This window comes from uncultured Sphingomonas sp., from assembly GCF_913777625.1.
GTDB lineage: Bacteria > Pseudomonadota > Alphaproteobacteria > Sphingomonadales > Sphingomonadaceae > Sphingomonas.
In genome coordinates, this window is record NZ_CAJYTI010000032.1 from 1 (window position 1) to 56,870 (window position 56,870).

49 protein-coding genes are annotated in these 56,870 nt (G+C 67.6%); 23 read left to right on the forward strand and 26 right to left on the reverse strand.

Translation table 11 applies throughout. The features are described 5' to 3' along the window. The 4 genes from QZ814_RS15570 to rimP form a co-directional block, all read right to left on the reverse strand. The coding region (locus tag QZ814_RS15570) for a translation initiation factor IF-2 N-terminal domain-containing protein (RefSeq protein ID WP_294334063.1) at nucleotides 1–1,951 on the reverse strand (1,951 nt) is incomplete at its 3' end. A gap of 4 nt (nucleotides 1,952–1,955) precedes the next feature. Continuing rightward, nucleotides 1,956–2,660, reverse strand: a complete 705-nt coding sequence (locus QZ814_RS15575) for a DUF448 domain-containing protein (protein ID WP_294334066.1) — start codon at nucleotides 2,658–2,660, stop codon at nucleotides 1,956–1,958. Nucleotides 2,661–2,717: 57 nt separating this feature from the next. Beyond that, the gene (gene nusA / locus QZ814_RS15580; protein ID WP_294334069.1) at nucleotides 2,718–4,337 is read right to left on the reverse strand and encodes a transcription termination factor NusA; all 1,620 of its coding nucleotides are present in this window, start codon (nucleotides 4,335–4,337) and stop codon (nucleotides 2,718–2,720) included. A 6-nt stretch (nucleotides 4,338–4,343) separates the two neighbouring features. Beyond that, nucleotides 4,344–4,892 carry a ribosome maturation protein RimP gene (gene rimP, locus QZ814_RS15585; RefSeq protein WP_093296058.1) on the reverse strand — a complete coding sequence of 183 codons (549 nt, stop codon included), beginning with the start codon at nucleotides 4,890–4,892 and terminating at the stop codon, nucleotides 4,344–4,346. 224 nt (nucleotides 4,893–5,116) lie between these two features. On the opposite strand from rimP, the gene QZ814_RS15590 reads away from it, so the two are divergent. After that, nucleotides 5,117–6,397 (forward strand): PQQ-dependent sugar dehydrogenase, encoded by a 1,281-nt coding sequence (locus QZ814_RS15590; protein WP_294334076.1) that lies wholly within the window; start codon nucleotides 5,117–5,119, stop codon nucleotides 6,395–6,397. 153 nt (nucleotides 6,398–6,550) lie between these two features. Here the strand turns inward: QZ814_RS15590 and QZ814_RS15595 are convergent, their stop codons facing one another. Both QZ814_RS15595 and QZ814_RS15600 read right to left on the reverse strand, forming a co-directional pair. Further along, nucleotides 6,551–6,928: a PaaI family thioesterase gene (locus QZ814_RS15595; protein ID WP_294334079.1), complete on the reverse strand. Its 378-nt coding sequence runs from the start codon at nucleotides 6,926–6,928 to the stop codon at nucleotides 6,551–6,553. Continuing rightward, entirely contained in the window at nucleotides 6,925–7,377 is a 453-nt protein-coding gene (locus tag QZ814_RS15600; RefSeq protein ID WP_294334081.1) for a PaaI family thioesterase, read from the reverse strand. Before QZ814_RS15600 ends, QZ814_RS15595 begins: the two co-directional genes overlap by 4 nt. Before the next feature lie 84 nt (nucleotides 7,378–7,461). Here QZ814_RS15600 and QZ814_RS15605 point away from each other — a divergent pair, with 84 nt between their 5' ends. The 3 genes from QZ814_RS15605 to aroC all read left to right on the forward strand — a co-directional run bounded on the left by QZ814_RS15605 (nucleotide 7,462) and on the right by aroC (nucleotide 10,638). Further along, on the forward strand, nucleotides 7,462–8,238 hold the full coding sequence (locus QZ814_RS15605; protein WP_294334083.1) for a crotonase/enoyl-CoA hydratase family protein: 777 nt from the start codon (nucleotides 7,462–7,464) through the stop codon (nucleotides 8,236–8,238). Nucleotides 8,239–8,303: 65 nt separating this feature from the next. Further along, a complete protein-coding gene (locus QZ814_RS15610; RefSeq protein ID WP_294334084.1) occupies nucleotides 8,304–9,497 on the forward strand; it encodes a thiolase family protein in 1,194 nt (397 codons plus the stop codon). A gap of 70 nt (nucleotides 9,498–9,567) precedes the next feature. Then, nucleotides 9,568–10,638, forward strand: coding sequence for a chorismate synthase (gene aroC / locus QZ814_RS15615; RefSeq protein ID WP_294334086.1), 1,071 nt, complete (start codon nucleotides 9,568–9,570; stop codon nucleotides 10,636–10,638). Nucleotides 10,639–10,821: 183 nt separating this feature from the next. On the opposite strand, the gene QZ814_RS15620 is transcribed toward aroC, so the two are convergent. After that, nucleotides 10,822–11,040: a hypothetical protein gene (locus QZ814_RS15620; RefSeq protein WP_294334088.1), complete on the reverse strand. Its 219-nt coding sequence runs from the start codon at nucleotides 11,038–11,040 to the stop codon at nucleotides 10,822–10,824. A gap of 238 nt (nucleotides 11,041–11,278) precedes the next feature. Between QZ814_RS15620 and QZ814_RS15625 the strand changes: the two genes are divergently transcribed. From QZ814_RS15625 to fabI, 3 genes are read left to right on the forward strand one after another with little or no spacing between them, the layout of a single operon-like run. Then, on the forward strand, nucleotides 11,279–12,220 hold the full coding sequence (locus QZ814_RS15625; protein WP_294334090.1) for a DnaJ C-terminal domain-containing protein: 942 nt from the start codon (nucleotides 11,279–11,281) through the stop codon (nucleotides 12,218–12,220). 5 nt (nucleotides 12,221–12,225) lie between these two features. Then, nucleotides 12,226–13,194, forward strand: coding sequence for a YihY/virulence factor BrkB family protein (locus QZ814_RS15630; protein ID WP_294334092.1), 969 nt, complete (start codon nucleotides 12,226–12,228; stop codon nucleotides 13,192–13,194). Continuing rightward, the gene (gene fabI, locus QZ814_RS15635) at nucleotides 13,191–13,994 is read left to right on the forward strand and encodes an enoyl-ACP reductase FabI (RefSeq protein ID WP_294334094.1); all 804 of its coding nucleotides are present in this window, start codon (nucleotides 13,191–13,193) and stop codon (nucleotides 13,992–13,994) included. Before QZ814_RS15630 ends, fabI begins: the two co-directional genes overlap by 4 nt. A 33-nt stretch (nucleotides 13,995–14,027) precedes the next feature. Here the strand turns inward: fabI and QZ814_RS15640 are convergent, their stop codons facing one another. From QZ814_RS15640 to sppA, 3 genes are read right to left on the reverse strand one after another with little or no spacing between them, the layout of a single operon-like run. Next, nucleotides 14,028–14,435, reverse strand: coding sequence for a hypothetical protein (locus QZ814_RS15640; RefSeq protein ID WP_294334096.1), 408 nt, complete (start codon nucleotides 14,433–14,435; stop codon nucleotides 14,028–14,030). 8 nt (nucleotides 14,436–14,443) lie between these two features. Further along, nucleotides 14,444–15,007: a GNAT family N-acetyltransferase gene (locus QZ814_RS15645; protein ID WP_294334098.1), complete on the reverse strand. Its 564-nt coding sequence runs from the start codon at nucleotides 15,005–15,007 to the stop codon at nucleotides 14,444–14,446. Then, the gene (sppA, locus tag QZ814_RS15650) at nucleotides 15,004–16,905 is read right to left on the reverse strand and encodes a signal peptide peptidase SppA (RefSeq protein ID WP_294334100.1); all 1,902 of its coding nucleotides are present in this window, start codon (nucleotides 16,903–16,905) and stop codon (nucleotides 15,004–15,006) included. Before sppA ends, QZ814_RS15645 begins: the two co-directional genes overlap by 4 nt. A gap of 205 nt (nucleotides 16,906–17,110) precedes the next feature. Between sppA and groES the strand changes: the two genes are divergently transcribed. Continuing rightward, nucleotides 17,111–17,398, forward strand: coding sequence for a co-chaperone GroES (groES, locus tag QZ814_RS15655; protein ID WP_010544804.1), 288 nt, complete (start codon nucleotides 17,111–17,113; stop codon nucleotides 17,396–17,398). Between the two features lie 54 nt (nucleotides 17,399–17,452). After that, complete coding sequence (groL, locus tag QZ814_RS15660) at nucleotides 17,453–19,087, forward strand: chaperonin GroEL (protein ID WP_294334103.1); 1,635 nt, start codon at nucleotides 17,453–17,455, stop codon at nucleotides 19,085–19,087. Nucleotides 19,088–19,317: 230 nt separating this feature from the next. Here groL and QZ814_RS15665 read toward each other — a convergent pair whose 3' ends face one another. The 3 genes from QZ814_RS15665 to QZ814_RS15675 form a co-directional block, all read right to left on the reverse strand. Then, complete coding sequence (locus QZ814_RS15665) at nucleotides 19,318–21,306, reverse strand: oleate hydratase (protein ID WP_294334105.1); 1,989 nt, start codon at nucleotides 21,304–21,306, stop codon at nucleotides 19,318–19,320. 97 nt (nucleotides 21,307–21,403) lie between these two features. Continuing rightward, on the reverse strand, nucleotides 21,404–21,931 hold the full coding sequence (locus QZ814_RS15670; RefSeq protein ID WP_294334106.1) for a hypothetical protein: 528 nt from the start codon (nucleotides 21,929–21,931) through the stop codon (nucleotides 21,404–21,406). Between the two features lie 66 nt (nucleotides 21,932–21,997). Further along, a complete protein-coding gene (locus tag QZ814_RS15675) occupies nucleotides 21,998–22,672 on the reverse strand; it encodes a DUF4328 domain-containing protein (RefSeq protein ID WP_294334109.1) in 675 nt (224 codons plus the stop codon). Between the two features lie 135 nt (nucleotides 22,673–22,807). Here QZ814_RS15675 and QZ814_RS15680 point away from each other — a divergent pair, with 135 nt between their 5' ends. The 3 genes from QZ814_RS15680 (at nucleotide 22,808) to QZ814_RS15690 (ending at nucleotide 26,810) form a co-directional block, all read left to right on the forward strand. Beyond that, complete coding sequence (locus tag QZ814_RS15680) at nucleotides 22,808–23,965, forward strand: phosphoserine transaminase (protein ID WP_294334111.1); 1,158 nt, start codon at nucleotides 22,808–22,810, stop codon at nucleotides 23,963–23,965. A gap of 147 nt (nucleotides 23,966–24,112) precedes the next feature. Further along, nucleotides 24,113–25,690, forward strand: a complete 1,578-nt coding sequence (gene serA, locus QZ814_RS15685; RefSeq protein ID WP_294334113.1) for a phosphoglycerate dehydrogenase — start codon at nucleotides 24,113–24,115, stop codon at nucleotides 25,688–25,690. A 22-nt stretch (nucleotides 25,691–25,712) separates the two neighbouring features. Beyond that, complete coding sequence (locus QZ814_RS15690; RefSeq protein WP_294334115.1) at nucleotides 25,713–26,810, forward strand: ATP phosphoribosyltransferase regulatory subunit; 1,098 nt, start codon at nucleotides 25,713–25,715, stop codon at nucleotides 26,808–26,810. 4 nt (nucleotides 26,811–26,814) lie between these two features. Here QZ814_RS15690 and QZ814_RS15695 read toward each other — a convergent pair whose 3' ends face one another. From QZ814_RS15695 to queF, 4 genes are all read right to left on the reverse strand, one after another. After that, nucleotides 26,815–27,327 carry a hypothetical protein gene (locus QZ814_RS15695; protein ID WP_294334117.1) on the reverse strand — a complete coding sequence of 171 codons (513 nt, stop codon included), beginning with the start codon at nucleotides 27,325–27,327 and terminating at the stop codon, nucleotides 26,815–26,817. A 24-nt stretch (nucleotides 27,328–27,351) separates the two neighbouring features. Next, the gene (locus QZ814_RS15700; protein WP_294334118.1) at nucleotides 27,352–28,638 is read right to left on the reverse strand and encodes a glycoside hydrolase family 130 protein; all 1,287 of its coding nucleotides are present in this window, start codon (nucleotides 28,636–28,638) and stop codon (nucleotides 27,352–27,354) included. Nucleotides 28,639–28,689: 51 nt separating this feature from the next. Beyond that, nucleotides 28,690–30,960: a glycosyltransferase family 4 protein gene (locus tag QZ814_RS15705; RefSeq protein ID WP_294334120.1), complete on the reverse strand. Its 2,271-nt coding sequence runs from the start codon at nucleotides 30,958–30,960 to the stop codon at nucleotides 28,690–28,692. A 141-nt stretch (nucleotides 30,961–31,101) separates the two neighbouring features. Next, nucleotides 31,102–31,548, reverse strand: coding sequence for a preQ(1) synthase (gene queF, locus QZ814_RS15710; RefSeq protein WP_294334122.1), 447 nt, complete (start codon nucleotides 31,546–31,548; stop codon nucleotides 31,102–31,104). 55 nt (nucleotides 31,549–31,603) lie between these two features. On the opposite strand from queF, the gene QZ814_RS15715 reads away from it, so the two are divergent. Beyond that, nucleotides 31,604–32,434, forward strand: coding sequence for a sulfurtransferase (locus QZ814_RS15715; protein ID WP_294334125.1), 831 nt, complete (start codon nucleotides 31,604–31,606; stop codon nucleotides 32,432–32,434). Further along, nucleotides 32,431–33,621: a cystathionine beta-lyase gene (gene metC, locus QZ814_RS15720; protein ID WP_294334127.1), complete on the forward strand. Its 1,191-nt coding sequence runs from the start codon at nucleotides 32,431–32,433 to the stop codon at nucleotides 33,619–33,621. Before QZ814_RS15715 ends, metC begins: the two co-directional genes overlap by 4 nt. 33 nt (nucleotides 33,622–33,654) lie before the next feature. Here metC and QZ814_RS15725 read toward each other — a convergent pair whose 3' ends face one another. Continuing rightward, nucleotides 33,655–34,740, reverse strand: coding sequence for a Ca2+-dependent phosphoinositide-specific phospholipase C (locus QZ814_RS15725; RefSeq protein WP_294334130.1), 1,086 nt, complete (start codon nucleotides 34,738–34,740; stop codon nucleotides 33,655–33,657). Between the two features lie 131 nt (nucleotides 34,741–34,871). Further along, nucleotides 34,872–35,309 (reverse strand): DUF4168 domain-containing protein, encoded by a 438-nt coding sequence (locus tag QZ814_RS15730; protein WP_294334132.1) that lies wholly within the window; start codon nucleotides 35,307–35,309, stop codon nucleotides 34,872–34,874. 188 nt (nucleotides 35,310–35,497) lie between these two features. Between QZ814_RS15730 and rlmN the strand changes: the two genes are divergently transcribed. Further along, entirely contained in the window at nucleotides 35,498–36,706 is a 1,209-nt protein-coding gene (gene rlmN, locus QZ814_RS15735; RefSeq protein WP_294334170.1) for a 23S rRNA (adenine(2503)-C(2))-methyltransferase RlmN, read from the forward strand. Between the two features lie 9 nt (nucleotides 36,707–36,715). Here the strand turns inward: rlmN and QZ814_RS15740 are convergent, their stop codons facing one another. Further along, on the reverse strand, nucleotides 36,716–37,336 hold the full coding sequence (locus QZ814_RS15740) for a flavin reductase family protein (RefSeq protein WP_294334134.1): 621 nt from the start codon (nucleotides 37,334–37,336) through the stop codon (nucleotides 36,716–36,718). Between the two features lie 91 nt (nucleotides 37,337–37,427). Between QZ814_RS15740 and QZ814_RS15745 the strand changes: the two genes are divergently transcribed. From QZ814_RS15745 to QZ814_RS15755, 3 genes are all read left to right on the forward strand, one after another. Further along, entirely contained in the window at nucleotides 37,428–38,150 is a 723-nt protein-coding gene (locus tag QZ814_RS15745; RefSeq protein ID WP_294334138.1) for a cytochrome b/b6 domain-containing protein, read from the forward strand. Next, complete coding sequence (locus QZ814_RS15750; protein ID WP_294334140.1) at nucleotides 38,147–38,878, forward strand: molybdopterin-dependent oxidoreductase; 732 nt, start codon at nucleotides 38,147–38,149, stop codon at nucleotides 38,876–38,878. The genes QZ814_RS15745 and QZ814_RS15750 overlap by 4 nt, the downstream gene beginning before the upstream one ends. A 131-nt stretch (nucleotides 38,879–39,009) precedes the next feature. Further along, nucleotides 39,010–40,242, forward strand: a complete 1,233-nt coding sequence (locus QZ814_RS15755) for a cyclopropane-fatty-acyl-phospholipid synthase family protein (RefSeq protein WP_294334142.1) — start codon at nucleotides 39,010–39,012, stop codon at nucleotides 40,240–40,242. Between the two features lie 22 nt (nucleotides 40,243–40,264). On the opposite strand, the gene QZ814_RS15760 is transcribed toward QZ814_RS15755, so the two are convergent. Further along, nucleotides 40,265–43,342, reverse strand: coding sequence for a TonB-dependent receptor (locus tag QZ814_RS15760; RefSeq protein ID WP_294334144.1), 3,078 nt, complete (start codon nucleotides 43,340–43,342; stop codon nucleotides 40,265–40,267). Between the two features lie 321 nt (nucleotides 43,343–43,663). Here QZ814_RS15760 and QZ814_RS15765 point away from each other — a divergent pair, with 321 nt between their 5' ends. Then, nucleotides 43,664–44,881 carry an argininosuccinate synthase gene (locus QZ814_RS15765; RefSeq protein ID WP_126001359.1) on the forward strand — a complete coding sequence of 406 codons (1,218 nt, stop codon included), beginning with the start codon at nucleotides 43,664–43,666 and terminating at the stop codon, nucleotides 44,879–44,881. A gap of 34 nt (nucleotides 44,882–44,915) precedes the next feature. Here QZ814_RS15765 and rarD read toward each other — a convergent pair whose 3' ends face one another. The 5 genes from rarD to QZ814_RS15790 are packed head-to-tail and all read right to left on the reverse strand — an operon-like array spanning nucleotide 44,916 to nucleotide 49,772. Continuing rightward, the gene (gene rarD / locus QZ814_RS15770; RefSeq protein WP_294334148.1) at nucleotides 44,916–45,809 is read right to left on the reverse strand and encodes an EamA family transporter RarD; all 894 of its coding nucleotides are present in this window, start codon (nucleotides 45,807–45,809) and stop codon (nucleotides 44,916–44,918) included. A 46-nt stretch (nucleotides 45,810–45,855) separates the two neighbouring features. Then, nucleotides 45,856–46,155: a YciI-like protein gene (locus QZ814_RS15775; protein WP_294334149.1), complete on the reverse strand. Its 300-nt coding sequence runs from the start codon at nucleotides 46,153–46,155 to the stop codon at nucleotides 45,856–45,858. Nucleotides 46,156–46,157: 2 nt separating this feature from the next. After that, the gene (locus QZ814_RS15780; RefSeq protein ID WP_294334151.1) at nucleotides 46,158–47,477 is read right to left on the reverse strand and encodes a dihydrolipoamide acetyltransferase family protein; all 1,320 of its coding nucleotides are present in this window, start codon (nucleotides 47,475–47,477) and stop codon (nucleotides 46,158–46,160) included. Between the two features lie 4 nt (nucleotides 47,478–47,481). Then, on the reverse strand, nucleotides 47,482–48,486 hold the full coding sequence (locus QZ814_RS15785; RefSeq protein WP_294334171.1) for an alpha-ketoacid dehydrogenase subunit beta: 1,005 nt from the start codon (nucleotides 48,484–48,486) through the stop codon (nucleotides 47,482–47,484). Nucleotides 48,487–48,500: 14 nt separating this feature from the next. Further along, nucleotides 48,501–49,772 carry a 3-methyl-2-oxobutanoate dehydrogenase (2-methylpropanoyl-transferring) subunit alpha gene (locus tag QZ814_RS15790; RefSeq protein WP_294334154.1) on the reverse strand — a complete coding sequence of 424 codons (1,272 nt, stop codon included), beginning with the start codon at nucleotides 49,770–49,772 and terminating at the stop codon, nucleotides 48,501–48,503. Between the two features lie 247 nt (nucleotides 49,773–50,019). Between QZ814_RS15790 and QZ814_RS15795 the strand changes: the two genes are divergently transcribed. From QZ814_RS15795 to QZ814_RS15810, 4 genes are all read left to right on the forward strand, one after another. Continuing rightward, nucleotides 50,020–50,733: a protein ImuA gene (locus tag QZ814_RS15795; RefSeq protein WP_294334173.1), complete on the forward strand. Its 714-nt coding sequence runs from the start codon at nucleotides 50,020–50,022 to the stop codon at nucleotides 50,731–50,733. 664 nt (nucleotides 50,734–51,397) lie between these two features. Next, nucleotides 51,398–52,909 (forward strand): DNA polymerase Y family protein, encoded by a 1,512-nt coding sequence (locus QZ814_RS15800; RefSeq protein ID WP_294334175.1) that lies wholly within the window; start codon nucleotides 51,398–51,400, stop codon nucleotides 52,907–52,909. A gap of 5 nt (nucleotides 52,910–52,914) precedes the next feature. Next, complete coding sequence (locus QZ814_RS15805) at nucleotides 52,915–56,325, forward strand: error-prone DNA polymerase (protein ID WP_294334156.1); 3,411 nt, start codon at nucleotides 52,915–52,917, stop codon at nucleotides 56,323–56,325. Further along, nucleotides 56,325–56,864 carry a 2'-5' RNA ligase family protein gene (locus QZ814_RS15810; protein ID WP_365898825.1) on the forward strand — a complete coding sequence of 180 codons (540 nt, stop codon included), beginning with the start codon at nucleotides 56,325–56,327 and terminating at the stop codon, nucleotides 56,862–56,864. Before QZ814_RS15805 ends, QZ814_RS15810 begins: the two co-directional genes overlap by 1 nt. Nucleotides 56,865–56,870: the final 6 nt, after the last annotated feature.

The window sequence follows — 56,870 nt, forward strand, 5'->3', positions numbered from 1 at the left end:
CGAGCTTGGCCTCGACCACGCTGCCCTCGGCGGCGCGATCGGGGTTGGCGGTCAGTTCGAGCAGTTCGGCCTGAAGCTGGATCTTCTCGATCAGCGTATCCAGACCGATCTTCTTGAGCGCCGACACCTCGACGTCCTGGGTCTCGCCGCCCATGTCCTCGACCTGCACGTCATGTTCGAGCAGGCGTTCGCGGACGCGCTGGGCATTGGCATCGTGCTTGTCGATCTTGTTGATCGCCACGATCATCGGCTTGCCCGCCGCCTTGGTGTGGTTGATCGCCTCGATCGTCTGCGGCATCAGCCCGTCGTTCGCGGCCACCACCAGCACGACGATGTCGGTGACGTTGGCGCCGCGCGCGCGCATATCGCTGAACGCTTCGTGGCCCGGCGTGTCGAGGAAGGTGATCTTCGACTTGTCCTTCAGGGTGACCTGATAGGCGCCGATATGCTGGGTGATGCCGCCGGCCTCGCCGCGCACCACATCGGTGCCGCGCAGCGCGTCGAGCAGCGAGGTCTTGCCGTGATCGACGTGACCCATGATCGTGACGACCGGCGGGCGCGGCTGCAGCTTGTCCTCGGGATCCAGCTCGGTATCGACCTGGATGTCGACGTCGCTGTCGCTGACGCGCTGCACGTTATGGCCGAAATCGGTGACCAGCAGTTCGGCGGTGTCCTGGTCGATTGTCTGGTTGACGGTGACCATCATGCCCATCTTGAACAGGGCCTTCACCAGGTCCGCGCCCTTTTCGGCCATGCGGTTGGCGAGTTCCTGCACGGTGATCGCATCAGGCACCACCACGTCGCGGACCTGCTTGACCTGCGGCTCGCGCGGGCCGCCATAGGAGCGGCGATGCTCCTTCTCACGGGCGCGCTTCAGCGCCGCGAGGCTGCGCGCGCGCGCACCATCGTCGCCGCCCAGGGCGCGCGTGACGGTGAGCTTGCCCGACTGGCGGCGATCGTCGCCCTTGCGGTCGCGCGACGGCTTGGCCGGATCGGCACCCGGGCGGCGCGGCGCGGCGCCGGGACCCGAAGGCGCCGGACGCGCGGCACCGGCACCAGCAGCGGGGCGCTGCTGGTTCTGGTTCTGCTGCGGTGCCTGCTGCTGCGGCTGCTGGGTCGCGGCAGGCGCTGCCTGCTGCGGCTCGGGCTTGGGCTGCGGCTTGGGGATTTCCGGACGCACGACCGGCGTGAAGCGGCGCGGCGCGGGCAGCGACGCATCGAGCTGCAGCGTGATCGGACCCTGCGGGATCGGACGACGCGGCGGCTGCGCGGGCGCGGCCGGCTTGGGGGCTGCCGCCTGCGGCTGGGCCGGCTTCGGCGCCGCCGGCTGCGGGGCAGCAGCCTGGGGCGCTGCCGGAGCCGGCGCGGGCGCAGGTTCCGGAGCCGCGGCAGGTGCCGGGGCCGGAGCCTCGGCTACCACTTCGGGCGTCGGTTCCGGAGCGGGCGCAGGGGCCGGCGTCGGCTCGGGCGCAGCGGCTTCCGCCGGGGCGGCGGCCGCCTCGGTCTGGGCACGCGCACGCTCTTCCGCGCGGCGACGCTCTTCTTCCTGCGCCTCGGCGCGGAGGCGATCGTCGCGACGACGGCTTTCCTCCAGCGCCTGCATGCGCTGTTCCTCGGCCTCGCGGAGCAGCTTGGCCTGGCGCTCCTGCGGCGAGAGATTGTCCATCGGCTTGCGCGGCGGCTGGGCAGCGGCGCGCGGCGCCTGCTGCGGGGCAGCGGCGCGGGGAGCCTGAGCAGCCGGCGTCTCGGGCGCAGCGGCAGGGGCCGGCGTCGATTCGTCGATCGGCGCACCCTGCGGGCCGAGGACACGGCGACGCTTGACCTCCACGACCACGGTGTTGGAACGGCCATGGCTGAAGCTCTGCTTCACCTTGCCGGTTTCCACCGTGCGCTTCAGACCCAGCGGTGCGCGCATGCCCAGTTTCGGCTTGTCGTTTTCGGTGTCGCTCATGCGGCTACTCAAGTTCCTCGATAATGTTCGTCGTCAATGGCACGGCGGACGGCAAAGCCGATGCGCCTTGCGATTCGGAATCGCAAGACACGGGATCAGGTTCGGGTCCGATAAAGTGCAGCCAGCGATCGAGCGCTTCGCTCGTCCGTTGCGCCGCCCGGGCGTCGATAAGTCCGGCGTGTACCACATTTTCGCGGCCTAACGCCAAGGACAATATGGTGCGTGAGACCGGCAATGTTAAGCCCTTGAGGGCAGAACCTTCCCGATCCGAGCCAACGCGCCACGCCTGGGCCAGCTTGCGGCTGCCGTCGTCGCGGGCATCGGATGCGTGGAGCAGCAGATGGAGTCGGCCGCTGCGCGCGGCCTTTTCGATCCGCTCGGCGCCGATCACCACATAGCCCGCCTTCGCCTCCAGCCCCAGCCGGTCGAGCACGGCGCGCTGCAGCTGCGCGGCGATCCGGTCCTCCAGATCGTCGGGGATGCGCAGCTCGCCGGTGCGGAAGCTGCGCGACAGGGCGCCCTTCAGCTTGCCCTTGTCGCGCGACGCCGCGAGCCCCGCCTTGTCGACGGAGATCCAGGCGCCGCGGCCGGGGGCCTTGGCACGGATGTCGGGCAGCACTTCGCCCTCGGGCGACAGCACGAGTCGGATCAGCCCTTCCCGCGGCGCTTCCTCGCGCGACAGGATGCAGGTGCGAACCGCGTCGGTCATCGTCCCCTCCCGTGGCCGAGAGGGGGGATGACCAGTGCCAAGGTCAGTCGGCGCGTATCATTGTTCGGAGTCCGCAATTGCGTCCTCCTCGCCTGCCTGCGCAGGTTCTTCATCGGCGAACCAATGGGCGCGGGCCGCCATGATGATCTCGTTGCCCTGTTCGTCGCTCAGGCCATACTCCGCCAGGATGCCGCCCTTGGGCTCCTTGCGCGGGGTGTCGTCGCCGCGGCGACGCGGCTCGGCGCGCTTCTTCTCGACCAGCTCGTCGGTCGCCAGGTCGGCGAGATCGTCGAGCGTCTTGATGCCCGCCTTGCCGAGCGTGACCAGCATCGCTTCGGTCAGATACGGCATGGTGGTCAGGTCGTCCTCGACGCCGAGCGCACGGCGCTCCTCGCGATTGGCTTCCTCGCGGCGCTCCAGCGCTTCCTGGGCGCGGTTCTGGAGTTCCTGCGCGAGATCCTCGTCGAAGCCCTCGATGGTCGCGAGCTCCTCGATCTCGACATAGGCGACTTCCTCCAGCGCGCCGAAGCCTTCGGCGACCAGCAGCTGGGCCAGCGTCTCGTCGACGTCGAGCTCGTTCTGGAACATCTCCGAACGCTCGACGAATTCCTTCTGGCGCTTCTCGCTCGCATCCGCCTCGGTGAGGATGTCGATCGCCTTGCCGGTCAGCTGGCTGGCGAGACGCACGTTCTGGCCGCGACGGCCGATCGCCAGGCTCAGCTGATCGTCGGGGACGACCACTTCGATGCGGTCCTCTTCCTCGTCGATCACGACGCGGCTGACGTTCGCCGGCTGCAGCGCGTTGACGACGAAGGTGGCGGTGTCCGGCGACCAGGGGATGATGTCGATTTTCTCGCCCTGCATCTCCTGCACGACGGCCTGCACGCGGCTGCCCTTCATGCCGACGCAGGCGCCGACCGGATCGATCGAGCCGTCATGGCTGATCACGCCGATCTTGGCGCGGCTGCCCGGATCGCGGGCGGCAGCCTTGATCTCGATGATGCCGTCGTAGATTTCGGGCACTTCCTGCGCGAACAGCTTCTTCATGAACTCGGGGTGCGCGCGGCTCAGGAAGATCTGCGGACCGCGGTTCTCGCGGCGGACGTTGAGCACCACCGAGCGGACACGATCGCCGACGCGGACGACTTCGCGCGGGATCTGCTGGTCGCGGCGGATCACACCTTCGGCGCGGCCCAGGTCGACGACGACATGGCCGAACTCGACGCGCTTCACCACGCCGGTGATGATCTCGTTCACCCGGTCCTTGAACTCGTCATACTGGCGCTCGCGCTCGGCATCGCGGACCTTCTGGAAGATGATCTGCTTCGAGGCCTGGGCCTGGATGCGGCCGAACTCGATCGGGGGCAGCGGATCGACGATGAAGTCGCCGACCTTGGCGCCCTTCTGGAGCTTCTGCGCGCCCTTCAGGTCGACCTGCTTGAAATAGTCGTCAACCTGCTCGACCACCTCGACGACGCGCCACAGGCGGAGATCGCCCGAGACCGGATCGAGCTTCGCGCGAATGTCGTTCTCGACGCCGTAGCGGTTCTTCGCGGCGCGCTGGATCGCGTCTTCCATCGCCTCGATGACGATGGCCTTGTCGATCAACTTTTCCTTCGCGACCGAATCGGCGATCGCGAGCAGCTCGGCCTTGTTGGCAGAAATGGCGGTGGCCATCCGGGCTTATCCTTCTACTTCGATAATCTTGTCGGCGCCCTCGGCAGAGAGCGGCGCGGTGGCGGCGATCAGCCGGTCGGTCATCGTCAGCTTGGCATCCTCGATCGCCGCGAACGGCAGCACATGGTGCGTCTCGTCCTGCGTCACGATCGTGATGGTGCCTGCGTCCGCGTCGATGCCGGCGAGATCGCCCTTGAACTGCTTGCGCCCATCGAGCTTCTCGGCGAGCGTGATGCGAGCCTCATGGCCCTGCCAGTCGGCGAAATCCTGCAGCCGGGTGAGCGGCCGGTCGATCCCCGGCGAGCTGACCTCCAGCCGATAGGCATGGTCGATCGGATCGCGGCCCTCGGCTTCCAGCCGATCCAGCAGGTCCGAGATGCGGCGCGACAGATCGGCGCAATCGTCGATCGTCAGCTGGCGCGTATCCGGGCGCTCGGCCATGATCTGCAGCGTGGGATCGCTCTGGCCGCCGAACAGCTTCACGCGCACCAGGGCAAAGCCCAGCGCCTGCGCTTCGGTTTCGATCATCTTGGCCAGTTCGGCGAGATTCGCCACACACGTCTCCGGTTAAATTCAAGCAGCTTCGGCGCCGGAGCCTGGTGGCCCCGACCTCGATCATGTTTGACGATGTCCGAGAAAGCAGCTGCGATATACGCAATCCTGCCGCGCGGAGCAAGGGGCGCGAAAATGCCGCTGCATCTTTTCGGGCAGGAAAGGCGTTGCAACTCGTTGCAAAACCGGCTGCGTTCGTGGCCGAGGCTTTGTCGGAGAGGACTTTCATGCCCCGTTCGCTGCTCTTGATTCCGCTATTGTTCGCGGCTGCCTGCTCGTCGCCGGGCTCCAATGCCCAGCAGCCCATCGGCACCGCAGGCACCCCGACCCCGCTGCCGGTGCCGAGCGGCACCCCCGCCCCGCTGCCCGCCGGCGTGCCGTTCACCGCGACGCGCGTCGCCGATTTCGATGCGCCGTTCGCGCTCGCCTTCCTGCCTGACGGCGCCGCGCTCATCACCGAAAAGGCGGGCCAGCTGCAATATTGGGAGGTCAACCAGAAGGCGCAGGCGGTGAGCGGCGTCCCCAAGGTCGCCGCCGGCGGCCAAGGCGGCCTGCTCGACGTGGCCCCGGCGCCCGACTTCGCCAGCAGCAACACGATCTACTTCACCTATTCGGAGCCGCGCGCCAACGGCAGCGCCCTGGCGCTCGCCCGCGCCAAGCTGACCCGCGGCAAGGCGATGGCGCCGCGACTCGACAATGTGGAGGTGCTGTTCCGCTCCGGCGCCGACGGCGACGGCGGACAGTTCGGCGCGGTCATTGCCTTTGCTCCCGACGGCAAGTCGCTCTTCCTCTCCTCGGGCGAGCGCCAGCGCTTCACGCCTGCGCAGGACCCCAACCAGGCGATCGGCAAGATCCTGCACCTGACGCTCGACGGCAAGCCGGCCGCGGACAACCCGGATGCCGGCAAGGTCGGCGCGACCACCGTGCAGGTGATCGATCCGCCCGAGGACACCGAAGCCGCCAAGACCGCCAAGGGCCGCCCCTTCGCGTTCGACGGGCCGAATCCGGCGCCCGCCGCGATCTGGAGCAGCGGCCATCGCAACCCCTACGGCCTCGTCTTCGATTCGGCCGGCAATCTGTGGGAGCATGAGATGGGCCCGCAGGGCGGCGACGAGCTCAACCTGATCGTCAAGGGCCGCAACTATGGCTGGCCCAACGTCTCGTTCGGCGAGAATTACAACAACAAGCCGATCCCCAAACCCAAGGCCGGCGACGGCTATGAGCTGCCCAAGCTCTACTGGGTGCCGTCGATCTCGCCCTCGGGGCTGATCTACTATACCGGCGGCGACTTCCCGCAGTGGAAGGGCTCACTGCTGATGGGGGCGATGTCCGGCCAGGCGCTGATCCGCATCGCGCTCGACGGCACCAACGCCCGCAAGGCCGACCAGTGGGACATGGGGATGCGCATCCGCGACGTGGCCCAGGCGCCGGACGGCTCGCTGTGGCTGCTGCAGGACGGCGCCAAGGGCGATGGCGGCTGGCTGATGCGGATCAGCCCGAAGAAGTAAGGGCACCATCCTCCCCTGGAAGGGGAGGTGGCAGGCCGCAGGCCTGACGGAGGGGTGTCGACGCTGGAGGCTCTGCCTTCCACTGCAGCGGGGACACCCCTCCACCACCGCCTTCGGCGGCGGTCCCCCTCCCCTTGCAGAGGAGGATTCAGCTCACCGCACGATCAGGAAGTTCATCCGCGCCGCCGCGATCGGGCGCTCCTCCTCGTCCTGCCATGCGATCGCGCTGACATTCGCCACGCGCTTGCCGAGCCTCGTCACGGTGCCCCTGGCCCGCGTCTCCTTCTCCCGCCCGCCGCGCATGTAATCGACGGTGACGTTGACCGGCTTCACCTTGGCCCCGCCTTCCGCCTCCAGCGCCTGGAGCAGCGCGCCGACCGCCGCCATCTCGAGCAGCCCGCCGATCGCACCGCCATGCAGAAACCCCGGTCGTCCGACGACGTCGCCCGAGAACGGCATTACCAGCACCGGCGCCTCCGCGCCGGGCTCCACCGTCAACCCCAGCAGCTCGGCATAAGGAGGCAGTTTCACCAATAGCCCTCCGCCGCCATGAAGGTCCCCGCGACATGCGCCAGCGGATCGGCCGGATCGCCGTCATGCGCCTGGCCGCGCACGAACGCGATCGAGCGGGTCAGCCGGTAGCATTCGCACCGCCCGATCACCGTCTGGCCGGTGCGCGCCGGGCGCAGATAGTCGATCCGCAGGTCGAGCGTCGCGTGCGGCAGGAACCTGCCCACCTTCAGCCACACCGCGACGCTGCTCGCCATGTCCATCAAGGCGAGGATCGGGCCCGAGGCGAGCACGCCGGTTTCCGCCTGCCCCACCAGATCGGCGCGCCAGGGCTGCTCGAGCTCGGCCCAATCCGCGCCGTGATCGCGGTACGACACGCCCAGGCGGCTGCCATGGTTGGGAAAGCGGAGCGCAAAGAAGGCGCGAGGATCGAACCGGGGCGGCGCCGCGGGATCGCTGGGTGCAGACATACCGGCTTTTCTAGCGGCCACATCTTGCCCGCGCAAATGCTTCGCCCCACTATCCTGCCTGAAGACGAGAGAGGATTGCCGAGCATGAGCGAGCGCGTGACCTGGACGATCACCGACGGCGTGGCCGATGTGCGGCTCGCCCGGCCGGACAAGATGAACGCGCTCGACCCCGCGATGTTCGAGGGCCTCCTCGGCGCGATCGACACGCTGGGCACGACGCCCGGCCTGCGCGCCGTGGTGCTGTCGGGCGAAGGCCGCGCCTTCTGCGCCGGGCTCGACATGGCGAGCATGGCCAGCGCCGGGGCGGACACCGACCTCGCCGCGCGCAGCCACGGGCTCGCCAACAGCTTCCAGCAGGTCGCCTGGGGCTGGCGGACGCTGCCGGTGCCGGTGATCGCCGCCGTCCACGGCGTCGCGTTCGGTGGCGGGCTGCAGATCGCCAGCGGCGCGGACGTCCGCATCGCCGCGCCCGATACGCGGCTCTCGGTGATGGAGCTCAAATGGGGCATCGTGCCCGACATGGCCGGATTCATCCTGTGGCGCGGCACGGTGCGCGACGACGTGCTGCGCGAGCTGACCTACACCGCGCGCGAATTCGACGCCGCCGAGGCACAGGGCTTCGGCTTCGTCACCCGGCTGGCGGAGGATCCGCATGCCGAGGCGCTGGCGCTTGCCCACGCCATCGCCGGCCGCAGCCCGGACGCGATCCGCGCCGCCAAGCGCCTCGCCAACCACGAGGGCGATGCCGCCGCGGTGCTGCTGGCGGAAAGCGTCGAGCAAGCGGCGCTGCTGCGCTCGCCCAACCAGATCGAGGCGGTAATGGCCAATATGCAGAAGCGCGCGCCCCAGTTCCGCGACTGAACCGGTTGCATTCCGCCACGCAATGACGGAAGCGTACCCGAAACTCGAAACGACGAGAGGGTGCCATGCGCGAAGCCGCGATCGTCTCCACCGCCCGCACCGGCATCGGCAAGGCGGGCCGGGGCTATTTCAACGATACCGAAGCGCCGGTGCTCGCCGCGCATGTGATGAACGCGGCGGTGGAACGCGCCGGGATCAATCCCGCGCGGATCGACGACGTGTTCTACGGCATGGGCAACCAGTGGGGCACGCAAGGGTCCAACATGGCCCGCATGGCCCTGTTCGCCGCGGGCATCCCGCACAGCGTGCCGGCGTTCAGCCTCGACCGGAAATGCGGATCGGGCCTCACCGCGATCGCGCTCGCCGCTCGCTCGATCATGACCGACGAGATCGACGTGGCGCTGGCCGGCGGCATGGAGTCGATCAGCCTCACCATGGCCAATGCGCCGCGCTATGCGAACCGCTCGGTCACGGACCGGGTGCCGGCGGCGTACATCCCGATGATCGAGACGGCGGAGATCGTCGCCGAACGCTATGGCATTTCGCGAGAGGCGCAGGACGAATTCGCCGCGACGAGCCAGCAGCGCGCCGTGGACGCGCTTGCCCGTGGTGCGTTCGCGGCGGAGATCGCGCCGATCACCGTCACCAAGGCGCTGTTCGACAAGGCGGGCACCCGCACCGGCAGCGAGACGGTGACGGTCACCCAGGACGAAGGCATCCGCCCCGGCACCACCGCCGAGGTACTGGGAACGCTCAAGCCGGTCTGGAAGGACGGCGCCTTCGTGCCCGAGGGCCGCCACGTCACCGCCGGCAATGCCAGCCAGCTTTCGGACGGCGCCGCCGCGCAGATCCTGATGGATCGCAAGACCGCCGAGGCCGAGGGCCGCCCGATCCTCGGCATCTATCGCGGCTTCCAGGTGGCGGGGTGCGAACCCGAGGAGATGGGCATCGGTCCGGTCTTCGCCGTGCCCAAGCTGCTCGCCCGCGCCGGGCTGAAGGTCGAGGATATCGGCTTGTGGGAGATCAACGAGGCGTTCGCCAGCCAGTGCCTCTATTGCCGCGACACGCTGGGCATCGATCCCGAAAAGCTCAACGTCAGCGGCGGCGCGATCGCGATCGGCCATCCGTTCGGGATGACCGGCAGTCGGCTGGTCGGCCACGCGCTGATCGAGGGGCGACGGCGCGGGGTGCGCTATGTGGTGGTGTCGATGTGCACCGCTGGCGGCATGGGCGCAGCGGGGCTGTTCGAGATCATCTGAACGGGTTGCAGCGGCGCGCGACACCTGCGAAACGGCCCGCGGTTTCAACCCAGACGGAGGGCGTGCGCCGATGTCGTTCAACAGCTTCGGTCGCGTATTCCGCTTCACCACCTGGGGCGAGAGCCATGGCCCCGCGCTCGGCGCGGTGGTCGATGGCTGCCCGCCGGGGCTGACGCTGAGCGAAGCCGATATCCAGCCGTTCCTCGATCGCCGCCGCCCCGGCCAGTCGCGCTTCACCACCCAGCGGCAGGAGCCGGACCAGGTCCGCATCCTCTCCGGCGTGTTCGAGGGACGCACGACGGGGACGCCGATCGCGCTCCACATCGACAATGTCGACCAGCGCTCGAAGGACTATTCGGAGGTCGCCAAGGCCTATCGCCCGGGCCATGCCGATTATGCCTATGACCAGAAATACGGCTTTCGCGACTATCGCGGCGGCGGCCGATCCTCGGCGCGCGAGACCGCGGCGCGGGTCGCGGCGGGCGCGGTCGCGCGGCGCGTGATCCCCGAGGTGACGATCACCGCCTGGGTCGAGGCGATCGGCGGCGACGCGATCGACTATGCGAAGTTCGACGCCGCCGAGATCGGCAACAACCCGTTCTTCTGCCCGGACCCGGACGCGGCGCAGCGCTGGGAGGCACTGGTCGACGCCGCGCGCAAGGACGGCTCCTCGCTCGGGGCCGTCGTCGCGTGCGAGGCGACCGGCGTGCCGGCCGGCTGGGGCGCCCCACTCTACGCCAAGCTCGACAGCGAATTGGCGGCGGCGTGCATGTCGATCAACGCGGTCAAGGGCTTCGAGATCGGCGACGGCTTCGCTGCGGCAACCTTGCGCGGCGAGGAGAATGCCGATGCGATGCGCCCCCGCAGCGATGGCGGTGTCGATTTCCTCGCCAACCATGCCGGCGGCATCGCGGGCGGCATCGCGACGGGCCAGCCGGTGCGGATGCGGGTCGCGTTCAAGCCGACCAGCTCGATCCTGATCCCGGTCGAAACCGTCACCCGCGACGGCGAGGCGAGCGAGATCCGTACCAAGGGTCGCCACGATCCGTGCGTCGGCATCCGCGGCGTGCCCGTCGTCGAAGCAATGGTCGCGCTGGTACTGGCGGACCAGAAATTGCTGCACCGGGCGCAGGTCGGCTGACCTGACGCTCGACTCGCCCCGGAGTCGTTGGATTTTATCGTCTAACTGAAATCCGTTGGCGAGACTTCTTCGCGGTTCGCCGGTTATTCTTCCGTTGGCATAATCAACAGAAGGATGCCGTGTAATGTACATCAAGACCATTCTTGCCGCCGCGACCCTGATTGCGGCGCCGGCGGCGTTCGCTCAGCAGACCACGCCGGGCCAGACGACGCCGGGCGGCTCGACGACCGACCAGAGCACCATGCCCGGCCAGACGAGCCCCGGCCAGACGACGTCTCCCACCGATCCGTCGATGAACCCGTCGACCACGACCACGTCGCCGGGCGGCACCACCGGATCGGGCGCGATGACCACGCCGGACTCGTCGTCGGCTACCACGACGTCGCCGACGGACTCGAGCACGACGACCACGGACGACACCGGCACCAAGCCGAAGCACAAGCGCCCCCACTAAGCGCGCCTGAGTCCGTTCGACTGAATGCGATCGCCCGGCCTTTCCCCCTTTCGGCCGGGCGATTTCGCGTATGCGGCGATGCGCCGCCCCGCCCCCTTGCACGAACAACCTCGCACGCCGATGTTTCGGCATTAACCACCGTCCTGTAAGGGCGGGAGATCGACAGTCGACGCATTGGGGAATTTGGTGGCAGATCCATACGTAACGCTCGGGGTGGCGCGCAGCGCGAGCGAGGACGAGATCAAGAAGGCCTATCGCAAGCTCGCCAAGGAGCTGCACCCTGATCGCAACAAGGACAATCCGAAGGCGTCCGAGAAGTTCAGCCAGGTCACGCAAGCCTATGACCTGCTGACCGACAAGGACAAGCGCGCCCGCTTCGACCGCGGCGAGATCGACGGCGACGGCAATCCGATCGCGCCGTTCGGTTTCGGCAGCGGCGCGGGCGGCAGCGGCGGGTTCCAGCCCGGCGGCGGCCATTTCGACTTCAGCGGGAACGAGGCCGATATCGGCGACCTGTTCGAAGGGCTGTTCGGCGGCAACAAGCGCGGCGGCGGCGGGTTCAGCGGCGGGTTCGGCGGCTTTGGCGGGTTCGGGCGGCGTGCCCAGCCCAAGGGCGCCAACGCGGCCTATCGCCTAGCCGTGTCGTTCGAGGATGCGGCCAAGCTCGCCCCCCAGCGTATCACCCTGCGCGACGGCAAGACGATCGACCTGAAGCTCCCCGCCGGCGTCGAGGATGGCACCCAGATGCGCCTCGCCGGCAAGGGTGAGGAGGGCCCCGGCGGCCCCGGCGACGCAATCATCACCATCGAGATCCAGCCGCACCGTTTCTATGTGCGCGACGGCGACGACATCAAGCTGGACCTGCCGATAACCCTGGCCGAGGCGGTGCTGGGCGCGCAGGTGCGCGTGCCGACGCCCGACGGCCCGGTGATGCTGACGGTGCCCAAGGGCTCCAGCTCGGGCAAGGTGCTGCGCCTCAAGGGCCGGGCATTCCACAAGAAAGGCGGCGGGCGCGGCGACCTGTTCGTCACGCTGATGGTCGACCTGCCGGTCGACGACGATGCGCTCATCGAATTTGTGCAAGGATGGAAGAACGGGGGGAACCCGCGGGGGCGCATGGGCGTCTGACGCCCGTGGACGAACCGATGCGCACTTCGATCTCGCCCCAGTCGCCCGAGGCACGGCGGCTGGGCGTCAGCGGAAAGGTGCCGCGGCGACTGGCCGAGCTGGGCGTGACCGAACGCATGTTCGAAATCGCCAAGCGCGTCGCGATCGGGACGTTCAACGAGGGCTTCACCTATGCGGGCAACCTCGCCTATCTCTCGCTGGTAACGCTGTTCCCCTTCTTCATCGTCGCGACGGCCCTGGCCAGCCTGGTCGGCCGCACGGGCACCGGCGTACACGCGCTGGAGGCGTTCCTGCAGACCGTGCCGCCCGACGTCGCAAAGCTGCTGCGCGACCCCGTCATCGAGGTGCTCCATACCCGCAGCACCGGCGGGCTGCTCTGGTTCGGCGGGCTGGTCGGCCTGTGGACCACCGCCGGCTTCATCGAGACGATCCGCGGCATCGTCCGTCAGGCCTATGGCGTTTCCTCGGACAAGCCGTTCTGGCGCTACCGCCTCGGCGCGATCGGCATGATCGTGGCGGCGGTGCTGATGGTAATGCTCGCCTTCGCCTTCCAGGTGATCCTGACCGGGATCGAGCAGTTTCTCTACCGCATCCTGCCGCTCGCCACCGAGGCACAGCGCTTCGCCTCGGCAGGCAAGGCGGTGCCGGCGTTCGCGCTGTTCGGCGCGCTGTACGTGCTGTTCTTCGCCCTCACCCCCTCGCGCTACCGCTCGCGGCGCTATCCGAAATGGCCCGGCGCGCTGTGCACCACCTTGTGGTGGCTGACCGTGACCGGCGTGCTGCCCTGGGTGCTCGCCACCATGGGCGGATACGGCGCCACCTATGGCAGCCTGGCGGGCGTGATGGTCTCGCTGATCTTCTTCTTCCTGGTGGGTCTCGGCCTCGTCGTCGGGGCGGAGCTGAACGCCGCTCTGGCGGAAGTGCCCGATCCCGGTCTAGAGGGGGACCAAGGACAGGAGATTCAGAAGACGTGACCGGACTGATGCAAGGGAAGCGCGGGCTCATCATGGGCCTCGCCAACGACAAATCGCTGGCATGGGGAATCGCCAAGGCGCTGCACGCCCAGGGTGCGGAGCTGGCCTTTTCCTACCAGGGGGATGCGCTGCTCAAGCGGGTGAAGCCGCTGGCCGAGCAGGTCGGCTCCGATTTCCTCATCGATTGCGACGTGGCCGACATGGACGCGCTCGACACCACGTTCGAGACGCTGGCGGCGCGCTGGCCGACGATCGATTTCGTCGTCCACGCGATCGGCTTTTCGGACAAGAGCCAGCTGCGCGGGCGCTATTACGACACCACGCTCGACAATTTCCTGATGACGATGAACATCTCGGTGTTCAGCTTCACCGCGGTCGCACAGCGCGCGCAGAAGATGATGCCCAACGGCGGCAGCCTGCTGACGCTCAGCTATTACGGCGCCGAGAAGGTCGTGCCGCACTACAATGTGATGGGCGTCGCCAAGTCGGCGCTCGAGACCTCGGTCAAGTATCTCGCCATGGACATGGGTCCCGAGAACATCCGCGTCAACGCGATCTCGGCCGGCCCGATCCAGACGCTGGCGGCGCGCGGCATCGGCGACTTCAACTATATCCTCAAGTGGAACCAGCTGAACTCGCCGCTCCGCCGCAACGTGACGATCGAGGACGTCGGCGGCGCCGGCCTGTATCTGCTCTCGGACCTCGCCTCGGGCGTCACCGGCGAGATCCACCATGTCGATGCCGGCTACAACGTGATCGGCATGAAGGCCGAGGACGCGCCGGACATCGCGCTCGCATGAACCGCGATGGGGCGGCATCCGCCGCCCCATCGCTCAATCCCCTTCGCGCAGCAGCCACGCCAGCGCCGTGTCGACATCGTCGAACACCGCGGCGCCGGGCCGCGCCTCGGCGATGCGGCGGAGCTGACGGCGGGTGAGCGCGGTCGCGGCGACGAAGGCCAGCCGGTCGGCCCAGAGTTGCGGCGCGTCGCCGCGCAGGTTGCGCAACGCCATGTCGGTCGCCGCCTGGGGCAGCACCGCCACGCCGCGCGCATCGTAGAGCGTGCGGTGCCGCCCGGCATCGGCTCCCAGGGACAGGATCGCCGCCCGCACGTCCTCGGCGATCCAGCCGATATCCTCGGGCGAGAGAATCCCGCCGACGGTGGCATGGATCAGCCGCTGCGCCGGATCGACGCGCAGATCGAAGGTGACACCGTGTAGCGCGGATGCAGGCTCCGACATGCGAAGCTTCAGGCGCGCACCACACCGAGTTCGCGGAACGGACGCGGCTCGACCGGCGGGCGGGCAGGCTCGTTCAGCTCGCACTGCCAGATGCCGACGTCGATCCACTGGCCGTGCTTGTAGCCGGCCTCGCGGAACACACCGGTGCGACGAAAGCCCACCGCCTCGTGCAGCGCGATCGAATTGTCGTTGGGCAGCGTGATCATCCCGAAGGCATGGACGAAGCCCTGCGCGCGCAGCGTATCGACCAGCGCCTCGTAGAGCAGCCGCCCGGCGCCGCGCCGCTGCGCGGTATCCGCCATGTAGATCGAGCTTTCGACGACATAGCGATAGGCCGGCCGATCACGGAACTTGCTGGCATAGGCATAGCCGATGACGCCACCGTCCGCGCCGTCGCCATTGGTGGCCACCAGCCAGGGATAGAGCCCCTCGCTCGACGCCATCCGTGCCGCCATCGTGGCGGCATCGGGCGGCTCGATCTCGAACGAGGCGGTGCCGGTGAGCACGTTCGGCGCATAGATCGCGGCGATCGCGACGGCATCCTCCGGCGTTGCGGCGCGGATGCCGATCACTTGGCGGCCCCCAGCGCGAACTGGAGCAGCGCCAGGTCGCCGGGCTGCGCGCTCGGCACGCCCAGCGCCATGCACTCGAGGCAGCGCGCCTGCACCGAACCGCTCGCGGTAAGCCGCTTGGCATCGCCCAGCGCCTGCGCCAGCAGCACGCGGCGCTCCTCGGCGATGCGGGCATAGGCATCCGACCCCGCAGGCGCATCGGCCCAGTTGCCGTCATCGTCATCGTCGTTGCCGAGCGAGCCGAGGCCCGCCGCCACCGCGGCGGCGAAGGCGTTGGGCTTCTTGACGAGGAACACCGGCCGCACCTTGGCCGGATCGAGCCCGGCGCGCTTCGCCGCCTCGGCGATGGCGTCGTTCAGCCCGCCGAAGCGGTCGACCAGGCCCAGCTGGCGGGCGATGCCGCCGATCCAGACGCGGCCCTGGCCGATCTCGTCGACCCGCTGCGGCGTGAGCTTGCGCGATGCCGCGACCAGCCCGACGAAGCGGCCATAGCCCGCCTCGATCGCCGATTGCAGGATCGTGTCCACCGTGGCGTTGGTGCCGCCATAGATGCTCGGCTGGCCGGTGAGCGGCGTGCTCTGCACCCCGTCGGTGGTCACGCCGATCTTGGCCAGCGTGTTCTCGAAGGTCGGGATGATGCCGAAAATGCCGATCGAGCCGGTGATGGTGTTCGGCTCGGCGAAGATCACGTCGCCGGCGGTAGACACCCAATAGCCGCCGCTGGCGGCCAGGCCGCCCATCGAGACGATCACCGGCAGCTTCTGCGCCTTGGCCTGGAGGATCGCCTGGCGCATCTGCTCCGAGGCCATCGCCGAGCCGCCCGGCGAATCGACACGGACGACCAGCGCCTTGAGCTTGCCGTCCTTCAGCCCGTCGAGGACGAGCTTGCTGATCGTGTCGCCGCCCGCGCTGCCGGCGCCGCCCTTGCCGTCGACGATCTCGCCGGAGACGGTGATCACGCCGATCGCGTCGCCGCTGGTCGGGCGCGGATTGGCCTGCAGCCAGTCGGCCAGCTTGATGCTGTTGAAGTTGCCCGCGCGGGCGCCGCTCGGCGCCCCCACCAGCTGCGCGACGTGCGCGCCGAAGGCGATGCGGTCGCCGAGCTGGTCGACCAGGCCATAGGCGCGGTTGGCGGCGGCCATGTCGCCCTTGGCGGCGGTGATCGCGACATCCGGCTTCATCAGGAACTCGGCGATGCGCGCCTTGGGGCGCGCCTTCTGGATGCCGTCGCGCCACTGGTCGAGCAGGCCGCTGTAGAGCGCGGTATTGGCCTCGCGCGCCTCGGGCGACATGTCGGCGCGGATATAGGGCTCCACCGCCGACTTGAACTTGCCGACCTTATAGACATGGACGTTGATGCCCAGCTTCTCGGTCAGGCCCTTGTAATAGAGCTGGCGCCCGCCCGGCCCCATGAACAGCGATCCGCCCATCGGATGGACCCAGATCTCGCTGGCATTGGCCGCGATCGCATAGCCGCTGTCGGTATAGGCAGTGGCATAGGCGAGCACCGGCTTGCCGGCGGCGCGGACGCGGCCCACCGCCGCTGCGACTTCGCTCACCGTGGCGGGATAGCCGCCGAGGAAGCTGTCGAGATCGAGCACCACCGCCTTCACCCGGGCATCGCCCTTGGCGGCATCGAGCGCACGGATCACGTCCGGCGCGCTCACCTGACCGGCGGCGCGGCGGCCGCTGACGCTGGCGAGCGGATCGGCCTCGCTCGGCTGCTCGACCAGCGCGCCGTTGAACGCGACGACGAGCGCGCCGTCGCGAATCGTCGCGGGCGTCGGCCGGTGGGAGAGCGCCGCGAACAGCGCCGAAAAGAACAGAAGGAGCAGAACGAGGACGAGCAGGTCCTTGATTCCGACGAGTATCTTCCAGGCGGTACGAACCAGCTTCACCGGCGGCTCCTCAAAGCGTATTCTTGGGTCTGTGCTACCGGATGCGCCGGGCGGAGTAAACGACCCGTATTATCGGCCCAACACGCCGAAAAAAGTTCCCGTCGCACCCGTTGACGAAGCGAAACTGCCTCCACATATCCATGCCGTTAGCACTCCGGGGGACCGAGTGCTAAACACCGAAATCCACCTGAAAGAGGATCAGGCAATGAACTTCCGTCCGTTGCACGACCGCGTGCTCGTCCGCCGCGTCGAAGCCGAGGAAAAGACCGCCGGCGGGATCATCATCCCCGACACCGCCAAGGAAAAGCCGCAGGAAGGCGAAGTCGTCGCCGTCGGCACCGGCACCAAGGCCGAAGATGGCAAGGTGACCCCGCTCGACGTGAAGTCGGGCGACCGCATCCTGTTCGGCAAGTGGTCCGGCACCGAAGTGAAGGTGAACGGCGAAGACCTGCTGATCATGAAGGAAAGCGACATCCTCGGCATCGTCGGCTGAGCACGTCGTTTACCCTAAACTTCCTAAACTTCCGCAGATTGAAAGGGCAGTCCCATGGCAGCCAAGGACGTAAAGTTTTCGCGCGACGCTCGTGAGCGCATCCTGCGCGGCGTCGACATCCTCGCCGACGCGGTGAAGGTCACGCTGGGCCCGAAGGGCCGCAACGTCGTGATCGAGAAGAGCTTCGGCGCGCCCCGCATCACCAAGGACGGTGTGTCGGTCGCGAAGGAAATCGAGCTCAAGGACAAGTTCGAGAACATGGGCGCGCAGATGGTGCGCGAAGTGGCCTCGAAGACCAACGACATCGCCGGCGACGGCACGACCACCGCGACCGTTCTGGCGCAGGCGATCGTCCGCGAGGGCATGAAGTCGGTGGCCGCCGGCATGAACCCGATGGACCTGAAGCGTGGCATCGACCTCGCCGTCACCAAGGTCGTCGAGGACGTCAAGGCGCGCTCGAAGCCGGTTTCGGGTTCGCAGGAAGTCGCCCAGGTCGGCATCATCTCGGCGAACGGCGACCGTGAAGTCGGCGAGAAGATCGCCGAGGCGATGGAGAAGGTCGGCAAGGAAGGCGTGATCACCGTCGAAGAGGCGAAGGGTCTCGAATTCGAGCTCGACGTCGTCGAAGGCATGCAGTTCGATCGCGGCTATCTCTCGCCCTACTTCATCACCAACCCGGAGAAGATGGCGGTCGAGCTCAGCGATCCGTACATCCTGATCCACGAGAAGAAGCTGTCGAACCTGCAGTCGATGCTGCCGATCCTCGAGGCGGTCGTGCAGTCGGGTCGCCCGCTGCTGATCATCGCCGAGGACATCGAAGGCGAAGCGCTGGCGACCCTGGTCGTCAACAAGCTGCGCGGCGGCCTGAAGGTCGCAGCGGTCAAGGCTCCGGGCTTCGGCGATCGTCGCAAGGCGATGCTGGAAGACATCGCCGTCCTCACCAAGGGTGAAGTGATCAGCGAAGACCTCGGCATCAAGCTCGAGACCGTCACGCTCGGCATGCTCGGCACCGCCAAGCGCGTCACCATCGACAAGGACAACACCACCATCGTCGATGGCGCCGGTGAAGCCGAGTCGATCAAGGCCCGCACCGAGCAGATCCGCCAGCAGATCGAAGTCACCACCAGCGATTACGACCGCGAGAAGCTCCAGGAGCGTCTCGCCAAGCTCGCCGGCGGCGTGGCCGTGATCAAGGTCGGCGGTGCGACCGAAGTCGAGGTGAAGGAGCGCAAGGACCGCGTCGACGACGCGCTGCACGCGACCCGCGCGGCCGTTGAAGAAGGCATCGTCCCCGGCGGCGGCACGGCCCTCCTCTATGCGACCAAGGCTCTCGAAGGCCTGACCGGCGCGAACGAGGACCAGACCCGCGGCATCGACATCGTCCGCAAGTCGCTGACCGCGCTGGTTCGCCAGATCGCCAGCAACGCGGGCCAGGACGGCGCCGTCGTCTCGGGCAAGCTGCTCGACCAGAACGACACCTCGTTCGGCTTCAACGCCGCGACCGACACCTACGAGAACCTCGTGGCTGCCGGCGTGATCGACCCGACCAAGGTGGTGCGCACCGCACTGCAGAACGCGGCTTCGGTCGCCGGCCTGCTGATCACCACCGAAGCCACCATTGCCGAGCTGCCGGACGACAAGCCCGCAGCCCCGGCGATGCCGGGCGGCATGGGCGGCATGGACTTCTAAGTCCGCGCCCGACGCAAAAAGAGGGGCCGGCGGAGCGATCCGCCGGCCCTTTTTTCGTTGGGTCACCCTCACCCTTCCGGCGCTTCGCGCCTCCCTCCCTCTCCCAATGGGAGAGGAGCATCGGGTGAACAGCGCCCCGCGCTGTTCAGGCCATGCCGGGGGCATGGCCGACCCGATGCTGGCCCGCCGCCGCAGGCGGTGGGAAGGGTGAGGGTGACGGACGTGCGGCGTTACCGCTCCTTCAGCCCGGCCATCCACCCCCGCACGGCATCAGCCGCCTCGCTCACCATCTGGCTTCCCCGCCCGAACAACCCGGCCAGTTCCTCCTCCACCCGGTGGAGTGCGTCCCCGTCCTTCTCGGGCAGCGGCGGCAGGATGTGCGCGAAATAGCTCTTGCCAAGCAGCCGGTGGAGCAGCCGCTCACCGGGGAACGGCACCCCATTGTTGAGTGCCCGCGCCCCGCGCAGCAGGTTGCGGATGTCGTACTGGGTGGGGCTGATGTCCGGCACCTGCTTGAGCACGTTCAGCAGCGTGTAGACGCCCTGTCGCGCAGTCCGGATCGAGCTTTCCATCGTGAAGACGATGTCGTTCGCCGTCTCGACGAACTGGCCGACCAGCGCGAGGTTGGTGCAGCCCTGCGGCACCACCGCCGGCCGATCCCCCGCCGCGCGCGGCATGAACTCGGCGGTGATGTAGGGCATCAGCGCGAGGCGGACCTTGGTCGCTTCGGTCACCGCCGCCACCTGGTCGTCGGCGATGCCGAGATGGTGGCAAAGTTCCGCCAGTACCTCGCGCCCGCTGCAGTCGGGCATCGCCTTGGTGACCGTGTCGCCCGCCACGTCCATCCGCAGCGCATAGGCCCACAGCACCAGCACGTCCTCGGGCTGGTCGGGGAAATGCGGCTGGCGGTTGCAGGTGACGCTGAGCAGCCACTTCGAATCGGTGAAGGTGATGATGCCGCCGGTAACCGAGCGGCCCGAATAGGGATCGTTGACCGAGAGTTCCCTCAGTCGATCGACCAGCGGCGACGGGCGGCAGGTGAGCGTCGCCGATTCCCACATCGAGCGGGCGACGTCGCCGCAGAACTTGTCCGGCTTGCCGAAGATCGGCGATTGCGCGGCGAGGTTGCGCCACAGCGTCCAGTCGCTGTCCGCGCCGGGATCGTGGCGTCCGCGCGCCAGCACCGGCGCCTGGTCCAGGTCGCCATAGGCGGTGCCCTCGGTCATCGAGCCCGGCAGCACGAAGACGAGGTCCTCCGTTGCCACCCGCAGCATCGTCGCCGCGCCGTCCACCATCGCCCGGATCCCGGTAACGGTACGCCGTTCGCCCTCGACTGCGAAGTCGAGATCATAGGCGCGGGTGTCGAACTGGAAGCGCACGCCCTGCTCCCGCAGCATCTTGGTCAGCGGCCGGACGAAGCTGTCGAACTGATCATATTTGGGGAACACCACCACCGACATGTCGGCAAAGCCGTCCACCGAATCGAGGAAGCGATGGAGGTAGAGCTTCATTTCCAGCAGGCTGTGCCACGGTTGGAACGCGAACATGGTGCGGAACAGCGCCCAGAAATTGGTCTCGAAGAATCCCTTGTTGAAATACTGTTCGATCGTGGGGTCGTTCACCTCGTCCTTGCGCTTGAGCAGCAGCCGGACGATCTCCCACTGGTCCTTGCGCGACAGGCCGAAGGTGCGGAAATCCTTGATCACCCCCCGCTGGTGCATCAGCCGGGCCTTGGAATAATTGGGGTCGCGGTCGTTCACCCAGCGATATTCGTCGAGCACGCTATAGCCGGCAGGCAGCTCCAGCGCAGGCACGTCCTGGAACAGGTCCCACAGATTGTCGTAGTTCCAGTTCATCTCGCGGCCGCCGCGGATCAGATAGCCGCGTTCCGCATCGCCGGCGCCGTCCAGCGAGCCGCCCTCCACCTGCCCGGCGTCGAGGACGGTGATGTTGGCAGGCGGCATATGGCCGTCGCGGATCAGGTAGAAGGCAGCGGCGAGCCCGGCGATGCCGCTGCCGACGATCCAGGCCTTGCGATTCTCCACGCCCGGCGTCGGCAGCGGCCGGTTGCGGGCATAGGGACTCCAGAAATCGGGCGGGGGCAGCGTGTTCTCGGGCTGCTGGCTCCAATAGCGGGCGGTGGTGTCCGGCGCATGCTCGAAGCCGTGCGGCGCGGCGTTCGCCGGCGCGTCGAGCCAGGCGGGGGTGGCGCGAGTCATGATGCGATCTCCTGAGTCCGGTGGGATACCCCGCCGGATTCAGGCAGATCTGCATCTTTGCGTATTCGTAATGTTGGCAGGTTGCCCTGCCCGCGGCTTACTTCTTCTTCTCTTCGACCGGCAGCGTCGGCACCGCAGCACGCGCCGCAGCGGCGGGTGCGGCCGGCGGGCGGCAGCCCTTGGAGACGCCGAGACCCTTCAGATAGGCGCGGCGGATGGTGCCGCCATAGAGCGCCGCAGTCACCCGCTTCTCCTGCTTGTCGGCACCCGTGACCATCCGCACCAGCCCGAAGCCGGGGATCAGCGCGCCGACGATCGCCCGGCTGCCCGCCGCCGCGATCGCACCGCCATTGCCGCCCTTGGCCGCCGGCGCATCGGCATCGGTGCCGAGCACGGCGTTCAGATTGGCGATCCCGGCGCGGATCTGCGCGCAGCTCTTCGTCCCCTGCGACGAATAGGGCGCGGAGGCCGCCAGCAGCAGCACGTCCGGAATCTTCTTCTCGTTGATCCGCAGATCGCGCAGCGGCGCCTGCGCGCCGTCGCCCACGCTTTCCTTCTGCTGCTGCGCGGCGCCGGGTGTCGTGATCAGCAGGGCGGCCAGCCCGGCAGCCAGAATGGTGCGCATCGGTGATCTCCTCGTTGTCCTGCAATACTGCGCAGCAAAGCGATCAGCGGGGCGATAGTTCCACCGTTAAACGCCCCCCTCTGACGGAGCTTCCGCGACGGCAAGTCGTACGCGCAAGTTCAGCGCGATTCGCAACATGACCCACACGAACAGCGCTGCGGTCACAATATCGACGAGGAAGGTGCCGACTTCGACCAGCAGCGTTCCCAAACCGGCGATGTCGGAGGGCGATCGACTTGTCACCAGCGTCGCAAAGGCCCCGATGATGCGGGAGCAGACCCAAAGTCCCCACCAATATTGCATCTGCCAAGGTAGATTGCCATCATTGTAACCCCCATCGGCATCCCCGATGCTGACGCGATACGTTTCGGCGAGCGCCCGAAACGGCATCAACAGGTTGGCGAAGGGGACGAAGAACCACCCGATGCTCCACCCAGGCGAAATCGTCATCGCATCCGCGTCCACGGCATGCGCTGTCCGGGTCGCGCGGTAGATTGCGATCCCGCACGGCACCATGCCGAGCGTGGCGAGCAGGATGACCATGCCTCGGGGCGCCGCATCGCCTATGGCAGCCTCTAAAGTCGCTTCGTCGGCGCCCTGCTGCAGCAACATCTTCAGGGTAAGAGCCAGATCGACCTGGAAGAAGACATACAATCCCCAGCCGAGCAAGAAGAGGACCGTGCCGCAAACGACCAACGGCCGGATAGAATCGACATCTCGCCGATAGTCGCGCGTCTTCATACTCCCCCCAATTGCTTCCCGTGGATGTGGGGTAGCGGGTAAATGTCGAGATTGACAATCCCACGCCTGCCGCTAGGGCCGTCGACGGGCCACGCGGTCCCAACGCCGCGCGTGCTCTCTGTGAGGAGAGTCTACATGACTGATTTGACTGCCGCCGACGCTACCCTTGCGCCTGCGAAGCCCGCCACCAAACCGGCGCGTCCCTATTTTTCCTCTGGTCCCTGCGCCAAGCCCCCGGGCTGGTCGCCCGAGAAGCTCGCCGTCGAGTCGCTCGGCCGCTCGCACCGCTCGAAGCTGGGCAAGACCCGCCTCCAACATTGCATCGACCTGATGCGCGAGCAGCTCCGCCTGCCGGACACGCACCGCATCGGCATCGTGCCGGGTTCGGACACCGGCGCCTTCGAAATGGCGATGTGGACGATGCTGGGCGCCCGCCCCGTGACCACGCTCGCCTGGGAAAGCTTCGGTGAGGGTTGGGTCACCGATGCGGTCAAGCAGCTCAAGCTCGATCCCACCGTGCTGCGCGCCGATTACGGCCAGCTGCCGGACCTCGACGCCGTCGACTGGTCGAACGACGTGCTGTTCACCTGGAACGGCACCACCTCGGGCGTGCGCGTGCCGAACGGCGACTGGATCGCCGCCGATCGCGAAGGCCTGAGCTTCGCCGACGCCACCTCGGCGGTGTTCGCCTATGACCTGCCCTGGGACAAGATCGACGTCGCCACCTTCTCCTGGCAGAAGGTGCTGGGCGGCGAGGGCGCGCATGGCGTGCTGATCCTCGGCCCCCGCGCGGTCGAACGGCTCGAAACCTACACCCCCGCCTGGCCGCTGCCGAAGGTGTTCCGCCTCGTTTCCAAGGGCAAGCTCGCCGAGGGCGTGTTCAAGGGCGAGACGATCAACACGCCGTCGATGCTGGCGGTGGAAGACGCGATCTTCGCGCTCGAATGGGGCAAGGGCCTGGGCGGCGCCGAGGGGCTGATCGCCCGTTCGGACGCCAATGCCGCCGCGCTCGACAAGATCGTCGCCGAGCGCGACTGGCTCGGCCATCTCGCCGAGGATCCGGCGATCCGCTCGCGCACCAGCGTGTGCCTGACGGTCGAGGGCGCCGATGCCGACTTCATCAAGAAGTTCGCCGGCCTGCTCGAAAAGGAAGGCGCGGCCTATGACGTGGCCGGTTATCGCGATGCGCCGGCGGGTCTCCGCATCTGGTGCGGCGCGACCGTCGACACCGCCGATATCGAAGCGCTCGGCCCCTGGCTCGACTGGGCCTACGCCACCGCCAAGGCGGGCTGACCTTCTAAAGCCCTCTCCCCGCCGGGGAGAGGGTTGGGAGAGGGGCAGGACGTTGCCTTCTCCCCCGATGTATCAGGTTCAAGACACATTCCCCCTCTCCCCGGCCCTCTCCCCGGTGGGGAGAGGGTGGCAAGCAGGAGCAATTCCATGCCGAAGGTACTGATTTCCGACAAGATGGACCCCAAGGCCGCGCAGATCTTCCGCGAGCGCGGCGTCGAGGTCGACGAGATCACCGGCAAGACCCCGGACGAATTGAAGGCGATCATCGGCAACTATGACGGCCTCGCCATCCGCAGCTCGACCAAGGTCACCAAGGACATTCTCGAGCACGCCACCAACCTCAAGGTGATCGGCCGCGCCGGCATCGGCGTCGACAATGTCGACATCCCCGCCGCCTCGGCCAAGGGCGTGGTGGTGATGAACACGCCGTTCGGCAACTCGATCACCACCGCCGAGCATGCGATCGCGCTGATGTTCGCGCTCGCCCGCCAGCTGCCCGAGGCGGATGCCTCGACCCAGGCCGGCAAGTGGGAGAAGAACCGCTTCATGGGCGTCGAGCTGACCGGCAAGACGCTGGGCCTGATCGGCGCGGGCAATATCGGCTCGATCGTCGCCGACCGCGCCATTGGCCTGCGCATGCGCGTGATCGCCTATGATCCGTTCCTGACCCCCGAGCGCGCGCTCGAAATGGGCGTCGAGAAGATGACGCTCGACGATCTGCTGCTGCGCGCCGATTTCATCACGCTGCACACCCCGCTGACCGACCAGACCCGCAACATCCTGAGCCGCGAGAATCTCGCCAAGACCAAGAAGGGCGTGCGGATCATCAACTGCGCGCGCGGCGGCCTGATCGACGAGGCGGCGCTGAAGGAAGGCCTGGAGAGCGGCCATATCGCCGGCGCCGCGCTCGATGTGTTCGCGGTGGAGCCCGCCAAGGAGCATCCGCTGTTCGGCACGCCGAACTTCGTTGCGACGCCCCACCTTGGCGCCTCGACCACCGAAGCGCAGGTCAATGTGGCGATCCAGGTCGCCGAGCAGCTCGCCGACTATCTCGTCACGGGCGGCGTCACCAACGCGCTCAACGTGCCGAGCCTCTCGGCCGAGGAAGCGCCGCGGCTCAAGCCCTATATGGCGCTGGCCGAGAAGCTGGGCAGCCTGGTCGGCCAGCTGGCGCATGGCGAGCTGACCAGCATCGCCATCGAAGTCGAGGGGGCCGCAGCCGAGCTCAACCAGAAGCCGATCACCAGCGCGGTGCTCGCTGGGCTGATGCGCGTCCATTCGGACACGGTGAACATGGTCAACGCGCCGTTCCTCGCCAAGGAGCGCGGTCTCGACGTGCGCGAAGTGCGCCATGACCGCGAGGGCGACTATCACACGCTGGTGCGCGTGACCGTCGGTACCCAGGCGGGCGACCGCTCGGTGGCGGGCACGCTGTTCGGCAACGCCGCGCCGCGCCTGGTCGAGCTGTTCGGCATCAAGGTCGAGGCCGATCTCGCCGGGCACATGCTCTACATCGTCAACGAGGACGCGCCGGGCTTCATCGGCCGGCTCGGCACCACGCTGGGCGAGGCGGGCGTCAACATCGGCACCTTCCACCTCGGCCGTCGCTCGGCCGGCGGCGAGGCGATCCTGCTGCTCTCGGTCGACGAGGCGGTGGACGACGCGCTGCTCGGCAAGGTCCGCGCGCTGCCCGGCGTGAAGACCGCCATGGCGCTCGGCTTCTGAACCGATTAGGGGAGGCGGCCATATGACTGGTCTCCTCCCCGAAGGGTTTCACGATCGCCTGCCGCCAGCCGCCGATGCCGCGGCGCGGCTCGAGACGCGCGTGCTGGGTCTCGCGCGGCTCTATGGCTATGAACAGGTGGATCCGCCGCTCGCCGAGTTCGCCGACGAGCTGGCGACCCGGCTCAAGACCGGCGCGGTGCGCGATGCGGTGCGGTTCGTCGATCCGGTGTCGCAGCGCAGCCTCGCCATCCGCCCGGACCTGACCGCGCAGGTGGGCCGTATCGCGGCAACCCGCATGGGCCACCATCCGCGCCCCGTCCGGCTCTGCTATGCGGGCCAGGTGCTCAAGCTGAAGGCCCCCGCGCTCGATCCGCGCCGGGCGATGCGCCAGATCGGCTGCGAGCTGATCGGCCGCGACAGCATGGCCGCCGCGATGGAAGTCGTCCGCGTCGCGATCGAAGCGCTGCAATCGGCGGGCGTCGAGGGCCTCGCCATCGATTTCACCCTGCCCGACCTGGTCGATACGCTGGCCGGCGGCGCGCTGCCCCCGGAGAAGCTCACGGCACTGCGCGAGCGGCTCGACGCCAAGGATGCTGGCGGCGTCGCCGCGATTGATCCCAAGTACCTGCCGCTGATCGAAGCGGCGGGCCCGTTCGACAGCGCGATGGCCAAGCTGCGCGGCACCGATGCGGGCACCGCGCTGGCCAGCCGCATCGACGGCCTCGCCACGATTGCCGCAAGCATCCCTCCCGGCGTCGCACTGACGCTCGACCCCACCGAGCGCCACGGCTTCGAATATCAGACCTGGCTCGGCTTCTCGATCTTCGCCCGCGGCGTGCGTGGCGAGATCGGTCGCGGCGGCACCTATACGGTGGTGCATGATGGCGGCCGCGAAGAGCCGGCGGTCGGTTTCTCGCTCTACGCCGATTCGATCCTCGACGCCGGCATCGGCGGAGATGCCCGGCGGCGGCTGTTCCTGCCGTTCGGTACCGATGCAGCGACGGGCGCGGATCTGCGCGCGCAGGGCTGGGTGACGGTCGCGGCGCTGGAGGTGGAAGACACGCCCGAGGCCCAGCTGTGCAGCCACGAGCTGCGGGACGGCGTACCGGTCGCGCGTTGACCGGTCAGGCCCGGCGCAGCTGCCTGCGCCGGGCGATCGCATAGCCGATGACGACCAGCCCGCCGATCGCACCGATCAGATAGCTTGCGCCATGCGCCCAGGCGTCGGCGAGGAACGCGACGTGCTTCGCCGGCGGGATGACGCTCGCCCAATAGGGCGAGACAGTGACGGCGCCCATCGTGGTGGCCGTCGCACCGGCGATACCGGCCAGCAGGGCCCCGACCGCAGACACCAGCATCAGCCGCAGGATCGCGCCGCGCAGGTCGACAAGCACCAGCCTCGGCGCACCACCGGCGCGGGCGACGATCGCCAGCAGCACCCCGAGCGGCAGTCCCACCCACCAAGTGGCGATCACCCCCCAGCCGAGCGCGAGCAGGAAGGGCGACGACGTGGGGAACACCGGCGGATGGGCGATCGTGAAATATTCCACGCACAGATGCGCCGTCACCTGATCGTGCAAGATACCGTACACGATCGCGGCCAAGGTCGCGAATGCGATGATCTTCAGCGATTCCATCGATGGCCCCCCCCGGCGCGCAGCCTATTCCATCTGGTCGATCAGCGCCTGGATCGGCGCGAACGCGAACGCTACCGAACTGTCCGCCACGCCGTAGGGGATGAACAGGCAATCGCCGTGGCGGATCGCGCCGCAGGTGTAGACGACATTGGGCACATAGCCCTCGCGATCTTGATCCGCCGCAGCCAGCAAGGGCTCGCGCGAACGGGCCAGCACCTTGGTGGGATCGTCCTTGTCGAGCAGCGCCGCGCCGATCGAATATTTGCGCATCGCGCCGACGCCGTGGGTGAGCACCAGCCAGCCACCGTCGGTCTCGATCGGCGGACCGCAATTGCCCATCTGCACCAGCTCCCAGGGGAAGCGCGGCTTGATGATCAGCTCGCCGCCTTCCCAGTGGGTGATGTCGTCCGAGGCGTGCAGGAAGATGTTCTCGCCGTCCTGCCGCCCCAGCATCATGTATTTGCCGCCGACCTTGCGGGGGAACAACGCCATGCCCTTGTTGCGCGCGGCGCTGCCGGTCATCGGCACCAGGTCGAGCCCACGCCAGTCGCTGGTGCGCAGCAGCTCGGACTGGATCGCCGAGCCGTTATAGGCCGTATAGGTGCCGATCCATTCCATCGTCCCGTCGTCATGGGTGAAGGGGCAGATGCGCAGGTCTTCCAGGCCGTTCGACTGGGCGCGGGTGATCGGGAAGATCACCGTGCCGGAAAGCGTCGAATCGCGGTGGCGGTAGATGCGCACCGGTCCTTCCATGGCGCGCTCGTCCGGCTCGCGCGCGTCGGCGGCGGTGGCGAAGGGCGGTTCGGGGGCCAGTGTCAGTTCGTTGGTATCGGTGATGATGCCTTCGCGGAACGCGACCGAGGAGATATGCCCCTCACCCACCGCGCGCAGCGACATCAGGATACGCATGCTGCCCGGCGGCATGCCGCTCTGGTCGTAATGCGGCACGGCGCTCGGATTCATCAGCGCGGCGGCGGCATAGCTGTACTCGTGGCAGAAATAGGCACCGAGCAGCTGGCGCTTCTCGTCGCCGATCGTCGCGCCGTCGAGGCCGAGCATCGCTTCGATCTCGTCATAGCGCGTCATGAACACGCGCCGTGTCTGCCAGTGGCGCGCCTCGAAATCCTTGAGCACCAGTTCGAGCTCGGCCCGCGCCTCGGAGGGCGAGAGCGCCAGCACCTCGCTGACGATCCGCTCGGTCCGGCTCGGCGCGCCGCCATTGGTCGACGCCCAGGCGATGTGGAACGGACGGACCACGACGCGGGATGGATCGGCATGCAGCCGCAAGGGATGATGAAACAGTTCCGGCATTGGCAACCCCCGGGGAACGCGCTCGTTACGGCGCCGTCCCCCGGTATCGCTTCAGGCGACGGCGAGTTCCGGTCCTGCCACGCTTTTATTGCGCTTTGAAAGAGCCGAGATCGCGCAATTCGCCAGTTGGAGTGCGAGGATCGACTCAGCACCTTGATTACGATTGAGCCCGGTGGGCATCAGCCCGTCGAAACAGCCGCCATCGGCGACGCTCGCCAGCGGCACGTCGAGATCGTTCGCGCCGAGATACCAGCGATAGGCGCGCATCGCCTCTTCCGCCCAGCGGTTGGCGCCGGTCGCGTCATGCGCGGCAAGGCAGGCGTCGATCGTGGCCTGGGCCTCGAGCGGCTGCTGGTCGAACGGCAGCGGATCGGCGTAGGCGCGGCCGAAGCTCTCCGTCCCTACCGCGCGGAAACGACCTTCCGGCGAGGTCTGGCGCTCGACGATCCAGGCAAGCGTTTCGAGGCCGGTTTCGAGAAGGTCGCGGCGGCCGAGCACCTTGCCGGCGCGCAGCAGCGCTTCCGGCAGGCGCGCATTATCATAGGCCAGCACGATTTCGAACCAACTCCATTCCGGTCGACGCGCCGACTCCAGCAGGGTGACGAGTTCGTTGCCGAAGCGCGTGAGGATTTCGCGCGACAGGGCATGGCCGGGATGCGCCTCGAGCATCGCCGCGGCGCCGAGCATCGCGAACGCATGCGCGCGCGGACTGCCGAGGTCGAAGGCGATCGACGCCGTTTCGTCGAACAGCACCGAAGCCCAGTCCCGATGCTTCTGCGCGCGGGCATCGCGCGCGGTGACGCCCAGCGCCCAGATCGCGCGGCCGTTCGAATCTTCCGAGCCCTCGTCTTCGCACCAGCTGCGATCGAAGTTCATGAAGTTGCGGAACTTGCGCTTGTCCGGATTCCAGGCGTGCTGGACGAAGCCGCCATAGATCGCGGTCCAGCGATCACGCACCGCATCGTCGACATCGTCGATCTTGCTCATCAGGATCAGCGCACGGGCATTGTCGTCGATGCAATAGCCATGGCGGCGGTCCGGCACCGAGTAGATCGAGTGCTGGAGCATCCCGGTCGAATCGCTCATCCGCTCCACCGCCGTCAGCACGGGGTGAAGCGGCGCGAGTTCCGATGCCGTCGCGCCGATACGGTGCGGCTTTTCGTCCAGAATGGCATCGAACGCGGCGATCGCACGCTCGGCCAGCCGCGTCCAAAGCATCGTGCGACCGCGCGCATAGGCCCGGCTGGCAAGCGCGTGTCGTGCCCCGTCATCGCCGAGCAGCCGATTGATCTCACGCGCAAAGGCGGCGCTGTCTCCGAAATCGACGAGCACGCCGTGATCCCGGTCGAGAATCTCGGTCGCATGCACATAGGGGGTCGAAATCACCGGCTTGCCCATGCTCACCGCATAGGAGAGCGTGCCCGACGTGATCTGCGCCGGGTTCGGATAGGGCGTCGCATAAATGTCGGCGGCCTGCAGATAGTCGAGAAGGTCGCTCTGCTCGACGAATCGATCCACGAACGCGACATTGTCCTGGAGCCCGAGCGCCGCGACCTGCGTCTGCAACCGGTGGCGATAGGCTTCGCCCTCGTGCGCGACCAGATGCGGATGGGTGGCGCCGAGGATGACGTAGAGCGCCCTGGGGTGCGCAGCCTCAACCGCGGGCATCGCCTCGATCATCGTCTCGATGCCCTTGCTCGGCGCGAGCAGACCAAAGGTGAGAATGACATCGCGGCCCTCCCAACCGAAATTGGGTTTGAACGCTGCCGTCTCGGCGAAGGGCCGATCCGGCACGCCGTGCGGGATGACCTCGATCTTGTTGTCGTCCACGCCGTGGACGCGTTTCAGGATCTCGCGCCCCTTCTCCGCCATCACGATCAGCGTCGAGGCGCGGCGGATCAGCGCTTCCATCACCCGGCGCTCGTCGGCGCTGGGGCGTTCCAGCACCGTATGCAGCGTGACGATCACCGGGATCGACACGCGATCGGTCAGCGCCAGGAGCAGTTCGCCGGCGGCGCCGCCGAAGATGCCGTATTCGTGCTGGATCCACAGCGCCTCGGCACCGCTCGCCTCGATCTTGCGGGCGGCCTCGACATAGGCGCCGCGATCATTCTGGGCGATCGCGCTCGTCACCTGCGGCGGATAGGCGTAGTGGCCGGGCAGATCGTCCATCGCATAGACGTCGACCTGGATGTCCGGATAGCGCTTGGCGAGCGCGGTATAGGTATCGGTGGTGAAGGTGGCTATGCCGCACTTGCGCGGCAGGAAGTTGCCGATCAGGGCAAGATGCCGAATTCTCGGATGAACCGGAGACCGTGCCATGGCGGACCTTTCGCTACTGCATGATGGGGGCGGCCCAAATCTGGACCGCACCTCCCGATAAACTCCCGTTTTTCAAATAAGTTGCAGTTCTGCTGCAACGCACAACCATATGCCTGCTCAACCGTGCTGTAAACCTGCCGTTCAGCCGCGGCCGCGATATCCGGCAACCCCCTGATCCGGGATCCAGACATCCTCCGGCGGCTTGCCCGACTGCCAGAACACGTCGATCGGAATGCCGCCGCGCGGATACCAATAGCCGCCGATGCGCAGCCAGACCGGCTGCATTTCGCGGAACAGCCGCTCGCCGATGCCGACGGTGCAATCCTCGTGGAACGCGCCGTGGTTGCGGAAGCTGCCGAGGAACAGCTTGAGCGACTTGGATTCGACGATCCGCTCGCCCGGCACGTAATCAATCACCAGATGCGCGAAATCGGGCGCGCCGGTGATCGGGCAGAGCGAGGTGAATTCGGGCGCGGCGAACCGAACCAGATAGCGCAGGCCCGGCCGCGGATTGGGTACATAGTCGAGTTCCGCTTCCTCCGGCGTGGCGGGCAGGGCGGATTGCTTTCCGAGATGCTTGGCGTCCATGCGCGCCATGTAGGCGTTTGCGGTGCGGTTTCCATAGGGCTAGGGATGCTCCCCTATGGACGGATTGCTCTCCACCGGCGACCTTGCCGGCATGCTCGGCGCGGCGGACCTGTTGGTCCTCGATGCGACCTACACCTCCACCATCCCCGGCGCGGCGAAACAGGATCCGCGCGCGGAGTTCGAGGCGGGGCATATTCCGGGCGCGCGACTGCTCGATCTGGATACGCTGGTGGATGCAGAAAATCCGCTGCCGTCCATGCTGCCGAACGCCCGTATCTTCGAGGAGCGGATGGCGCAGCTGGGGATCACCGCCGCCACGCGCATCGTCCTTTACGACAACAGCCCGCACCATACGTCGTGCCGCGCCTGGTGGGAGCTGCGCATGTTCGGGGTGAAGGCCGCGATCCTCGACGGCAATATGGGGCACTGGCGCGCCGAGGGGCGGCCGGTGGAGACGGGGCCGCACACCGCCACCCCCTCCCGCTTCACCGCCCGCGGGCCCGCCGCGCAGATCCGCACGCTCGACGACATGCGCACGACGAGCGAGCAGATCGTCGATGCACGCTCGGCTGCCCGCTTCACCGGCGAGGAGGCCGATCCCCGCCCCGAATGCGCGGCGGGCCACATGCCGGGTGCGAAGAACATCCCCTATGGCCGCTTTTTCGACAGCGACGGCCATTGGAAGGCGCCGGACGCAATCCGCGCCGTGTTCGACGCCGCCGGGCTGGACCTGACCCGGCCGATGGTCGCCACCTGCGGATCGGGGATCACCGCCTCGGTGATCGTGTTCGCCGCGCATCTGCTCGGCCACGAAATCGCGCTGTACGACGGCAGCTGGACCGAATGGGGGGCGCAGCCCGATACTGCCAAGGTGACCGGCGCATGAGCGAGCACGAGGACAAGGACGCGACCAAGGTCGTCCATGCCGGCCGCCGTCCGGAATGGACCCAAGGCATCGTCAACCCGCCGGTGTGGCGCGCCTCGACGATCCTCTATGACGACATCGCCGCGATGCGCGAGCGCGGCAGCGCCGACACGCACCACAAGCTCTATTACGGCCGCCGCGGCACGCCCACCCAATGGGCGCTCGCCGACGCGCTGACATCGCTGGAGCCGGGTGCCGAGGCGACATTGCTCTATCCCTCGGGCGTGGCGGCGATCACCACCGCGCTGCTGGCAGTCCTGTCACCCGGCGACGAGGTGCTGCTGCCGGACAGCAGCTACGAACCCACCCGGGCTTTCGGCAACGGCATGCTCAAGCGGCTGGGCATCACCGCCACCTATTATGATCCGCTGGTCGGCGCGGGGGTCGCGGCACTGTGTACCGAGCGGACCAAGGCGATCCTGCTCGAGAGCCCGGGAAGCCTCACCTTCGAGGTGCAGGACGTGCCCGCCATCGTCGCGGTCGCCAGGGCGCGCGGGATCGTGACGCTGCTCGACAATACCTGGGCCGGGCCGCTCTATTTCCCGGCGATCGAGAAGGGCATCGACTATACGATCCTGTCCTGCTCGAAATATGTCGTCGGCCATTCGGACGTGATGATGGGATCGGTCACCGCCGCCCCCGGCCATTACGAGCGGCTGCGCGCGACCACCTATCAGCTCGGCCTCTGCGCGAGCCCGGACGACGCCTATCTCGGGTCGCGCGGGCTGCGGACGATGGAGGTGCGCCTGCGCCAGTCGGGCGCCAGCGGGCTGAAAATCGCCCAGTGGCTCAAGACCCGGCCCGAGGTGGCGCGGGTGCTCCACCCTGCCCTGCCCGACTGTCCCGGCCACGACCTGTTCGTCCGCGACTTCAAGGGGTGCGCCGGCCTCTTCTCCTTCGTGCTGAACGGCGGCAACGATGGCGCGCGGACGGCGCTGATCGACGGCCTCCGGCATTTCGGCATCGGCTTCAGCTGGGGCGGCTATGAAAGCCTGGCGATCCCCGCCGATCCGCAGCGCATCCGTACCGTCTCGCGCTGGCAGGCCGAGGGACCGGCCATCCGGCTGTATGTCGGGCTGGAGGATACGGACGACCTGATCGCTGATCTCGAGGCAGGCCTCGCCCGCTTCGCCGCGGCGCGGGGCTGAAACAGGGGGCGGCGCGGTGCCGCCCCCTGCCGCTCACCGCGTCGGGCAGGTCGCCGTCACGCTGTTGCAGATGACCGTGCTCTTGCCGAGCGAGATCGCCCAGTTCAGGCCGCGTGGATCGGGCGCGCCTTCGTAATAGTCGGTGCTGATGAACTGTGCGCCCGACGCGATCGCGGCGTCGAGCCGGCTGCGATCATGGGTCCGCGCCTCCAGCGTTTCCGAGTCCGCGCGGGTGCGGACCATGAAGCCGGCCTTCACCCGGCGCGTGACGAGCGCGCCGTCCTTGACCGTATTCTGCATGTTGAAGAAGGCGGCCTCGGGCGCGTCTTCGGGATACCAGCCGAACATCATCCGGCCCTTCAGGCTGGCATGGCCGGTGCGATAGCGCTCCTCGTTCGCCTCGGAGGTATCGAGCACCAGCAGGAACTTGCCGCGCGATGCACCCACGGTCGGCCAGCGATGCGCCGTCACGGCGTCGCGTAACGTCGGCAGGGTACCGCGGACGTCGTCCGGCGTGATCACCCGATCGCGGCCGAGCGTCGCGGCGATGTCGGTGTCGAGAGCGTCCAGCGCCGCCGCGTCGAAGCCCAGATCGGTGGTGCGCAGGCCGGGAATCGGCCGCACGTCGCTGGCATTGACCAGCAGCATCACCGGCAGATGGCCCGGGTGCGCATCGGACCAGCGGCGGAAGATCATCATGCAGGCGCGGAAGGTGCGGCAATGGGTCTGCCAGTCGAGGCCGGGGACATGGATCGTCTTGGCGCCGGGGGCCGCCATCTCCGCCTGGATCTCGGCCGGGCCATCCGCATAAGGCGCGGCATAGGCGCCGCCCTGGGGATCGGGCGCGACGTCGATCTCGAGCTGGCGCAAGCCAAGCGCCAACTGGCTCTCCAGCGGCGGATGGCCATAGGCCAGGCCTTCCCACTCCTTCGGCGCCAGTGCGCGGATGCGGGCCTCGACCTGCGGCAGCGGATAGGGGCGATAGCTGTTGTGCGAGCCGAGCATGCGCACCTGATCCAGCCGCAGCGAATCAAGGCTCTTGTCGGCATCCGGCGTCGCGCCGCCCGGCGCCATCGCCATCAACAGCGCGGCCGCGCCGATCATCCACCCTGTGCGCATCCCGTCATTCCTTCCTAAGCGAACCCAAGGCGGTGCCTTTGGCGGGCTTTCGTTCCGGAACCATGACAGTCGGGCGCACAAAAACGGCGGCGGCCCGCTGGGGACCGCCGCCGTCATAGGGAGCTATCGGTTTAGTTGCCGCCGGTCGGGCTGGCGGGCGCGGTGGCCTGAGCCGACTGGCCGCTGGTCTGCGCCTGGGCGGCGGCTGCCTGGATGCGCTGGTTGAGCGCCGTATCCGAGGCCATCGCCTGGCTGATCTCGTTGAAGCGCTGCGGCTGCAGGCCCGAGGCGGTGATCGCGGCGACGAACTTGGTGTTCTTCTCGGCGGTCGGGATGCTCGTGTCCGCGTTGATCTTGTTCACCGCAAGCGCTGCCGTGGCGTACTGTTTCACTTCGGTATCGGTGAAGGTGGACGTCGATGCAGTGCCGGCACCCGTCGTCCCCTGGTCCTGGGTTGCCGGCGCGGCCGGTTGGGCCGGGGTCGTCTGGGCCGGCGCGGTGGTCTGGGCAACGGCTGCCGAAGCCATCAGCGCACTGGCAGCAGCCAGGCTCGAAAACATCATTTTCATCATCAACTCCTCGTAACAATGAAACTCTTTTGCACCCCTGTAACGTGAGAGTGGGCATCGGGTTTTCCGTTTCATACCCGATTCACGATGGGCTGTTGCCGAGGCGGGACGGCATGACCCGGGCGGGGACGCACGCCTCCGGAATCACACCGCTGGAAAAGCCGGGCATTTTCGACTATATCCACGCGATGCAGACAGTGTCGGCCGCCCCCATGCCCATCCCCGGGCACATCGATCCCGTGCCCGTGCCGCGTGCCCCCGCCGCGCGCGAAGATGGCCGTACCGACCTGATCGGGCTTTCCCGTGACGGTATCCGCGAGGCGCTCGCCGCCGCCGGGCTGGAGCCGAAACAGGCCAAGCTGCGCGCCAAGCAGCTGTGGCACTGGATCTACAATCGCGGCGCCACCGAATTCTCGGCGATGACCGACATCGCCAAGGCCCAGCACCCGTGGCTGGCCGAACGCTTCGTGATCGGCCGCCCGGACGTGGTCGAGGCGCAGGTCTCGAACGACGGCACCCGCAAGTGGCTGCTCCGCTCGCCCGACGGGCAGGAGTACGAGATGGTGTTCATCCCCGATGCCGATCGGGGCACGCTGTGCGTCTCCAGCCAGGTCGGCTGCACGCTCAACTGCCGCTTCTGCCACACCGGCACGATGCGGCTGGTGCGCAACCTCACCGCCGGCGAGATCGTCGGCCAGGTGATGCTCGCGCGCGATTCGCTCGGCGAATGGCCGAGCCAGCCCGAAGGCCGCCTGCTCACCAACATCGTGATGATGGGCATGGGCGAGCCGCTCTATAATTTCGACGAGGTGAAGATGGGCCTCCAGATCGTGATGGACGGCGACGGCCTCGCGCTGTCCAAACGCCGCATCACCCTTTCGACCTCGGGCGTGGTGCCGATCATGGCGCGCGCGGGCGAGGAGATCGGCGTCAACCTCGCGGTGTCGCTCCACGCGGTCACCAAGGAGGTGCGCGACGAGATCGTGCCGCTCAACAAGAAGTACGGCATCGAGGAGCTGCTCCAGGCCTGTGCCGATTATCCGGGCGCCAACAATGCCCGCCGCATCACCTTCGAATATGTGATGCTCAAGGACAAGAACGACAGCGACGCCGATGCGCACGAGCTCGTCCGCCTGCTGCGCAAGTACAAGCTGCCCGCGAAGGTGAACCTGATCCCGTTCAACCCCTGGCCGGGCGCGCCTTACGAATGCTCGACACCGGAGCGGATCCGGTCCTTCTCGAACATCGTGTTCGAGGGCGGCATCTCGGCGCCGGTGCGCACCCCGCGCGGGCGCGACATCGATGCGGCGTGCGGCCAGCTGAAGACCGCGGCCGAGAAGAAGAGCCGCGCCCAGCTCGACCGCGAAGCCGCCGAGAAGTTCGCCGCGCTCGGTTGAGCGTGGCGATCAGCGCGGACGGACCATCCGGAACAGCGCGTCCTCGCCGATCTCGAAATAGTCGGCCGGCCCGCCGCCGCGGAGGATCGGGCGCGCGCGCGCGGTCTGGTAGACGCCGTCCTCCAGCATCGCCCGGTCGATATGGACGCCGGTCACTTCGCCGAGGACCAGCCAGGTATCCACCGCGGCCCCTTCCTTGGTCTCCAGCCGGATCAGCTGGGTTAGCCGGCATTCGAACTGTGCCGGGCTGCCCGCGACGCGATCGGGCCGCACGGTGCGCGACGGCAGCGCGTCGATGCCGGCGAGGCTGAACTCGTCCACCTCCGGTCCCACCATCGCCGCGCTGGCATTCATCCCCTCGGCCAGCGGCCGGGTGGCAAGGTTCCAGACGAACTCCTTCGTCTCCGCGATGTTGACGACGCTGTCCTTCCACCCGGTGGAGGCGAAGCCGAGGATCGGCGGGCGATAGTTGAACAGGTTGAAGAAGCTGTAGGGTGCCAGATTGCGGACGCCCGCGGCGGACACCGTGCTCACCCAGCCAATCGGGCGCGGCCCGACGATCGCGTTCAGCGGGTCGTGCGCAAGGCCGTGCCCGGCGGCGGGTTCGTAGAAATGGAAGTCTGTGGGCATGGGCGCTCCGGATTTTTGTGGCGGACGTGAAACCGATTCCGCTTGGGCTGCGAATCTCCTACACTCGCCACGTCCAGGGAAGGAAGCGCACATGGCAGATGGTCCACCGGGGAACCCGCCGCTGATCTACCGCCATCGCCTGATCACCCGGCTATGGCACTGGATCAACGCGATCGCGCTGCTGATCATGGTCGGCAGCGGGCTGATGATCTTCAACGCCCATCCCCGCCTCTACTGGGGGCAATATGGCGCGAATTTCGACCATGCCTGGCTCGAGCTGCCGCGTTTCCCGGGCTGGGTCACCCTCCCCTCCTATTACAGCCTGGCCGGTGCACGACACTGGCACTTCTTCTTCGCGCTGGTGCTCGCCTTCGGGCTGCTGGTCTATCTGCTGTGGAGTCTCGCGAACGGCCATATCCTGGGCGACTTGCGGATCCGCGCGCGGGAGCTGGGCCCGGGCCATCTCTGGAAGGACTTCAAGGACCATCTCGCGCTGCGGTTCCATGACCCGGAAAATCCGCGCGCCTACAATATCTTCCAGAAGCTCGCCTATGTCGGCACGCTGTTCGTGCTGCTGCCTGCGGTGATTTTCTCCGGCCTCGCCCTCTCGCCCGGCATGGATGCCGCCTGGCCGTGGCTGACCGCGCTGTTCGGCGGGCGGCAATCGGCCCGCTCGGTGCATTTCATCGCCATGGCGGCGATCCTCGCCTTCCTGCTCGCCCACCTGACGCTGGTCCTGCTCGCCGGGCCGATCAACGAGCTGCGCTCGATGATCACCGGCTGGTGGCGGGTGCCGGCGGAGAAACAGCCGTGATCCTCACCCGCCGCAACCTGCTCGTCGCTTGCACCGCCGGCCTGCTCACCGGCTGCGACCGCTTCACCGACAGCCCCGTGCTGGCGAGCGCCGAGGAGGCACACCGCTTCCTCCAGCGATCGATCGGGCGCGGCGCGCTCGCCACCGAGTTCCGGCCGGAGCAGCGCAGCCCGATCTTCCGGGTGAACGGCACCCACCACCCGAACACCCCCGAATATAATATCTGGGCCGGCACCCGCTTCGCCGACTGGCGGCTGCGGGTGGGCGGCATGGTCGCCCGGCCGATGCAGCTGACGCTCGACCAGCTCCAGCACATGCCCCAGCGCGCGCAGATCACCCGGCACGACTGTGTCGAGGGCTGGAGCGCGATCGGCAAATGGCAGGGCCCGCAGCTCGGCACGATCCTGAACGCCGCCGGGATCAGCACCAACGCCCGCTACATCGTGTTCCACTGCGCCGACCGCTACGGCGATGGCGGCTATTATGAATCGATCGACCTGATCGACGCCTTCCATCCCCAGACGATCCTCGCCTGGGCGCTCAACGACCGGCTGCTCGATGTCGGGCACGGCGCCCCGCTGCGCCTGCGGGTCGAGCGGCAGCTTGGCTACAAGCAGGCCAAATATCTGGTCGGCATCGAGGCGGTCGCCTCGCTCGCCGGTTTCGGCAAGGGCAAGGGTGGCACCTGGGAGGATTCGAACGGCTACCAATGGTACGCCGGGATCTGAAATTTTTGGGCACGCTGAACCCGCGCCGTGCATCCGCGTTCGTTGCCCGTCCGTAATGCATTTCAGAGGGAGGGGCTCCTCGGAAATGTGAGCCGGGTACCGCCGAAACAAAAGCCGAATACGGGATCGCCATGGCCTTGATTGATCGTTTCCTCGACCGTGCCGTGCAGCGCGGCCAGCTTACCCTGATACGTCCCGATGGTTCCTCCCGCAGCTTCGGCAGCCCCGATCCCGATCTCAAGCCGGTGACGATGCGTCTCGGCAAGGGCGCCGAGAGCCGCATCGTCCGCGATCCCGCGCTGGGTGCCGCCGAGACCTATATGGACGGCAGCCTGAACTTCGAGGCCGGCGACATTCTCGACCTGCTGACGCTCGTCACCGCCAACAATGCCTGGGAAAAGGGCACGGCGGTGCTGCATCCCTCCATGCTCAGCCGAGCAACGGGGAAGATCGGGCACTGGCTGGGCCGCCGCAACATGGCGCGCAAATCCAAGCAGAATGTCGCGCATCACTATGATCTGTCGGCTCGGCTCTACGACCTGTTCCTCGACGCCGACCGGCAATATAGCTGCGCCTATTACACCGATCCGGCGAACAGCCTGGAACAGGCCCAAGCCGACAAGAAGGCGCACATCGTCGCCAAGCTGGCGATCCAGCCCGGCATGCGCGTGCTCGACATCGGCTGTGGCTGGGGCGGCATGGCGCTCTACATCCACGCCAAGACCGGCGCCGAGGTGCTGGGCATCACGCTCTCCGAAGAGCAGCTCAAGATCGCCCGGGAGCGCGCGGAAGCGGCCGGCGTCGCCGACAAGGTGAAGTTCGAGCTGATCGACTATCGCGCGCTGGAGGGGCAGTTCGACCGGATCGTCTCGGTCGGCATGTTCGAGCATGTCGGCACGCCGCAATACCGCACCTTCTTCGCCAAGTGCCGCGAGCTGATGACGCCCGAGGGGGTGATGCTGCTCCACACCATCGGCCGCGCCGGTTCGCCCGGCTATACGGACGCGTTCACGCTCAAATACATCTTCCCCGGCGGCTATATCCCGGCGCTGTCCGAGATCGCCCAGGGCTATGAGGGGCTGCGCTACTTCCTCACCGATGTGGAGGTGCTGCGGCTCCATTATGCCCACACGCTGAAAGCCTGGTACGACCGCACGGTGGCGGCGCACGATGCGATCGTCGCGCTGTACGACGAGCGCTTCTACCGCATGTGGACCTATTATCTGGCAGGCTCCTATGTGAGCTTCGTGAACGGCGGGCTGGTCAACTACCAGCTGCAGTTCTCCCGCTCGCGCACGGCACTGCCGATCACCCGCGACTATATGCTCGAGGCCGAGCGGAAGCTTACCGCCGGCAGCCAGTGATCCTGGCTGCCGGCGGCTTGCATCAGAAGGAGAACCGCGCCTGGATGCGGGCGGACCGCGCCGTCTGGCGGCCGGTCACCTGCTGGTAATAGGGGCTCGCCACCCCGTTGCCGTCGGTGCCGTACTCGTTGAAGTCGGTCTTCGCGTGCAGGTTGAGCGCGTTGAAGACGGTGAGGTTCAGGCCGACGTCCGATCCGCCGATCTTCGTCTTCCACGCGATCGTCAGATCGTTGCCGAACACCCAGTCGCTGCTGAACACCGAACCGCGCGGGATCAGCTTGACCGGTGCCTGGCTCGCCGGAATCGTCGGGTCGGTATCGATCTGTCCGTTGGACAGCACCCGACAATAGAGACCCGCCGCGCCGTACGCACGCGCATAGGGATCGACCGACGACGGCACCATGCCGATGCACCCGTAATGGCGCGGCGAGGTGGCCGAGAAGTTGAAGCCGAAGGTCAGGGACTTGGTCGGCGCGTACGACCCCCACAGCTTGAACACATGGCGGCGATCGTTCGGCGAATAGCCGTACGTGCCGTTGGTGAGGCCGGGCTGGTCGAAGTCCTCGGTGAGGCCGGTATCGGACTGGCCGTTATCGGTCTTCACCCCGCCCTCGTAATTGCCCTTGGTCCAGGACAGCACATAGGAACCGTTGAGTTCGAACCGGCCGTCGAACTCACGCCCGACCTCGAAGGCGATCGCCTTGTAGGTCCGCTTGGCCCGCGGATAGCCGAGCTGCGCCGGCGTCAGCGTGACGGTGCGCGGAGTCGATTCGCCGTTGATCGGCGCGGCGAGCTGGACGGTGATCGGCTGGCCCGGATTGTTCAGCACATATTGGGTGAAGCCGGTCCAGATCGCGTCGCAGCCCTTGATGCCGTTCGCGGTGCAGTATTTGTTGACCGCGCCGTCGATCGCGGAATCCTCCAGCACCTCGTTGAGGCGCGTGTAGGTGGCGTAGACGTTGAACCGCCATCGGCTGATGCGCTTTTCATAGCCGAGGATGAACTCGTCCTCGGATTGCGGCTTGAGGTTCTGGGCGACGGCCGCGTCGACCGCAACCGGCTGGCCGCTGCCGGTGACGTCGCAGTTCGTCACCTTGTCGTCCGGACAGGGGGCTGCCCCCGGATAGAGCACCGCGGCGCCAAGCTTCGGAATGCCGTCGGCGCCGATTCCGGCAAGGAGGTTGGTGCGCGTATAATAGGTCTCGCCGCCGGTCAGCCGGATATTGGTGTTCGAGGCCACCGGCAGGAACATGCGCGAGAAGCTGCCATAGACCTTGTCCTTGCGGGCGCCGAACGGGTCGAGCGTGAAGCCCAGGCGCGGCCCCCACTGGTTGCCGGACTCGTAGAATTTCTTGCCCGCCGAATTGTTGTTGCCGAAGCGGTCGTTGCGCAGGCCGAGGCTGAGGTTCAGGCGCTCGTTGAACAGCGCCCAGGCGTCCTGGATGTAGAAGGCCTCGTTCCGGGACGTGAAGCTGCCGATGTTGGAATAGAAGGTCTGGCGCACATAGTCGGTGCCGATCGGCAGGCCGAACTGGTCGCCCTGCTTCGCGCGGTAGATGACATAGCTGTAGCCAAGCCCGGCGCCGACCTGCCGGTTTATCGAGGACAGGTCTTCGCGGTCATAGCCGAACTTGAAGTGGTGCTTGCCCAGGAAATTGGCATAGATGTCGACATCGGCGCGGTAGAATTTCCGGACGTCGTGGTTGATGCCAAGGCCGCCGCCGGCATTGGTGAGCGAAACCGCCGGATCGTTGCGCGCGTCGCTGACGCCCGGCACGACCTTGGAATCGGCGTTCACGCTCTGATAGTTGTTGTTGTTCTCGCCCCGCCCATAGGCAGCGGAGAAGGTCAGCCAGCTCTTGATGATGCTGGTGTAGCGCGCGACGTAGTTCTCGCCGCCATATTGGTTGCTGGTGCTGCCGGTATAGGGCCCGTCGATATTGCGGACGCGATCGTAGCGCACGGTCGACGTGCTGCCGTAATAATCGGTCTTGGTATCCTGCGACGTGTTGAAATAGGTGAATTCGAGGTGGTTCTGGTCGTTGATATAGGCGTCGATCTTGCCGCCGTAGAAGGGCGTGCCGGTGTGATAGAACGACCGTGACGTCCCCTGCTTGGTCTTGGTCGTCAGATTATACTCGGTGCCTGCCGAAACGCTGCTGTTGTCGCGCGTCTGATACAGGCCGAAGAAGAACAGATGGTCCTTCCAGATCGGGCCGGAAAGCGTGGCGACGACCGACTTGGATTCGGCGGAGCCGTTGGCATTGTCGCTGTAGATCGTGTCCTTGGTCTTCGATCGCAGCTCGTTCGGGTTCCAGGTGTACAGCAGCGAACCGTGGAACTCGTTGCTGCCCGACTGGGTGGTGGCATTGATGAAGCCACCGGTCGAGCGACCGAATTCCGCGGCATAGCCGCCGGTCTTCGTCTCGGTCGTCTTGTAGAAATCATAGGGCACGTCGACGGGCGACAGCCCCTTGCGGAAGTCCGTGATGTTCAGGCCGTTGATGAAGAACGCGTTTTCCGAGACGGCGCCGCCGTTGATCGAGCTCAGCCCCGAAAAGGCGCTCGACCCCGCATTCGCACCGGGTGCGAGCTGGATGATCGACTGGATATTGCGCGCAATCGGCAGCCGCTGGCTCACTTCCGCCACGTCGAGCACGAGGCCGGTGGTGGTGCGATCGAAATCGACGTTGGCGACGCGCGATCCCTTCACCACGATCTCGTTGCTGCCTTCTGCAGCGAGAGCGAAGGTGTTGCTGGCATTGTTCGCCGAGATGCGGATGCCCGCTTCTTCATAGCCCGGATAGCCGTCGGCGGTGATGCTGAAGGTGTAGGACCCCGCCTGCAGTTCGGGGAGGCTGAAATTGCCTTCCTTGTCGGTCACGGCGGACCGCGTGAACCCCTGGTCGTCCGACTTGGCGGCGACGGATGCGCCTACGATCGGCTTGCCGTTCTGATCCACCACGCGGCCGGTCGCCCGGACGGTGGAATAGCCCTGCGCATGTGCCGCCGTCGACACGAGTGGAAGAAGCGCCAGCGTCGCACCTGCGACGGACGCACGAAGAAGACTGCGGCAAAGCCGCAGGCGAGCGTTTGTCATGATTGCATACCCCTTTTCCTACCCCAATCCCCAGGGCGCGATCCGCTATCAGTGCGTTACGGATACCGTATACAACATAATATTGTGATGGGCTGTCAAACGAAAACTTACTAAATATTCCATTAGCTTAGCTTGTGTGTTGCTGCGTTGCGGCACTAATGTGGTAACGATTTTGCAACCCAGGGCGCGTTTGCGCCTCTCTCGACTCCCCCCTCCTGCCGGGCAGCGTGGTGCGATCGGGCCTGGGTCCGCAGCGGAGTTGCGCGTCGTGCCTCCCCGCCGTACAGGGCGCGCATTTCCCCATTTCGGAGTCCCTGCCCCATGTCGGATAAGATCAATCGCGTCGTCCTCGCCTATTCGGGCGGCCTGGACACGAGCGTGATCCTGAAATGGCTGCAGCAGACCTATAACTGCGAGGTCGTCACCTTCACCGCCGATCTCGGCCAGGGCGAGGAGCTGGAGCCCGCGCGCAAGAAGGCGGAGATGGCCGGCGTGAAGCCCGAACACATCTTCATCGAGGACGTCCGCGAGGAATTCGTGAAGGACTATGTGTTCCCGATGATGCGCGCCAACGCGCTCTACGAGGGGCTGTACCTGCTCGGCACCTCGATCGCGCGGCCGCTGATCGCCAAGCGGCAGATCGAGATCGCCAAGCTGGTCGGCGCCGATGCGGTGAGCCACGGCGCCACCGGCAAGGGCAACGACCAGGTCCGCTTCGAGCTCGGCTATTATGCGCTGAACCCGGACATCAAGGTGATCGCGCCGTGGCGCGAATGGGACCTGACCAGCCGCACCAAGCTGATCGAGTTCGCCGAATCGCACCAGATTCCGGTCACCAAGGACAAGCGCGGCGAGTCGCCCTTCTCGACCGACGCGAACCTGCTCCACACCTCGTCCGAGGGCAAGGTGCTCGAGGATCCGTGGGAGGAAGTGCCGGATTACGTCTATTCGCGCACGGTGAACCCCGAGGACGCGCCCGACACGCCCGAGACGATCACGATCGATTTCGAGCGCGGCGACGGCGTGGCGCTCAACGGCCAGGCGATGTCGCCAGCAACGCTGCTGACCGCGCTCAACGAGCTGGGCCGCAAGCACGGCATCGGCCGGCTCGACCTGGTCGAGAACCGCTTCGTCGGCATGAAGTCGCGCGGCATGTACGAGACGCCGGGCGGCACCATCTATCACCTCGCCCATCGCGGCATCGAGCAGATCACGCTCGATCGCGGCGCCGCGCACCTCAAGGACGAGCTGGCCCCGCGCTATGCCGAGCTGATCTACAACGGCTTCTGGTTCTCGCCCGAGCGCGAGATGCTGCAGGCCGCGGTCGACTACAGCCAGGAGAAGGTCACCGGCACCGTGCGGCTCAAGCTGTACAAGGGCAGCGTGATCGTCACCGGCCGCAAGTCGCCGTACACGCTGTACAGCGAGAAGGTCGTGACCTTCGAGGACGACCAGGGCGCCTATGACCAGCGCGACGCGGCGGGCTTCATCAAGCTCAACGCACTGCGCCTGCGCCTGCTCGGCCGCCGCGAGGGCTGAGCCTGTTGCGCCCCTCCCGCGTGCGGGAGGGGCGCTACCCCCGAACCGCCGCCCGATAGGCGCGCAGACTGTCCCAGGCGTAGAGCGCGCAGCCGGACCAGATCAGCGCGAAGGTGGCGAGGTGCACCGGCAGCACCGGCTCGCCGAACACCACCACTGCCTCCAGGAACTGCAGCGTCGGCGCGATATACTGGAGCAGCCCCATGGTCGCATAGGGCAGCCGCTTGGCGGCAGCGGCGAACAGCAGCAGCGGCGTCGCGGTGACGACCCCGGCCGCGATCAGCAGCAGATCGATCCGCGTCGATCCGCCGAACGCCGCCGTACCGCTATGCTGCGCCCAGAGCAGCACCGCCAATGCAGGCGGGCCGAGCAGCAGCGTCTCTACCGTCAGCCCGCCCAGCGCGTCGATCGCGGCGACCTTGCGGAGCAGGCCATAGCCGCCGAAGCTCAGCGCCAGCGCGAGCGGGATCCACAAGCTGCCGACACCGTGGAGCGCCAGCAGCAGCACGCCGAGCGCGGCCAGTCCGATGGCGACGCCCTGCCAGCGCCGAAGCCGCTCGCCGAGCACCAGCATGCCGAGCGCCACATTGACCAGCGGATTGACGAAATAGCCGAGGCTCGCGTCGAGCACATGGGTGTGCTGGACCGACCAGATATAGACCAGCCAGTTGATCGCGATCAGCGCCGCGCTGCCGATCAGGAGCAGCAACGTGCGCCCGCGCGCCGCGCGGGCGATGCTCCCCACCCGCCGCAACGCGACGACGATCCCAGCGAGCAGCAGCAGCGACCAGAGCACGCGGTGCGACAGCACCTGTAGCGCCGGCACCCCCTGCAGCAGGTGCAGGTAGAGCGGCAACACGCCCCAAAGGCTGTACGAGGCGATGCCGAGGAGAAGGCCGGTGCGATCAGCACCCTGGGGCTTGGTCATGTTACCCTGTTGCGCCGTGTTGCGGTGCAACGCAACACGAGCAGGGTCAAGCCGGGCGGATCGGTGTGGCGGCCTCTCCCCCGGCGACGGTGGCCCAGGGCACCACGTCCCAATGGGTGACGAGGCCTTCGGTCACATAGGGATCCTGCGCCGCAAAGGCGCGCGCGGCCTCCGCATCGCCGAACAGCAGCAGCGCGCTTTCCGGCGGATCGCCCACCGCCCCGCCGAGCAGCAGCGTGCCGGCATCCGCCGCAGCCCAGGCGAGCGCCAGATGCGCCTCCCGCAGCGCACCCCGGCGCGCGAGATAGTCGGGCGCCAGGGTGTAGCGGAGCAGGAAATGCGCCACGCTCAGTCGGCGAACAGCAGGACCGGGGTCTCGAGCAGCTTCTTCACCGCCTGGACGAAGCTTGCCGCGTCCCAGCCGTCGACGACGCGGTGGTCGCAGCTGATCGACAGGTTCATCAGCTTGGCGCGGACGATCTCGTCGCCGTGGAACACCGGGCGTTCGACGATCTTGTTCGGGCCGATGATCGCCACTTCCGGCCGGTTGATCACCGGCGTCGTCGCGATACCGCCGAGCGGCCCGAGCGAGGTGACGGTGAGGGTGGAGCCGCTCAGCTCCTCCGACTTGGCCTTGCCGGTGCGCGCGGCCTCGGCGAGGCGGGTGATCTCGCTCGCCAGCTGCCAGACGTTGCGGTCCTGCGCATCGCGGATCACCGGCACCATCAGCCCGGCATCGGTCTGCGTCGCCATGCCGAGATGGACGCGACCGTGGCGGGTGACCACCCCGGCCTCATCGTCATAGCGGGCGTTGAGCATCGGGAAGTCGGGCATCGTGCGGCACAAGGCGACGATCAGGAACGGCAGCATGGTCAGCTTCGGGCGCTGGCCACGGTTGGCATTGAGGTCGCCACGCATCGCTTCCAGCGCGGTGACGTCGATCTCGTCGACATAGGTGAAGTGCGGGATGGCGCGCTTCGAGGCGGCCATGTTCTCGGCGATGCGGCGGCGCATGCCGATCACCTTCACCGGCTGGTCCTCGCGGGCACGGCTCGCGTGGGGCGCGTGATAGCCCTGCGCGCTGCCATAGCGGAGGAACGCGTCGAGATCGGCATGGCGGAGGCGGTCGCCCTCGGCCGGCTTTACCTGCGCGAGGTCGATGCCGAGGTCCGCCGCGCGGGCGCGGACCGCGGGGGAGGCGAGGATCTTGATTTCCTGCGCTCCCCCTCCCGCGTGCGGGAGGGGGCTGGGGGGTGGGCTCCCGGCCTCCACAGGTGCATCGCTGGTGGTGAGCGAGGCCCCCCCCCCGGCCCCTCCCGCAAGCGGGAGGGGAGCGATGGGCTCGGCGTCCGTCGCTCCCTCGACGCCGGGATTCTCGGCCTCGACCTGTTCCTCGACGGGCGTCTCCGGCTCGGCCGCAGCCTCGCCCTCGACCTCGATCACCATCAGCGCCGACCCGATCGGCACCTGATCCCCCACGTCGCCGGCAAGCTCGACCACCACGCCGGAGACGGGCGATTCCATCTCCACCGTGGCCTTGTCGGTCATCATGTCGGCGACCTGCTGGTCTTCCTCGACGCGGTCTCCGATCTTCACGTGCCAGGCGACGATCTCGGCCTCGGCAATGCCCTCGCCGATGTCCGGCAGACGAAAGGTAAAACGCGCCATGGGGTCAGTCCTTGAGGAGTTTGTTGAGCGCCTCGCGGATCCGCACGGGACCTGGGAAATAGGCCCATTCGAGGCTGTGGGGATAAGGCGTGTCGAAGCCGGTGACGCGGGCGATCGGCGCTTCGAGATGGTAGAAGCAGCGCTCCTGCACCAGCGCGGACAATTCCGCACCGAAGCCCGAGGTGCGCGTCGCCTCATGGACGATCATGCAGCGGCCGGTCTTCTTCACCGAGGCTTCGATCGCGTCGATGTCGAGCGGCACCAAGGTGCGCAGATCGATGATCTCGGCATCGACGCCCAGTTCCTCGATCGTCGCGGCGACCACGTGGACCATCGTGCCGTAGCAGAGGATCGTCACCGCCTCGCCCTCGCGGACCGTCGCCGCCTTGCCGAGTTCGACGCGGTAATAGCCTGTCGGAACTTCGCTCGCCGGATGCGCGGTCCAGTTCTTGGCCGGGCGATCATAATGGCCGTCGAACGGGCCGTTATAGATGCGCTTGGGCTCGAGGAAGAGAACGGGGTCGTTGTCCTCGATCGCGGCGATCAGCAGGCCCTTGGCGTCATAGGGCGTCGACGGGATCACCGTCTTGATGCCCGAGACATGGGTGAAGATGCCCTCGGGCGACTGGCTGTGCGTCTGCCCGCCGAAGATGCCGCCGCCATAGGGCGAGCGCACCGTGATCGGCGCGGTGAAGTCGCCGTTCGAGCGGTAGCGCAGCCGTGCCGCTTCGGAGACGAGCTGGTCGAGCGCCGGGTAGATGTAATCGGCGAACTGGATCTCGGGCACGGGGCGCAGGCCATAGGCGCCCATGCCGATCGCCACGCCGATGATGCCGATCTCGGTGATCGGCGTGTCGAAGGCGCGGGTCTTGCCGTACTTGGCCTGGAGCCCGGCGGTCGCGCGGAACACGCCGCCGAAATAGCCGACATCCTCGCCCATCACGACGACCTGGTCGTCGCGCTCCATCATCACGTCCATAGCGGAGTTGATCGCCTGGATCATGTTCATGCGGGGGGTGTCGCTCATATCCCGGCCGCCTTGCGCTCGGCGATCATCTGGTCGCTCTGTTCCTTCAAGTGCCAGGGCATCGCCTCGAAGACGCCCTCGAACATGGTTTCGAACGGCTGGTGCATGCCGTGGCCGAGGATGCCGTTCTTCTCGGCTTCCTTCTGCGCGCGCTTCACCGTCTCGGCGAGTTCGAGGTCCATCGCCGCATGGCGTTCCTCGTCCCATTCGCCGAGACCGATCAGATGGTCCTTCAGCCGCCGGATCGGGTCGCCGAGCGGCCAGGCATTGGGTTCGCCCGCCGAGCGATAGGCGCTGGGATCGTCCGAAGTGGAGTGGCCCTCGGCGCGGTAAGTGAAATGCTCGATCAGCGTCGGGCCCTGGTTGGTGCGCGCGCGCTCGGCCGCCCATTGGGTGGCGGCATAGACCGCCAGCGCGTCATTGCCGTCGACGCGTAGGCCCGCGATGCCATAGCCGATCGCGCGGGCGGCGAAGGTGGTCGCCTCGGCGCCGGCAAAGCCGGAGAAGCTCGAGATCGCCCATTGGTTGTTGACGACGTTGAAGATCACCGGCGCGCGGTAGACGGTCGCAAAGGTCAGCGCCGAGTGGAAGTCGCCTTCCGCGGTCGAACCCTCGCCGCACCAGGTGGCGGCAATGCGGGTATCGCCCCGCGCCGCGCTCGCCATCGCCCAGCCCACCGCCTGCGGATATTGCGTGGCGAGGTTGCCGGAGATCGAGAAGAAGCCGGTCTCCTTCGACGAATACATGATCGGCAGCTGCCGGCCCTGCAGCGGATCGCTCCGGTTGGAGTAGATCTGGTTCATCATCGCGACCAGCGGATAGCCGCGGGTTATCAGGATGCCCTGCTGGCGATAGCTGGGGAAGCACATGTCGTCGCCCGCCATCGCCAGCGCTGCCGAAACCGACACCGCCTCCTCGCCAGTCGACTTCATGTAGAAGCTGGTCTTGCCCTGGCGCTGGGCGCGGAACATGCGCTCGTCGAACGCGCGGGTGAGCGCCATGCTGCGCAGCATTTTCAGCTTCGCCTCGGCATCGAGCCGCGGATCCCAGGGGCCGACGGCGTTGCCGGCGTCATCGAGGACGCGGACCAGGCCATAGGCGAGTTCGTGGAATCGATCGGCCGGCTCGGCGGTGTCCGGGCGGCGTGCGGCGCCGGCGGGGGGCACGACGAGATCGCTGAAATCAGCCTCGTCGCCGGGGCGAAAGCGCGGCTCGGGCACATGCAGCGATAAAGGCGGCAGGTTGGCGCGCGGGGCGTCCACCGTCATGGTCTCTCCATCAGATACGGCCGTGTCGCCACGGACAACGCACGAACTCGAATTGCGCAAGGCTGTTATAAAATTTCAACGCGTCTGTCGAGATGGGACAGCAGGGCTGGCCTAAAAATTTGGGACATCGAGTCCGATTGACTCCCGTGCCGATTGGAACAAAATAGGAACGAACGAGTCGGACCTGTCATCAACCCCCGAGCGAGTCGCCGTGCCCGATCCTGCCACTCTCGACCAGTTGCGCGCAATGCTCAGCGCCATCGACGGCACCGGATTTCGGCGGCGCCCGGTGCTGCCGTTCGGGCTGGAGCGGCTCGATTCGAAGCTGGCGGACGGGGGGCTGCGGCTCGATGCGCTGCACGAGATTTCGGGCGCCACCCCCGACCTGACAGACGATTGTGCCGCCACCACCTTCCTCGGCGGAATCGCCGCGCGCTGCTGGGGGCCGGTGCTGTGGGTGGTGCGGCGGCGCGACCTGTTCGCCCCCGGGCTGGCGCAGGTCGGGCTCGATCCCAAGCGGGTGATCTATGCCGAGGCGCAGGACGACGACGAACTGCTCGCGATCATGGAGGAAGGGCTGCGGCATCGCGGGTTGGGCGCGGTGATCGGCGAGGTGAAGCGCGTTGCCATGCCGGCGACGCGGCGGCTGCAGCTGGTGGCCGAGGGGGGCCGCACGATTGCGCTGCTCCTCAAGCGCCATGCGCGCGAGGGGAGCGATCCGCTGGGGGCACCGTCGGCGGCGGTGACGCGCTGGCGGATCGGCTGCGCGCCCTCGGCGCCGCTGCCGGTGGAGGGGGTCGGGCGGCCACGCTGGGACGTGTCGCTGGCGCGGCAACGTGGGGGGGAATCGTTCCAACTCTTGGTGGAGGCCTGCGATGCAACGGGTCGCTGCGCTCTTCCTGCCCCACTGGTCGCTCGACCGCGTGCGGCGGGCCGAGCGGCGCGCGCTGCCGCCGCCTGAGCGGGGCGCGAGTCTTCAGGAGCATGCCATCTCTGTCCCCCTCCCGGCTGCAGGAGGTACTGACAGCAAAAATGCGGACTCCGTAGCCACCTGCGCTCCCCTCCCGCTTGCGGGAGGGGTCGGGGGTGGGGCTGAAACCGTACAGCGCTTCTTCCACGTCAGTCCCTCCCCCAGCCCCTCCCGCGAGCGGGAGGGGTGCGGAGAAGACGAGCGGCTGGCTTCCGTCCAAGCCCTCGCCGCCGCCGAGCAGGAGGCCGCCTGTTCCGTGCAGCGCGGCGGCGGCTGGCGGCCGGGCGCGCGCTGGGCCCGTGCCGCGCGCGACGCTGCGATCGCCGCACTCCCGCCGCACCAGCGGCCGCCGATGCGCGAGCTCGGCCGGCGCAGCGAGGCGGCCGACCACGCCTTCAAGCGGATGCGGCCCGACGAGGGCGGTCCGATGGCCGGCCGGGTGGTGCGGCTGCCGCTGGTGGCGCGTGCGGCTGCGCCGACCGTTGCTGCTCCCACCCCCGCCACCCATACACCGTCATCCCCGCGAAGGCGGGGATCCATTGACTCATCGGTCGAAGATGGCGCCGCGACGACACGGCGAATGGATCCCCGCCTCCGCGGGGATGACGATGGGGGGCGGGGGGAGCGCCGAGGTCAAAGGCGGACGTCGGTGGCGATGGATGCTGTGGGCCTCCCCCGCATCCTATCCCGCCGCACCGGCAGCCGCAGCGAAGTCGCCGCCGCCTGCCCAGCCGCGCTCGCCGCAGGCATCCGCATCGGCATGGCGCTCACCCAGGCCCGTGCGCTGGTGCCCGAGCTCCACGTCGACCCCGCCGACCCGGAAGGCGACCGCGCCGATCTCGAACGGCTGGCGCACAGCCTCGCCCGCCGCTGGTCGCCGAGCGTCACGCTTACCGGCGAGGACCTGCTGTTGCTCGACCTGACCGGTGTCGCGCATCTTCACGGCGGCGAAGCCCGAATGCTGCGTCGGCTGCATGCGCTGCTCGCCCGGCTGGGGTTTGCGAGCAGGATCGCCGTCGCCGACACCCCCGGCGCCGCCTGGGCCTTCGCGCGCTTCCGGCCCGAGACGCTGCTCTGCTGCCCGCCAGGCGACCATGGCGCCTGGCTCGCTCCCCTGCCCGTCGAGGCGCTACGGCTGGAAAACGACGCGCTCGACCTGCTCCACCGGCTCGGCGTCGACAGCATCGGCCAGCTCGCCGCCCTCCCCCGCGCGCCGCTGGTCCGCCGCTTCGGCACGACGATCGCCGCGCGGCTGGATCAGGCGCTGGGCCGCATCGCCGAACCCGTCACCCCGGTCACCCCGCCCGAACCGATCGCCGTCACCCAGCGCTTCGCCGAACCGATCGCCACCCCCGAGGCGATCGCCCATTGGCTGGGCGATCTCGTCCACCGCCTCGCCGAAGCGCTGGAGGAAGCGGGGCAAGGCGCGCGCCGCATCGGGCTGGTCGCCGATCGGGTGGACGGGGTGCCGCAGCGGATCGGCATCGGGCTTGCGCGTGCCAGTCGCGATCCCGCGCATCTGCTGCGCCTGCTCGCGCGCCGGATCGACCAGATCGAACCCGGCTATGGCCTCGACGCGATGACGCTGCATTTGCTGCGCAGCGAACCGCTTGGGAGCCTGCCGGTCGACGAGCGGCTCGACACCGAAACGGTGCCCGATCTCGCGCCGCTGATCGACACGCTGGCGACGCGGATCGGCATGGTGCGGCTGTGGCGGATGCGGCCGGTGGAAAGCGACGTGCCCGAACGCTCGGCCGCCGCGCTGCCGCCGCTCGACCCGCCGGAGCGCGAGGCGCCGCCGATGAAGGCCGACGATGTCCGCCAGCTGGATCGCCATGCCCCGCTGCCGCCCTGGCACCCCGATTGGCCCCGCCCGATCCGCCTGCTCCGCCGCCCCGAGCGGCTGGACTTCGTGGTCGCCGAGCTGCCCGACCAGCCGCCGCGCCGCTTCACCTGGCGGGGCGAGCGGCACGAGGTGGTACGCGCCGATGGGCCCGAGCGCATCCATGGCGAATGGTGGAAGCGCTCCGCCGAGACCCATGCCACGCGCGACTATTTTCGCGTCGAGGACGAGCGCGGCCGCCGCTACTGGCTGTTCCGCCAGGGCGATGGCGAGCGCGACGTGACCGGCGATCTCAGCTGGTACCTGCACGGGCTGTTCGGGTGACGGCCATGTACAGCGAACTCCAGGCCACCAGCCATTATTCCTTCCTGCGCGGCGCCTCCGCCCCCTCGGAGCTGTTCGAGGCGGCGGCGGCGTACGGCATGCCCGCGCTCGGCATCACCGATCACAACAGCGTCGGCGGCATCGTCCGCGGGCTGGTCGCGGCGGAGGCGACCGGCGTGCGGCTGGTCACCGGCTGCCGGCTCGACCTGACCGACGGCAGCGGGGTGCTGGTCTGGCCCGAAGACCTCGCGGCGTGGTCGCGCCTCACCCGGCTGCTCAGCATCGGCAAGGCGCGCGCGGATGCGCAGCATGGCGAGAAGGGGCAGTGCTTCCTCCATTGGGAGGATGTCACGGAGCATGCGGACGGCCTCGTCGCGGCGCTCGTTCCCGGCATGGCGGACAGCGGCGACCCCGCAGCGCTGCGCTGGATGGCGGATGTGTTCGGAGAGCGCGGCCATGTCACCCTCACTCGCCATCGCCGGCCGCAGGAGGCGGTGCGGCTGCATGGGCTGGCAGAGGCAGCCGCCGCGCACGGCCTGACCCCGCTCGCCACCGGCGACGTGCTCTACCACCATCCCGACCGACGGATGCTGCACGACGTGATGACCGCGATCCGCCACACCACGACGGTCGACGATCTCGGCTTCCGCCGCGCCCGCAGCGCCGACCGGCACCTCAAGCCCCCGCATGAAATGGCGCGCCGTTTCGCCGCCTGGCCCGAGGCGCTGCACGCCGTGGAGGCCGTGGTCGAGCGCTGCGCCTTCAATCCCCGCGAACTCGGCAAGCTCTATCGCTACCCGGACGAAGTGGTGATGTCCGGCCGCAGCCCGCAGGAGGCACTGGCCAAGCTCGCCCGCGATGCGCTCGCCGCCAAGTTCCCGGAAGGGCCGCCACCCGCCTATGCCGCGCTGCTGGAGAAGGAGCTGACGCTGGTCGAGACGTTCGGCTATGCGCCCTATTTCCTCACCGTTCATTCGATCGTCCGCTATGCCCGCGCGCAGGAGATCCTCTGCCAGGGGCGCGGCAGCGCGGCCAATTCGCTGATCTGCTTCCTGCTCGGCGTCACCTCGATCGACCCCGTGGTGCACAAATTGCTGTTCGAGCGGTTCCTTTCCGCAGACCGCAACGAGCCCCCCGATATCGACGTCGATTTCGAGCATGAGCGGCGCGAGGAAGTGATCCAGTGGATCTACGAGACCTATGGCGCGCGCCACGCCGCGCTCACCGCCGTGGTCAGCCGCTACCGGACGCGGGGCGCGGTGCGCGAGGTCGGCAAGGCGCTGGGGCTGCCCGAGGACGTGACCGCAGGGCTCGCCGGGCAGGTCTGGGGCTGGTCGAACGAAGGGGTGAGCGAGGCCGATGCGGCGGCGCTCAACCTCGATGCCAGCGAACCGCGGCTCGCGCTGACGCTCGACCTCGCCCGCCAGCTGATCGGCACCCCGCGCCACCGCTCGCAGCATCCCGGCGGCTTCGTGCTGGCACAGGCGAATCTGGATGAAATCGTGCCGATCGAACCGGCGGCGATGGTCGACCGGCGGGTGATCGAGTGGGAGAAGGACGATATCGAGACGCTCGGCCTGATGAAGGTCGACATTCTCGGGCTCGGCATGCTCGGCTGCATGCGGCGGGCATTCGATCTGCTCGAGCAGCACAAGGGCATCAAACTCACCCTGGCATCGGACGAGATGCAGAGGGATGACGACGATACCTTCGCGATGATTCGGAAGGCCGACACGCTCGGTACCTTTCAGATCGAGAGCCGCGCACAGATGTCGATGCTGCCGCGGCTGCGCCCACGCGAATTCTACGACCTCGTCATCCAGGTTGCGATCGTGCGGCCGGGGCCGATCCAGGGCGACATGGTGCATCCCTACCTCCGCCGCCGCGAGGGGAAGGAGGAGGTCGAGTATCCCAGCGAGGAGTTGAAGGACGTCCTCTTCAAGACCTTTGGCGTCCCGCTGTTCCAAGAGCAGGCGATGAAGGTCGCCATCGTCGGCGCTGGATTCACCCATGCCGAAGCGGATGGCCTTCGTCGGGCGATGGCGACGTTCAAGTCGACCGGCGGCGTCACCCATTTCAAGGAGAAGATGATCAGCGGGATGCTGAAGAAGGGCTATACCCAGGACTTTGCCGAGCGGACCTTCAAGCAGATCGAGGGCTTCGGCAGCTATGGCTTTCCCGAGAGCCACGCGGCGAGCTTCGCCAAGATCGCCTATGCATCGAGCTGGATGAAGTGCCACCATCCCGACATCTTCTGCGCCGCGCTGCTCAACGCCCAGCCGATGGGCTTCTATGCCCCGGCGCAGATCGTCCGCGACGCGCGCGAGCATGGGGTGGACGTGCGCGCGGTGTGCGTCAACGACAGCGACTGGGATACGCGGGTCTTACAATCCTCCCCGGCACGGGGAGGGGGACCATGTGCGCCAGCACATGGTGGAGGGGGGACTCCACACGGGCATCCCTTGCCGAGCTCCCCCTCCACCACCGCCTTCGGCGGCGGTCCCCCTCCCCGTGCCGGGGAGGATCTTGGGCGCCTCCCGCTGCGTCTCGGCATGCGGGTGGTACAGGGGCTTTCCGCGCGCGATGCCAATGCCATTCTCGCCGCTCGTGCAGAGCGGCCCTTCACCTCGATCGAGGATGTCTGGCGCCGCGCCCGTGTTTCTCCCGCGGCGTTGGAGAAGCTTGCCCATGCCGATGCCTTTCGCGCCTTCGGCCAGGATCGCCGCCAGTCGCTCTGGGCGATCAAGGCGCTCGACCAGGCGCCGTTGCCGCTGTTCGCCGGCATCGAAGGGCCGATCCAGGCCGCCGAGCCCCCCGTGACCCTCACGCCGCTCACGGCCGGGCGCGAGGTGGTGGAGGATTACCGCGCCACTCAGCTGAGCCTCCGCGCCCACCCCCTCCATTTCCTGCGCGGCACACTGGCCGCCCGCCATATCCGGCCATGTGGCGACCTCAAGACGCTGAAGGACGGCGCGCGGGTGGAGGTGGCCGGCATCGTGCTGGTCCGCCAGAAACCGGGCAGCGCCAAGAGCATCTTCCTGACGCTGGAGGACGAGAGCGGTATCGCCAATGCGATCGTCTGGCCGGCCCGCTTCGCGCTCTACCGCCCGATCATCCTCGCAGCACCCATGATCGCCGTGCGCGGACGCCTCCAGCGGGAGGGCGAGGTGCTGCATCTGATCGCCGAGACGATCACCGACCTGACCGAAATGCTGCGCAGCGTCGGCGCGCAGGACCTGCGGCGGATGACGATGCCCGGCGACGGCGCGACGCATGGCGGCACCATCGATTCGCGCGACCGCAAGATCACCCGGTCGAGCGACCCCGCCCATGCCTGTCCCAAGCAGCGCACGCCCGAGAGCTGGCCCTCGCGGCGCGAGGACATCATCCCCATCAAGTCGCACGATTTCCACTGATGGCGGGGGTCGAGCACCGGCTGTTCTATGCCTTCCGCATCGTCGCTTGTGTGCGTCAGCGCGTTGCGAGGCATCGGGACGATCTGCGACCCGCGCCGAGCATCGTCTCGGATGATCGCCTCCACATGACGCTGGCGATCACCAACGACTATCCGCAGCTGCCGCTCGCCGCCATCGACCGGCTTCGTGCGATTGGATCGGGTCTCATGGCGTCGCCGGTTCCGCTCCGCCTCGATCAGCTATCCGCTAGCCGGGGCTCTGTCGCGCTTCGTCCCGCCAGGCGCATCGGAGCACTCGCCGCGCTTACCGGCACATTGGGTCGGCGTATGGCTGCTACCGGGCTGCTGCGGGACCAGTGGCGCTGCCGCCCCCACGTTACCCTGCTCTGCCGATCGGCCGTGCCTTTCACCCGCACCATCGATCCGATCTGCTGGACCGCAACCGAATCCGTGCTGATCCACAGCATCGTCGGCGAGCACCGGCATATCGAGCTGGATCGTTGGCCGCTGATCGAACGGCAGGGCAGCTTCGACTTCTGAAGCTGC

What these genes read in the sequence shown, in the direction of transcription:
- QZ814_RS15575 (WP_294334066.1), bottom strand. Translation starts at nt 2,660, where the DNA reads ATGACCGACGCGGTTCGCACCTGCATCCTGTCGCGCGAGGAAGCGCCG.
- nusA (WP_294334069.1), bottom strand. Translation starts at nt 4,337, where the DNA reads ATGGCCACCGCCATTTCTGCCAACAAGGCCGAGCTGCTCGCGATCGCC.
- QZ814_RS15590 (WP_294334076.1), top strand. Translation starts at nt 5,117, where the DNA reads ATGCCCCGTTCGCTGCTCTTGATTCCGCTATTGTTCGCGGCTGCCTGC.
- QZ814_RS15600 (WP_294334081.1), bottom strand. Translation starts at nt 7,377, where the DNA reads ATGTCTGCACCCAGCGATCCCGCGGCGCCGCCCCGGTTCGATCCTCGC.
- QZ814_RS15605 (WP_294334083.1), top strand. Translation starts at nt 7,462, where the DNA reads ATGAGCGAGCGCGTGACCTGGACGATCACCGACGGCGTGGCCGATGTG.
- QZ814_RS15610 (WP_294334084.1), top strand. Translation starts at nt 8,304, where the DNA reads ATGCGCGAAGCCGCGATCGTCTCCACCGCCCGCACCGGCATCGGCAAG.
- aroC (WP_294334086.1), top strand. Translation starts at nt 9,568, where the DNA reads ATGTCGTTCAACAGCTTCGGTCGCGTATTCCGCTTCACCACCTGGGGC.
- QZ814_RS15640 (WP_294334096.1), bottom strand. Translation starts at nt 14,435, where the DNA reads ATGTCGGAGCCTGCATCCGCGCTACACGGTGTCACCTTCGATCTGCGC.
- groES (WP_010544804.1), top strand. Translation starts at nt 17,111, where the DNA reads ATGAACTTCCGTCCGTTGCACGACCGCGTGCTCGTCCGCCGCGTCGAA.
- groL (WP_294334103.1), top strand. Translation starts at nt 17,453, where the DNA reads ATGGCAGCCAAGGACGTAAAGTTTTCGCGCGACGCTCGTGAGCGCATC.
- QZ814_RS15665 (WP_294334105.1), bottom strand. Translation starts at nt 21,306, where the DNA reads ATGACTCGCGCCACCCCCGCCTGGCTCGACGCGCCGGCGAACGCCGCG.
- QZ814_RS15670 (WP_294334106.1), bottom strand. Translation starts at nt 21,931, where the DNA reads ATGCGCACCATTCTGGCTGCCGGGCTGGCCGCCCTGCTGATCACGACA.
- QZ814_RS15675 (WP_294334109.1), bottom strand. Translation starts at nt 22,672, where the DNA reads ATGAAGACGCGCGACTATCGGCGAGATGTCGATTCTATCCGGCCGTTG.
- QZ814_RS15680 (WP_294334111.1), top strand. Translation starts at nt 22,808, where the DNA reads ATGACTGATTTGACTGCCGCCGACGCTACCCTTGCGCCTGCGAAGCCC.
- serA (WP_294334113.1), top strand. Translation starts at nt 24,113, where the DNA reads ATGCCGAAGGTACTGATTTCCGACAAGATGGACCCCAAGGCCGCGCAG.
- QZ814_RS15690 (WP_294334115.1), top strand. Translation starts at nt 25,713, where the DNA reads ATGACTGGTCTCCTCCCCGAAGGGTTTCACGATCGCCTGCCGCCAGCC.
- QZ814_RS15695 (WP_294334117.1), bottom strand. Translation starts at nt 27,327, where the DNA reads ATGGAATCGCTGAAGATCATCGCATTCGCGACCTTGGCCGCGATCGTG.
- QZ814_RS15700 (WP_294334118.1), bottom strand. Translation starts at nt 28,638, where the DNA reads ATGCCGGAACTGTTTCATCATCCCTTGCGGCTGCATGCCGATCCATCC.
- QZ814_RS15705 (WP_294334120.1), bottom strand. Translation starts at nt 30,960, where the DNA reads ATGGCACGGTCTCCGGTTCATCCGAGAATTCGGCATCTTGCCCTGATC.
- queF (WP_294334122.1), bottom strand. Translation starts at nt 31,548, where the DNA reads ATGGACGCCAAGCATCTCGGAAAGCAATCCGCCCTGCCCGCCACGCCG.
- QZ814_RS15715 (WP_294334125.1), top strand. Translation starts at nt 31,604, where the DNA reads ATGGACGGATTGCTCTCCACCGGCGACCTTGCCGGCATGCTCGGCGCG.
- metC (WP_294334127.1), top strand. Translation starts at nt 32,431, where the DNA reads ATGAGCGAGCACGAGGACAAGGACGCGACCAAGGTCGTCCATGCCGGC.
- QZ814_RS15725 (WP_294334130.1), bottom strand. Translation starts at nt 34,740, where the DNA reads ATGCGCACAGGGTGGATGATCGGCGCGGCCGCGCTGTTGATGGCGATG.
- QZ814_RS15730 (WP_294334132.1), bottom strand. Translation starts at nt 35,309, where the DNA reads ATGAAAATGATGTTTTCGAGCCTGGCTGCTGCCAGTGCGCTGATGGCT.
- rlmN (WP_294334170.1), top strand. Translation starts at nt 35,498, where the DNA reads ATGCAGACAGTGTCGGCCGCCCCCATGCCCATCCCCGGGCACATCGAT.
- QZ814_RS15740 (WP_294334134.1), bottom strand. Translation starts at nt 37,336, where the DNA reads ATGCCCACAGACTTCCATTTCTACGAACCCGCCGCCGGGCACGGCCTT.
- QZ814_RS15745 (WP_294334138.1), top strand. Translation starts at nt 37,428, where the DNA reads ATGGCAGATGGTCCACCGGGGAACCCGCCGCTGATCTACCGCCATCGC.
- QZ814_RS15755 (WP_294334142.1), top strand. Translation starts at nt 39,010, where the DNA reads ATGGCCTTGATTGATCGTTTCCTCGACCGTGCCGTGCAGCGCGGCCAG.
- QZ814_RS15760 (WP_294334144.1), bottom strand. Translation starts at nt 43,342, where the DNA reads ATGACAAACGCTCGCCTGCGGCTTTGCCGCAGTCTTCTTCGTGCGTCC.
- QZ814_RS15765 (WP_126001359.1), top strand. Translation starts at nt 43,664, where the DNA reads ATGTCGGATAAGATCAATCGCGTCGTCCTCGCCTATTCGGGCGGCCTG.
- rarD (WP_294334148.1), bottom strand. Translation starts at nt 45,809, where the DNA reads ATGACCAAGCCCCAGGGTGCTGATCGCACCGGCCTTCTCCTCGGCATC.
- QZ814_RS15780 (WP_294334151.1), bottom strand. Translation starts at nt 47,477, where the DNA reads ATGGCGCGTTTTACCTTTCGTCTGCCGGACATCGGCGAGGGCATTGCC.
- QZ814_RS15785 (WP_294334171.1), bottom strand. Translation starts at nt 48,486, where the DNA reads ATGAACATGATCCAGGCGATCAACTCCGCTATGGACGTGATGATGGAG.
- QZ814_RS15790 (WP_294334154.1), bottom strand. Translation starts at nt 49,772, where the DNA reads ATGACGGTGGACGCCCCGCGCGCCAACCTGCCGCCTTTATCGCTGCAT.
- QZ814_RS15795 (WP_294334173.1), top strand. Translation starts at nt 50,020, where the DNA reads ATGCTCAGCGCCATCGACGGCACCGGATTTCGGCGGCGCCCGGTGCTG.
- QZ814_RS15800 (WP_294334175.1), top strand. Translation starts at nt 51,398, where the DNA reads ATGGATGCTGTGGGCCTCCCCCGCATCCTATCCCGCCGCACCGGCAGC.
- QZ814_RS15805 (WP_294334156.1), top strand. Translation starts at nt 52,915, where the DNA reads ATGTACAGCGAACTCCAGGCCACCAGCCATTATTCCTTCCTGCGCGGC.
- QZ814_RS15810 (WP_365898825.1), top strand. Translation starts at nt 56,325, where the DNA reads ATGGCGGGGGTCGAGCACCGGCTGTTCTATGCCTTCCGCATCGTCGCT.